This window comes from Methanoculleus chikugoensis (genome assembly GCF_900095385.1).
Lineage (GTDB): Archaea > Halobacteriota > Methanomicrobia > Methanomicrobiales > Methanoculleaceae > Methanoculleus > Methanoculleus chikugoensis_A.
Genome location: NZ_FMID01000017.1, coordinates 54,312 through 110,468, shown reverse-complemented (window position 1 = coordinate 110,468; position 56,157 = coordinate 54,312). Strand labels below are relative to the sequence as shown.

Here is a 56,157-nt window from a genome sequence, read left to right as displayed (position 1 = left end):
CCAGACGATCGCCGGCTTCTCCTTCCGGCCGGCTGCGACGTGGCGGTCCAGGCAGCTCGCGGTGATGTTCAGTTTTCCGTTGACGAACCACTTCGCGTAGGGGTAGTTCCACTCCCTGACCCTGTCCCAGGGCTCGAACCAGACGAGCTCACGGGCGACATTCTCCCAGAAACCCTCGGGGTCGCGCATGAACTCGCCGTAGGCCTGTGAGTAGTCCGGCACCCAGGCATTCGTTCTGCACTGGGGGTCCGGGAGGTAGCGTTTCTCCTCCAGTTTTACGGCGAACGACTCAGCCATTCTCCTCATTCCGTCTTCATTCATCCTCCGGGCTTCTCTGTTCGGCCCGCAATCGTGCTACCTGTGCATACCGGTCGCCGGCAGCCGGTGCCGGTCCCCGCGGGGGCGTGACCGTCGCAGATCTCTTCACCGCGCGGCCGCCCAAATTCTACACGATTAATAATGTATAATATGTGATAAACTTTGCGGTCGCCGGAACAACAGAGATCGGTCCGGGGGTGGAAGGCGGGGTCTTGTATGAAGGGCGTGAAGGGACGGATGCCGGTCTCCGGCCTGCTCCCAATCCGCAGGTTTCAAAAAAGGAGGAGTTCTTCACCGTCGCTTCAGCCAGAACCCGGCGGCTATTGCGCCGACGACCAGGATAACCAGCATGACGGGAATCAGGGGCGTGCTGGTGGTCGGATTGTCCATCGCATCCTGTACCTCCCGCATCACATGGCCGCTCACCTCCTGTGCGGCCTTCGCCATATCGCCGGCCATTTGATCGACGGTCTTCCCGATCCCCGATGCATCCGTCGTGTTGGTGACCTGATCTCCCGTGCCGGAAGGAATCGGTGTGAACGTGGGGAGCGCCGAAGAGGAGGAGCGGGAGGATGGACGCTTACCGCTGCTGTCGGAATCGGGCGCCTGAGGTGCGGGGATCTGGCTCTGGATGTAGGCCTCCAGCTGGAGGTTGCCGCAGGTGTGGTGGCAGCACGTCACCCCGTGGAACTCGACCGACTGCTGGAACTCCTCTGCGAGGTGCTGCAGGACGTCGGCATCGGGGTTCCAGTATCCTTTTCTGGCGGCATCCAGCATCCTTGCGGCAATCGACTGATATGCGTAGGGATTGCGCGCATCGAGGAACTCTTTCATGCCGAGGTCATACTGATCCTCGGCGTATGTCTCGTAGACGCTGTCCCACATCTCCTCCGTGATCAGGTCCGGCATGGTGACATCCCAGATCCACATATTCTCTACGAAAGCCTCCATATAGCGGGCTCCGTCGAAGCCCTGTTCCATCATGCCCTTTATCCATTCGGGATTCAGGTATCGAGAACGGAGATCGCGGCTGACGAAACGCTGGAGTGTCTCCAATTTCTGGTTCTGTGCGTCCCGCTGGTTATTGATGTACATATCAGGGGAGGTTCCGGATACGCTCTTTACCGCCATGTTCAGCCCTCCGAAGTAGGCCGCAACCATCGGGTGCTCCAGTGTTCCGTAAAGGTTGGATGTCCTGGAAAATACTGCGGAATCCACATCACCCAGGTTTGCACGGAAGACGTCGGCATATTGCTCTCCCCAGATCGTACTCCCGTAGACGTAGCCCATCCGGTTGATGTAAAGATCGGCGAGTCCTTCGGTGCTGCTCCAGGTGTCGGTGGCCCCGATGGCAGTCTGTATCCCCGGGGTATACGATCCCGGCGGCGGGCAGAAGATGCGGGAGGCTGCGAGTTCCCTTGCGGTCTCCGCGTCGTATCCTCGATTGATGAGGTCCTGGTAGATCGCCGCGGTATGTTCACGGACATAGTTCGGTGTGGCGCCGTCGTCGGCAGCGGCGGCAAGTCGCACCGCTTTATCGATCAGGAGTAATTTACCGGCATACATATCCCGGTATGTGCCTGACGTGACGACAAGTACATCGATACGGGGGCGGCCGAGCTCTGTGGACGGGATCAGTTTCACATCATCCACGCGACCGTATTTGTTCCAAACTGGCTCCACGCCGAGAAGATAGAGTATTTCGGCCTCCATGGTTCCCTGGTGGCGTGACGTCTCAACCGACCAGAGCAGGAACGCGACCTTGTCGGGATACGTTCCGTGCGATGCAATGTGCGCCGAAAACAGGTCATCACCAAGCCTCTTTCCGACCGTCCAGGCGGCTTTTGTGGGAATGATCCGATCATCGAAGGTGTGGAGGTTCCTGCCGGTCGGGAGCGCGTCGGGGTTTCTCAACGGGTCGCCATTCGGACCCGGGGGAATATACTTCGCCTCGAGGGCATCCAGGATGCGCGGTATCTCGATGTTGCAGCCTGCGATCCGGTTCTTGTAGTCCAGCGCAAGATTAAGATCCCCTGTGATATCCGCATGGGCGGCGCCAAGGTGCATCACCTGCGCATCTGCCGGTGATACACCGTTGAGGATCACTTCGGTGAGGAGTTCCAGGCGTGTCTCATCGTCGTTGCCGGCTGCAGCGACATGATCGGCGAACGATCTCCCCAGCATCCCGTCTATCATGGTGACGAGCTGATCGCCGGCAGGGACTTCGCTGAGCGTGTGAGAGCCGTAAGGCATAAACGTGGTCTTTAGTTCTGTTAAGTATTCGCCCAGGTCATCAACAAAGGCGTCAAATGCGGCATCGTTGTTCTCCAGTGTCTGGAGATCGGCCCCGAGATCTGTGGCGAGGCCAAGGTCCCTGACGGTGGCGATTATATCGGACCTGTACTCGGCTTTTACCGCCTCGTCAACGACCGTCCGGTAGTTCGCGACAGTATCGTCAAGGTTGCTGAGCGGGCCGTAAAGGCCCGACGGAACGATGGTTGGGGTCAGGAAGTCGACAATCGCCATGTTTGCACGGCGCCGATCGAAGATCCCTTCCGCATCCATCGGGAGCACGTGGATGTGCGGCATGTCGCCCATCAGCAGGGCGCCCCAATCATCGGCTGCGAGCCCCGATTCTTTCCCGGGCATCATGCAGATGTTGCTGAAGATCGAGAAGATCGCATCGGCCTCGTATACTCGATCCATGTAATAGTAGAAGGCCAGATACTGGTGCGTCGGGGGAACCGATCCGTCGTGGTATGTCACATCTGTATTCTGGTCCCAGCCCCACATGGGATGAGGCGCCAGAAGAACATTACCAAACCGGATTGTCGGTATAACGAGCGAACGCGTCCCGCCGTTTTCATAGACCATGATCTCGCCCGGGGGTTCGCCCCAGATGTCGATCATCTCCTGACGCTTTGTAGCCGGTAATTCATTGAACCATGCGAGGTACTGGCCTTCCGGGATAAGGATCACGTCACCGGCCTCGACGCGGCGGTTCAGTTCCTCCTGTGCCCATGTCCCGACGTTGTAGCCTTTTGTAGCCATCAGTTCGGCGAGTGCATCCCGGTCGGGGAGCGGTTCAGAGCCGAGATCGTATCCCCGGTCCCGCATTGCTTGAAGGAGGCTGGCAAGGCTGGCCTGCGCGTCAAGGTAGTAGTCGACATCCGCACCGACCATGGCTTTCCCGGCTTCTTCACCGTAATAGGGTATGACAATCTTCTTCTCTGCGTTGCCGGTACGGTGCAGGTTCGCCCACCCGAGAGTGCGCTTCGTCAGCCATGCAACCTGGTCGTCGAACGGCATGTAGATATCGCCGGTGATGTCAGGATCCTTGCCCGCGACGACGATGGGTTCGATGGTGCCGTCGAGTTCGGCCATAAGCAACTGGTATGCCTGCTCCGGTCCGACACCGTGAGGGCTCTCTCTCCAGGCCGTTTCGTTGACATCGTAAAAGAGCCTGACAGCGTTAAGCACCGGGACGTTGAGGCGCTTAAGATTCTCGATCCCCCGTTCAGGGTCGGAGTAGTCAAGCCGGGAGGCCTTTGAGATGAGCACGGCCGCGTCGATGAGTACCTCTTCGTTATCGAGGAAATATCCGATCCGAACCGGGTCGTTGTAGTGGTAGGTAGTCGCGATAACGTTGACGCCCTCACCCTCAAATGACCGGATCAGGGCATCGATCATCGGACCATCCCTGCTCATATACTTATAGTCGCCGGTGATGATGCCGATGGTCGGGCGTGCCGCGTCGTATCCGCCGGAGGCGGCGTACCAGTCCAGATACTCCACCGACGTGGCAAAGATCCGGGGTGCATCAGGGTGGTAGATGCCGTACACGGGCCGTTTTTGGGGAGGGGCCACGTCTAATGTAATATTACAGTAAGTGACACCGGTATATCGTGCAAGGTTGTTGAAGTTTACGTCCGAGGGATACTCCAGGTACTCGACGATCGTTGTCACGTTCGGATCGGACGGATCGATGGTATGCAGGTTGTAACTCTGCACGAGCGGCCCGCAGGAGATGACGACGCACCCGTTATCCCGTGCGTCCTTTATGGTACCTTTGATGGCCTCGACGACTGGTGCATCCAGGTTTGAGAGGAGGATGACGTCGTTTCCATCGAGACTGAAGGAGAGATCCTCGTTTGACATACCCAGATACGCAGAAATATCCATTACGGACTGAATTGTGGGATCTCTGGAGATTGACACCATGCCCGTAACCTCGGATGGGCGGGAGAAGACGCACGCGATTCTCGGTCTGCCGGGCGGCGGAACGGGGTCTGCGAGATCGTGGCCGGCCCCGTAGAACTGATTGTCCAGGGCCAGGAGGAGTTGTTCGAGGTTTGCTTCGCCGCCGTAGAGCCAGTATTGCAGAAGAACTCCATCCGCAGGGGTGCCGAAGGCCACGCCTTCGGGGAGATGGCAGGTGATCACCGTGGCGTTCGGGTTCAGCGTGCTGTTGATGTGCGCAACGGTATCGTTGCCGGTGGAAGCAGCGAAGATGAAGAGGTCTTCGGAGAAGTCGTGCAGCAGTGCCTCTTCTCCGGAGAAGAGGGAGACGTTTAACGGGACGCTCCCGGTTACGCCGGCGAGCGCAGTCCGCCTCTGGCTGTCGTTCGTGACGATTGCGAACCTGTTCTCCGCGACACCTCCTCGCATCTCCCCGGTCGCATTCTCTTCACCGGAGCAGGTTATGGTGTCTTCTTCTAGTGGGAATGTGTTGCCGGCGGTTGTTGTCGGGACCGGGGTCTGCGTGGCGTTTCCGGCGTCGGAGGGTTCCAGTTGTGGTCCTTCTTTCTCCTCTTCCGTCCCTGTTGCCTGCGGCGCAGGTGTGGTCTCAACCGGGTCCGGGGTGTCAATCCCGCCCGTTACGTTCAGGGCCGACCCGCTCTCCTCCGGGTCCGCGGCGTCTTCACCCGCCACGGGTACGATCAGGAGGAGGGCGATCGTGATCAGTGCACACAGACTGTATAAATGACTTTTTCGTTTAACTCTCATAATCCGGCCTCTTTTCCTCCCGGCGGCACTCTCTACTGCCGGGCGTTTACTAAACTTTTATTTAGGTAGATCAAGTAAGCTTGATTGTTAATATACGTTACGTATCGGGGCGGCGGAAGAGGCCGGTTTTTGGACAAAAGAGTTAGTTATCCTCGTCCCCATCGTCGGGAACGTAGATAATCTCGCCGCTCTCAAGGCGGTACGCCGTGCCCATGCGGCTGCCCTGGCCGCCGGCAAGTTCCTCGGTCATGTTCAGCACTTTGAGCGTCTTGCCCTCCTTGATGATGATCTGCATGTTCGGCTGTCCCGGGTTTTTCACCACCGTGAGATCAGATTCGTCATCAAGGAGCTCGGGGACGTTGTAGGAGACGACGAGCATGACCAGGAGAGCGACGGCAAAGACCATGGCGACGTCAAAGAGGTTGGCGACGCCGGAGAGAGGGTCTTCGTCATCGTCGTCAAGGATGATGCGGCGTCTTCTCATGCGACCATCCTCGCCACGTATTCCATGTCGCTTAGGTCCTGCAGATACCACCGGCGTTTTGTCAGCATGATGGCGTAGGCGATGCCCCCGGCAAACAACCCGAGCACTGTTGTGCTGAACGCGACGACCAGATTTGATGCCAGTGTCTCGACGTTTCCTGCCGAAAGACCCATCAGTGCGGGGCCGAGGGGTATCAGCGTTCCCATGAGCCCGAGCATGGGGGCCGTCCGCACCAGGATCTTGAGTCGTTCCAGCTCAGCGGCGATACGTAGTTCGTAGTCCTGGAGGAGTTTCTCCGATTCGATCAAGAACCGATCGTCACCGAGGAACGCTGTAAGGTCGCCGATGAACGATTCGAGGAGCGGATTTGATCCCGCCGCCGCCAGTGTCTCTGCAGCCTCACTGCAGGATCGCGCCTCGATAAGCGCCCGCGTCTGCAGACACCCGTTTCTGAGTCGCCGGGGGTCGCGCGTTCTTCCCGAGTACTCGGATATGAACTGGCCGATGGCCGCCAGCGCCCAGACAACGAAGATAAGGAGCAGGATGACCACGGGATAGAGCAGCGCCCCGGAGACGGTGAACATGGTCTCCATAATCAGTGCAGAAAAGTCCATCATCTCCCTCCCGGGTGCGTTACTGCATGCCGGACCCTGTCGGCGAGCGCCCCGAGCAGGATCAGGATTCCCATCAGGGCAAGCGCAAGGAGCATGCCGTTCGGGTCCGTTGTGACGTTGAATGCCGGTGCGTCCTGCGCCTGCAGGTAAGCCGGGACGAGGAGGAGGCAGAGCAGGTAGAAGAGGCCAAGGAACAGCATGACGTTACCCAGGGTGGACGGATTTTTTGTGCTGGTCTTTGTTGTGATCCAGCTCGTGCTCACTCCTCCTCCAGCAACTCCTGCAAAAAATACCCCGCCGGCAACGGCGCCTGCCACAATGCCGCTCATCCCGGTGGTTTCGGTGAAGAAGAGACACGAAAGAAATGTTGCTGCAAGGCATGCCGGACAGGGAAGCGACATCAGGAGAAACGTCCGGCGTGATATGTCCTTCCGATCGGATAGCCATCTTTTCTTTGTCTTGATCCCGGAATAGACGAGCGCGAGCCCGATGATGAGGTGCATAGCAAGGCCGAGGCCGACGATCTGCTCTGTTGCGTTCACCGGGATGCTACCCGCGATTGCTCCTATGATGAGCGCCGCGATCGCGTACGCGGATGCAAGAAAGAGCGTCTCGCGCGTCTGCAGTCCCGCAAGCCCGCACCCGACCCCGCTCTTCAACGCCAGAAGGGTGGTGCCGCCGAAGACGCCGGCGGTGAGGAGGTTGACAATGTTACTCATTATAATTTAAGTTTAAACAAATGTACTTTATAAAATGGCTGGATCTGGATCCGGAACTGCGGTGTTTTGTCGCCCGAATCCGGCATACAGCTTCTCACACGGCTATGCCGGAACAGTGCAATAGTATAACCGCGCCGGCGCCCGCGCGGGTGCCGGCGCAGGTGAGTTCGCCGAAAAAAGTGAATGAGATTAGACGACCAGGATCAGCGGCGCAAAGACCAGCGCGACCATGGACATCAGTTTCAAGAGAATGTTCAGGGACGGGCCCGACGTGTCCTTGAAGGGGTCGCCCACGGTGTCGCCGACGACCGCCGCCTTGTGGGCAGGGGAACCCTTTCCGCCGAGATGGCCCTGCTCGATGTACTTCTTCGCGTTGTCCCAGGCACCTCCGGCGTTCGCCATCGTGACGGCGAGGAGGAACCCGGACGCAAGCGAACCGACGAGCAGGCCGCCGAGCGCTTCCGTGCCGAGGACGAACCCGACGACGAGCGGCGCGGCGACGGCGAGGACGCCGGGCGCGATCATCTCACGCAACGCCGAGTTCGTGGAGATGGTGATGCAGGAGGCGTAGTCGGGTTCGGCTGTCCCCTCCATGAGGCCGGTGATCTCCTTGAACTGGCGGCGGACCTCGTGGACGATACTGTATGCTGCCTTTCCGACCGCCATCATCGTGATGGAGCAGAAGAGGAAGGGGAGCATCGCACCGATCAGGAGGCCGATGAAGGTGTTCGTGACCGATATGTCGATGACAGAGAGACCGACCGCCTGGGTGTAGGCGGCGAAGAGGGCGAGCGCCGTCAGGGCCGCAGAGCCGATGGCGAACCCCTTGCCGATGGCGGCGGTGGTGTTCCCGACGGCGTCGAGGGTGTCGGTGATCTCGCGGACTTCGGGCTTCTGGTGGGACATCTCGGCGATACCGCCGGCGTTGTCGGCGACAGGGCCGTAGGCGTCGACGGAGAGGGAGATCCCGAGCGTCGCGAGCATGCCGACGGCGGCAATCGCGATACCGTAGAGCCCGGCGGTCTGATAGGCGACGTAGATCGCGACGGCGACGATCAGCACCGGCCAGACGGTGCTCTCCATCCCCTTGGCGAACCCGGTGATGATGGTGGTCGCCGCACCGGTCTCGGTCGACTTGACGATAGAGAGGGTCGGCTTCCGGTCAAACGAGGTGTAGTACTCCGTGATCAGGCCGATGCCGAACCCTGCGACGAGACCGGCGACGGTGGCGTAGAAGACCCCGATGTACTCCGCTCCGAGGAGCCGGGTCACCAGGAAGTAGGTGGCGACGATGGTCACGGCCATCGCAGCAACCAGGCCCTTGTTGAAGGCCAGGTGGATGGCGCTGCTCTCGGTCTTGTTCGTCCGCACAAAGAGCGAACCGATGATGGACGCAATGATACCGGCTGCCGCGATCAGCAGCGGGAGAAGGATCACGTTCATGATATCGGCGTTCGGGAACGTCGTGGCCGCGACGGCGACGCCGAGGACCATCGCCGAGATGATCGCGCCGACGTAGGACTCGTAGAGGTCGGCACCCATGCCGGCGACGTCGCCGACGTTGTCACCGACGTTGTCGGCGATGACGGCCGGGTTCCGGGGATCGTCCTCGGGGATGCCCGCCTCGACCTTGCCGACGAGGTCGGCACCGACGTCCGCGGCCTTGGTGAAGATACCGCCGCCGACACGGGCGAAGAGGGCGATCGAACTTGCACCAAGACCGAACCCGGTCACGATGGTGAGGACTTCAGCCTGGGGAAGCCCCGTTACGGTGCTGATGACCATATAGGCGATCGAGAGCCCGAGAAGCCCGAGACCGACCACGGCCATGCCCATGACCGACCCACTCGCGAACGAGACTTTGAACGCGTCCGCGATCCCGCGCCGTGCGGCGTTCGTCGTCCGGACGTTTGCGGCTGTTGCCGTGTACATGCCGATGTAGCCGGCAGTCGCCGAGAGCGCCGCACCGAGCACGAAGCAGGCCGCGGTGAGCGGGTTAATCCAGACGCCGAGGACGACGGCAAGGACGATGACAAATATGGCTATAGCGCGATACTGTCTGTTCAGGTAGACCATTGCTCCCGTGTGGATGGCGGCAGCAATCTTCTGCATCAGGTCGGTACCCGTGCCCTCCCGCTTGATACTCATATACGAGTATCCTGCGAAGAGGAGAGCAAGAACGGCACCGATGGGTGCCAGATATACCAGATCCATCTCTCTGCATTCCTCCGATTGAGTACCATATACAGAGGGATTCAACATTTTTAAATATGTGGAAAAGATCCGGAGTATCCGGCGGAAACTCAGGTGAAATCGATCACTTCGGGCTGGAGTGTCTGGAGATCGACGACGAACGCACGCGCGGGCGTGGGGTGGATGTTCATCTGTTTCTGAAACGCCGTCTGGGCCTGCCAGGTGCCGGCGTTCACCCCGAGAACGCCCCGGTAGCGGGTGATGCCGCAGATGTGGACGTGCCCCGTGAGAAGGATCTCGGGGAGGGGATCGATGACGAGCCGGTCGGTTTTCATCGCGGCGATCGGCGTCCGCATCCCGTAGGGGACGGCGAGCAGTCGGCGTTTGAGCATCTCATCCATGATCTCGCCGGGCCGCTCGTAACTTGCGCCGGGGATGAGCCCGATCATGTCGTCGATCGACCGGCCGTGGTACATCAGGACCCGGACACCCTGGAGGTTTAAGAGGCACGGGTTCTCGACGAGAGTGCAGTTTTCGGGGAACTTCGCGGTGAACTCCGGCGGAATCGCCGGCTGCGGCTCGGCCATCCTGACGACATCGTGGTTCCCCGGCGCGGCGACGATCCGGATCCGCGAGGGCAGGTCGCGGAGCATCTCCGCAAAGACGTCGTACTGCTCGTAGATGTTTTTGATCGTCAGCTCGTTCTCCTGTCCGGGGTAGATCCCGATACCGTCGACGAGGTCGCCCGCGATCAGGAGGTATGCGGCGTCGGAGTCCTGGAGCCAGTCGGCGAACCGGTTCCACGCCTCATCGAGGAAGGTGTCGCTTCCCACATGCACGTCGGAGATGAGAACCGCTTTGCCCGGCCGCTCGCTCTTGAACGGGGCGTTGTTGATGGGGACGTCCGGGCGGAAGAGTTGATCGGCGAAGAAGAGGCCGCCGTCGTTCGAGAGTTTTCCCTTGACCCCGAGCACCTCGTCGGGGAGGATCCGCTCCGCCTCCGCGAACGACTCGTCCCGCCCTTTGTTGAAGAGCACCCGGATCGCCCCGGTGGGGTCCTCCATCTCGATGAGACGGTGCCCTTTGGCGGTCGTCCGGGCGTCGGCCACCATCCCGATGATGCTGCACTCCTCGTCCCGGTAACGGTGGGGGGACTTCACCAGCGCCTCGACCGGCATCGTGGTCATCCGGCTCCGGATCATCGAGGAGAGGCAGTTGTAGCGGTTTCGAAAGTAGTGGACGGCGTCCTCGTGGCCGGTGATGCTGCCCGTGGTTCCGGCGCTCCCCATGATCACCTCGAGTTCGGGGTCGACGAGGAACCGCGTCCCGTCCCGGACTTTCTTGAGGCACGGGATGTGCTCTGAGGAGACGACCAGGGTGCCGTCGGGGACCCCCGCCGCAATCCGGTCGATGAGCGCGGGATCGTTCTGTTCACGGATGTAACTCACCACGTCGGGATGGACCTGATGTTTCAACTCGAGGAACCGGCGTACGATCTCGGCGTTGGCGAGCATGGACTCCAAGATATTCTCCCCCCGGCAATATGGGTTTATCTTTTTCGCGCTCCGGAGAAATACTTCATACACCCCCAAGCAACGAGATCTCCCGGAGGTTCCCCTGTTGTCGATGAAAATGGTAGTGGTATGGCCTCAGAGGGGGATATTCTACAGAGCCTTTTTTCGCGTTTCGTCCCCGGTCCGGATATCCGGAGAACCTATGTATATGAAGGGTAGCAATCTCTTTAGAACAGATGTCGGATACCACCTGGCTGCAGCGTGCAGCATCCGCCCTTACGGCGTTCCGGGAGAGCGACCGCCCGGTCGTCTCGCTCGCCCGCGACCTCCTCTGGGTCGTCGCGGTCGTGGGGGGTATCGCCCTCGCCCTCTTCCTCTTCTCCGGAACCTGGCCGGCGGTGGTCACGATCGAGTCGGAGAGCATGGTCCCGAACATGAACGTCGGCGACCTGGTGCTCGTCGTCGACGAGGACCGGTTCGGCCCCCTGACGACCTGGGACGACGGCCGGTGGACGGGACATACGTCCTTCGGGGACTACGGCGACGTGATCGTCTACCGGCCGAACGGTGCCGACTCCGTCCACCCGATCATCCATCGCGCGATGACCTACGTCGATACCGCCGCCGTAGTTGAGTCGGGGCTCGGGGCCTACTACGACGACCCGCACGGCGGCTACATCACCGAAGGCGACAACAACCCCTCCACCGACCAGCCGAACCTCCGGATCGCGGGCGTCGGGGTGATCGAGCCGGTGAAGAAGGAGTGGATTGTGGGGAAAGCCCTCGTTGCGGTGCCGCTCATCGGTTACCTGCCCCTGCACCTCGCGGAGTTCGCCGTCGTCATCATCATCGTCATCCTCATCCACGACTTCGTCATTGCGCGCCGAAAAGAGAAAGAAGAATAGATCCGGGAACTACAAGAGAGGTGTTTACGATGCCCAACTCGCTGCATACCCTGCTTGACGATACACTTGCCGGCCACCGGCTCACGGAGGAGGAGGCCGTCCGCCTCCTCTCGACGCGCGACCGGGACGTCTGGGCGATCGCCGCCGCCGCGGACGAGCTCCGCGAACGAAAAGTCGGTGATACCGTCACCTACGTCCGGAACCAGAACATCCACGTCACCAATATCTGCAAGAACCTTTGCGGGTTCTGCGGGTTCGGGCGGCGGGCGGACGATCCGGAGGCGTTCTACGACGGGATGGACGCGATCCGGGAGAAGGCCCGGACGGCCGCGGCGCGGAACGTCACCGAGATATGCCTCCTCTCCGGCGTCCACCCGGACTATACCCTCGACTCCTACGTCGACCTCATCTCCTGCGTGCGGGAGGAGGCTCCCGGCACGGACATCCATACGGCAAGCCCCGACGAGATCGCCTGGGCGGCGAAACAAAGCGGCGTCTCGACGAAGGAGGCGATCGAGCGCCTGCGCGATGCGGGTCTCGGGACCGTGCAGGGAACTGCGGCCGAGATCCTGGTGGACAGCGTCCGTCGCGTGATCTGCCCGGGCAAGTGCGACACGGCGACGTGGGTCCGGATCGTCAAGGAGGCGCACCGCCTCGGCCTCCGATCGACGGCGACGATCATGTACGGCTCCTGCGAGAGGGCAGGCGATCGCGCCCGGCACCTTGCGATCCTCCGCGAGATCCAGGATGAGACCGGCGGGTTCACCGAACTGGTCCCGCTCTCCTTCCTCCACGAGAACACTGCTATCTACCGTAAGGGCCTCGCACCCGCAGGCGCCACCGGCCGCGAAGATCTCCTGCTCTTTGCGGTCGCCCGGCTCTTCCTCGACAACTTCGACCACATCCAGATCTCATGGGGCAAGGTCGGGACGAAGATGGCGCAGCTCGGGCTTCTCTCCGGCGGCGACGACCTCGGCGGGACGATGTTCTGCGACGACGTCAGCACGGATGCCGGCGGCGAGGGAGCCGACTACCTCGACCCGGTGGAGATGCAACGGATCGCCGGGGATCTCGGCCGGACGCTCCGGCAGCGGACGACGACCTACGGGACGGTCTAACGGCAATTCACATCCGGTTCAGGGCCTCCCTCCCCGGCATCCCGATCTCGACACGGCGTTGCACCGCCGGCAGGTTCGCCGCCTTCACCTCGGCGTCCATCAGGGAATCGAGGTTATCGAGGGTCGACTCTTCCGAGGCGCCGACGATCGCCGCGGGAACTCCGGAGTTCGCGAGCGCCTCGATATCGAAGCCGTCTGTCCCGATCATCCCCTCGTCGGTCACCCAGGCCATCAGGCTGGCGCTCCCGACCGGGATGACGTAACCGTATGCGTCCTTGTAGCTGAGCCTCGTGCGCTGGTGGCACAGGATCTGTTCTGCCATGGCCGCCGGATACCCCCGGGAACTGATAAGTGTATGCACCACCGCCGGGCGCACCCGAAGATTCTTGTCCTGACCGCGCCAGATCAACGTATTCCACACGGAGGGACGGGTGAGGTGCATGACACCGCCGCTATCAGAGGTTCTTGACGACGTGCTTGCCGGCCACCGGCTCACGGAGGAGGAGGCCGTCCGCCTCCTCTCGACGCGCGGCCGGGACGTCTGGGCGATCGCCGCCGCCGCGGACGAACTCCGCGAGCGAAAAGTCGGTGATACCGTCACCTACGTCCGGAACCAGAACATCAACGTCACGAACCTCTGCGTGAACGCCTGCGGGTTCTGCGGGTTCTCTCGCAAGCCGGGCGACGCCGATGCCTTCTTTTACGGCGAGGCGGCGGTGCGGGAGAAGGCGCGGGCGGCGCGCGAGCGCGGCGTCACCGAGGTCTGCACGGTGAGCGGGCTTCACCCGAAGTTCGACGCTCAATCTTACGCCGATATCTACTCCTGGATACGGGACGAGGCTCCCGGCGTACATATCCACGCAAGCAACCCGATGGAGGTGGCGTATGCCGCGAGCAAGAGCGGCATCTCCACCGGGGAAGTCCTCGGGGTGATGAGGGACGCGGGTCTCGCCACCCTCTGCGGGACAGCGGCCGAGATCCTGGTGGACAGCGTCCGTGCCGTGATCTGCCCCGACAAGATCGACACGGCGACGTGGGTCCGGATCGTCAAGGAGGCGCACCGTCTCGGCATCCGGTCGACGGCGACGATCATGTACGGCTCCCGCGAGAGGGCAGGCGATCGCGCCCGGCACCTTGCAATCCTCCGCGAGATCCAGGACGAGACCCGCGGGTTCACGGAGTTCGTGCCCCTCTCGTTCATCCACAAAAACACCCCCCTCTACCGGGCGGGGCAAGCCTCGCCCGGGGCGACCGGCAGAGAAGACCTCCTGCTCTTTGCGGTCGCCCGGCTCTTCCTCGACAACTTCGACCACATCCAGGCCTCCTGGGTGAAGGTCGGGACGAAGATGGCGCAGCTCGGGCTTCTTTCCGGCGCAGACGACCTCGGCGGGACGCTCTTTGAGGAGAGCATATCCCGGGAGGCGGGCGCCCGGGATACCGATTACCTGGATCCGGCCGATATGCAACGGATGGCAGGGGATCTCGGCCGGATGCTCCGGCAGCGGACGACGATCTACGATCTCCTTCCGGGCTGATCTCCGGGAGAGATGGGACCGGTTTGTCGGGATTTTCAAAACTATATCTGGAAAATTATAAATATCCTAGAATAGAGTGTCGCTCCTCAACGCCGGCCGGGTGCTGGCGATTGGGAGGAGAACGATATGTTAGGTGGTGGCCTTGTAGGGCTTGCAATCCTCTTCTTCGTACTGGCACTTATCTTCGCCATACTCGGGGCACGAGGCGTTGCAGGAATGACAATGTCGGTCGCGAAGTGGCTGGTTATCATCTTCATTGTCCTCGCGGTCATATCGCTGCTGCTCTGACTGCAGCCGGGCAGGGGAGATGGCGGGCAGCCGGCTGGAGAACGCCCCGCCCTTCCCTGAGACACCCTGCTCGCGAGGACTGAAGGGTCAGGGGCGCGGCTCTGAGAGGAGACCGGCCGCTGGAAAGGTGCGGGGGTTCCGGTTCTCAGTCCTCGGGCTGGAGGTACCTGACGATCGTATCCGCGACCGCCCTGGCCTTCTTCATCGCCTGTTCGTCTTTGCGGATGTCCCCCGGCGCGTAGCCCTTCCCGCAGACGTAGCCGAGGTACGAGAACTCGTGGGTGTTTAAGAACCCCTCCATGGTCTCGAGGGCGCGCTCGCACCCGCGGTCGGCGCAGACGGCGACGGCGACGGCCCTCCTCCCCGACAGCCTCCGGTCGTGGTAGAGCGAGTAGGTCCGGTCGATCAGGTTCTTCGTCTGGCCGTTGATGTCGTAGTAGTAGGTCGGGGCGCCGAGGACGAGCACCTCGCAGTCGATCATCTTCTCTGCAACAAGGCCCCAGTCGTCGTCCTCCGTCACGCACCACTTCGCGTCCTTACAGGCTTCGCACCCGGTGCAGGGTCGGATATCCATACCGGCGAGTGAGAGAAACTCGGTCTCGATGCCCGCCTCCCGCACCCGATCAAGGATGGTGGTGACGAGAGCCGCGGTGTTGCCGTTTTTTCGCATGCTTCCGGAGATACCGAGAACGTTCATACCCTATGCTCGTTCCTCTCGTTCTTGATTCTTGTGATCCGGGCATCGAGACCAAGACCCCGGAGTGCCGCGGCGACCTCGGGGACCGGGTCGCCGGGACGGTAAAAGAGGTGGGAAGGGCAGGCGCAGTCGCTGCACCCGAATTCCGGGACGGAGGGCCCGGCGACGGCACGGGCAAGATCGCACTCGCAGTCCCGGTCGGTGGCGGCGGTGACGACGGCGGCGGGGAAGAAGTGCGGGTCGAGGAGGAGGTAGTCGATGTGCCACCTGGGCGGGCGGTCGCGGCGAAGTGCGAGCCGCAGGTGCCGGTCTGCCCGGGCAAGGCCGCCGCTCCCCCGGGCGGAGCCCACGTAGACGTGACTGCCGGCGGAGAACTCCCTCTCCCCGAGGGCGCCGATCCGGACGACGCAGCCGGTGTTCTCGAGGACGAGGGCGTAGACCCCCCTATCCATAGAACCGGAGCGCCTCCCGGGCGGCCGCGATATGCCTCCCGCCGCCGCGGAGGGCGGGCTCGCCGTGGCCGGGGTAGAGCCCCTCGATCTCCAGGGCGCTGAGGCGCTCGATGGATGCCGCGAGCGCCGTCCGGTCGCCGCCGGGGAAGTCGTAGCGCCCGAAAGATCCGCCGGTGAAGACGGTGTCCCCGGAGAAGAGCAGTCTCTCCGCCTCGCCGTAGAGGCAGATCCCGCCCGGCGTGTGCCCGGGGGTGTGGACGACGCGGAGGTTCCCTATCCGGTCGCCGTCGGCAAGAACGGTGTCGGGGACGATCCCGGGGGAGCGGCCCCCGAAGACCATCGAGAGGCTCCGGGCGTCGTCGGCGAGGCCGGGCGCGTCCGCCTCGTGGATGCAGACGGCCGCATCGCCGCAGAGCCGCGCGATCTCCTTCACGTGGGCGATATGGTCGTAGTGGGCGTGGGTGATGACGATCGTATCGATCGCGGCGGCATAGGGCTCCACCGCCATCGGGAGAACGCCCGCGTCGATAAGGACGTTTTCGTAAACGAACGAATTGGCGTAGGTCGCGTTGCTCGCGATCCACCGGACTGGCATGCAGACTAATATGGTTTCCGGGCAAATGGTTCTTATGCATACCCTGATCTCCGCGTGCCTGAGCGGGGTCCCCCCCGAGGTGGAGACGATCGCCCGGGAAGAGGATCTCGTCCCGCACCGTGTCGCCCGGGCGGTCGCCCGCGGCCGGATCGTCATCCCGGCAAACCCCACAAGACCGCACCGGCTCTGCGCCATCGGGGAGGGCTGCAGGGTGCGGGTCAACGTGAACGTCGGGACGTCGGGAACCCGGTGCGACGAGGACCTCGAGGTCGAGAAGGCGGGAGCGGCACTCCGGGAGGGTGCGGACGCGCTGATGGACCTCTCGACCGGCGGCGATCTCGTCCGCATCCGGCGCCGAATCCTCGAACTCGATGCGCCGGTCGGCACCGTCCCCGTCTACGAGGCGGTCCGGCGGGCGGGGAATGCGGCGGACGTCGATGCCGATCTCCTCTTTAAGGTGATCCGGGAGCACTGCCGCCAGGGCGTGGACTTCCTGACGCTGCACTGCGGCGTGAACCGCGACGCCCTCGCGTCGCTCAAGGCCGACCCCCGGACGATGGGCGTCGTCAGCAGGGGCGGGGCGTTCCACGTGGCGATGATGGCCGCGACGGGTGAGGAGAATCCGCTGTATGCCGAGTACGACTACCTGCTCGAGATCCTCAGCGAACACGACGTCGTCGTGAGCCTCGGCGACGGGATGCGGCCGGGCGCGCTCGTGGACGCCGGCCGTCTCGCAAAGTCGACCGAGTACCTGACGCTCGGCCATCTCGCAAAGCGGGCGCTCGCCGCCGGGGTGCAGCGGATGATCGAGGGGCCGGGGCATATCCCGGCCGACCAGGTCGGCTACAACGTCCGGATGATCAAGGAACTGACCGACGGCGCTCCGCTCTACCTGCTCGGCCCGCTCGTGACCGACGTGGCGCCGGGCTACGACCACGTCGTGGGGGCGATCGGCGGCGCGATCGCCTGCATGAACGGCGCCGACTTCCTCTGCATGGTCTCGCCGAGCGAGCACCTGGCGCTGCCGGACATCCGCGACATCGTGGAAGGGACGCGGGTGGCAAGGATCGCGGCGCACGTCGGGAGCCTCTCCCGCGCCGCCGCACACACGAAGAACCGCGAGATCCGGATGGCGGAGGCGCGCCGGGCGCTCGACTGGGAGAAGCAGTTCGAGGCGGCGCTCGCTCCCGACGAGGCCCGGCGGATCCACGAGCGCGACGGGGAACTCGAGACCTGCTCGATGTGCGGCGACCTCTGCGCCGTCAAGATGGTGCGGGATATCCTCCCGGTGCCGGAAGAACGGATGGAGCCGTGAGAGAGGAAGTTTTTCAGAAATACTTCTCCTTACATCCTTCTGCGTAGAACCTCAACAACTCCGCATCCTTAAGATCTGCCGTGTTTTCATCGAATTTACGAGCAAATTGGATTCGCATCCTACACCTGCAGTAGAACGACTCTGACTGTTATACATACCCGTCCACGGCTTTCCACGGATATCGCATTTTGGGGTGGGGCTGACGGGGAGGGGGGATGCTCCCCCCTCCCCTGTCCCCTCCCCCCTATGGCGATACCCCCACGGTCCACTGCACCGGGCTTTTCGTTCATCTAAGTTGTTCGGTGGTCAAACCCGAGGATCTCCAGCCATCCTACCTCCGACCAGCCATTGCCCACGGAACTGCACCGCAGCCAGAATATCCCGAACGTTGGAAGCGCCGCGTCACTTCACCCCGAACCGCCCGTCAAGCCAGGCGGTTACCGCGTCGCGGCTCCGCCGGTAGGCCGCCATCACCTTGTCGGGGGTTCCGGTGGCCCGGCCCGGGTCCGGGAAGTCGACGTGGATCGTCTCCTTCGCCCAGGGAAACATCGGGCAGACGCCTCCGGCACAGAGTACGACCACGTAGTCCATCTCCTTCCCGTCGAAGAGGGCGAGATCCTTTGCCCGTTGCTTCGAGATGTCTACCCCGATCTCGCCCATCATCCGTGCGGCGAGGGGATCGAGGGCGGTGGGGGCGATCCCGGCCGAGCAGGCCTCGTAACGGTCGCCGTAGCGGGCGCGGAGGTAGCCCTCCGCCATCTGGGTCCGGGCGGCGTTGTTCGTGCCGATGAAGAGCACCTTCTGCTTCATGCCCCTCCCCCTGCACGGCCGGGTGGAAAAAGGTTGCCCGACCCCCTCGAAGTGCGACCGGCGCGCGCCCCGGGGACGATCGTTGCTCCACGCGGTGTCTGGTAGATGGGTGTGGAACTCCCCTTCGCGGCTTCGCGCTCTTCGCGTGCGGCCGTACCATCGCCTATAAACTGTCAGCTCACGCGAAGTGCGAGCGCAGCGAGCTTGAGCACCGTAGGTGCGAGCCGCAAAGGACGCGAAGAACGGTTTGTCTGAGAGCAACTCCCCCTCCCAACTTCGCCCCTTCCCGCCTTCGACAATCCACGCGGCGCTCCAGGCGTGTGGGGCCGGCACCCCCAGCCCGGCAGGAGAGAGGCGGTCTCAGGCGCGTCCTGCGTTGAGGATTCTGACCGCGAGCAGGGCGGCGTTCACGCCGTTGTCCACCCCGACGCAGGCCACCGGCACACCCTTCGGCATCTGGACAATCGAGAGGAGGGCGTCGAGGCCCATCAGCGTCCCGCTCACCGGGACGCCGATCACCGGCCGCTTCGTCTTCGAGGCGATCACTCCCGGGAGGGCCGCCGAGAGTCCGGCGATCGCGATGAAGACCCGGGCGGTGCTTGCCTTCACGTACTCGTCCAGCCGCTCGGGGTCGCGGTGCGCCGAGATCACGGCGTAGTCGTAGGACACGCCGTGCTCTTTCAGAGTCTCGAAGACTTTCTCCGCGACGGGGCCGTCCGAGGCGGAACCGCAGATAACCGTGACGTCTGCCATATCCAGATTCAGTTGTGCCCCGCCACTTTTTCACCCTGTCGATATTGCACGGTGGTGAGGTTGATATGACACTACATCCAAGTTCCTTGCAGGAACAGCGTCTGTCCTCGACGAAACGATACGGACTGATATCTCATGGAACAAGAACCACTCCTGATGATCCCCGGCCCCGTGCCCGTTCCGCAGCGGGTACGCGCCGCCATGACGCGGCAGGCCATCAACCACCGCGGCCCCGAGTTCGGCGCCGCCTACGCGGACACCGTCCGGACCTTGAAGACTCTCTTTGGTACCGCAAACGAACTCTACATCATCAGCGGCTCGGGAAGTGCCGGCATGGAGGCCGGCGTCGCGAACTTCGCGCGGGACAAGCGAATCGTCTCGCTCGTAAACGGCAAGTTCGGCGACCGTTTCGCCAAGATCGGCCAGCGTTACGGCACCGTCACCGCCCTTGAGTCCGAGTGGGGAACCCCGCTCGATCTCGCGGCCCTCGAGCGGGAACTCGAGGCCGGGGCCGAGGTCGTCACGATGGTCCACAACGAGACGAGCGCGGGTATCAGGAACCCCGCGCCCGAAGTCGGCAAACTCGCCCGCAAGCACGACGCGCTCTTCATCATGGACGGGGTCACCTCCATCGGCGGCGACGACGTCCGGATGGACGAATGGGGCATCGATATCGCCGTCGTCGGCTCGCAGAAGTGCCTCGCGGCTCCCGCGGGCCTCGCGGCCATCGCCGTCGGCGACCGCGCCTGGGACCGGATCTCGGAGAAGCGGCCGTTCTATCTCGACATGGCCGCCTACCGCAAGAGCGGCAAGGGTACCTCGATGGAGACCCCCTACACCCCGGCGGTCCCGCTCTTCCTCGCGCTCCACGAGGCCTGCACGATCATCGATGAGGAAGGCGTCGAGGCCCGGATCGCCCGGCACCGCCGGATGGCCGACGCCGTCCGCGCCGCGGCGAAGGCCTGGGGCGTCGACCTCTTCCCGACGCTCGACGAACACCACGCCTACTCGAACACCGCGACCGCGATGCGGATCCCGGACGGCATCACCGACAAGGATCTCCGGGGAACCGTCAAGAAGTTCGGGATCGAGATCGCCGGCGGCCAGGACCACCTGAAGGGCAAGATCTTCCGGATCGGCACCATGGGCAGCGTCGGGGCGCAGGAGATCCTCGCCACCCTCGCGGCCGTCCAGTTCACCCTGAAGAAGTCCGGGTTTAAGGCCGGGGACGGGGTGGAGGCAGCTGCTGAGGTGCTCCTCGGATGAAGATCGGGATCGCCGACACGACGTTTGCCCGGATCGACATGGGCAGGATCGCCGCGGAAGAGATCCGCAAGCACGCGAGCGTGGGGATTGAGCGCTACGCCGTCCCCGGCATCAAGGACCTCCCGGTGGCCTGCAAGAAACTGATCGAGGAGCGGGGGTGCGACCTCGTGATGGCGCTCGGGATGCCCGGGGGAGCGGCGAAGGACAAGGTCTGCGCCCACGAGGCCTCGCAGGGCCTCATCCTCTGCCAGCTGATGACGAACAGGCACATCATCGAGGTCTTCGTCCACGAGGACGAGGCAGAGGACGCAAAGGAGCTTGCCTGGCTGATGGAGCAGAGGACGAGGGAGCACGCGGTGAACGCCGTCCGGCTCGCCCTCCGCCCGAAGGACCTCGAGAAGCTCGCCGGGACCGGCCAGCGGCAGGGGTTCGAGGACGTCGGGCCTGCACGCCCCTGACGCAAAAAGTGAGAATTATCAACAACCGGTGCGAGTAGTACCACAGGAAGGATTACAAATGACGATAAACCTTGGATTCGTCGTCGCGGAGTTCAACCGCGACATCACCTACATGATGGAGATCGAGGCCCGGGAGCACGCCCGCTTCCTCGATGCGGAGGTCGCCGATACGATCTACGTCCCCGGCGCCTACGACATGCCGCTCGCGATCAAGAAACTGCTCGAGCAGAGCGAGATCGACGCCGTCGTCACCATCGGTTGCGTCATCGAGGGCGCCACCCAACACGACGAGATCGTCGTCCAGCACGCGGCGCGTAAGATCATCGACCTCTCCCTTGAGTTCGGCAAGCCCGTTGCTCTGGGCATCTCCGGGCCGGGGATGACCCGGATGGAAGCGACCGAGCGTATCGACTACGCGAAGCGCGCCGTCGAGTCGGCCGTGAAGATGGTCCAGCGGTTGGAATGAGAGGCCTCTCGGAGAAGGTTGCGGCCATCGCTCCTTCCGCGACGATCGAGATCTCTAACGCCGCAAAGCGGATGGCGCAGGAGGGTGTCGACGTCATCAGCCTCTCCATCGGGGAGCCGGACTTCGACACCCCGGAGCATATCAAGGACGCCTGCATCGACGCCCTCCACCGGGGCGAGACCCACTACGCCCCGAGCGCCGGGATACCCGCCCTGACGTCCGCGATCGCGGAGAAGATCGTCCGCGAGAACGGCGTCCCCGCACAGCCCGACGAGGTGATCGTCACCTGCGGGGCGAAAGACGCCATATACGAGGCGATGGAGGCCGTCCTGAACCCGGGCGACGAAGTGCTCATCCTCGACCCGGCGTGGGTCTCCTACGAGCCCTGCGTAGCGCTCGCAGGCGCCGTCGCCCGGCATCACGCGCTCTCGCTCAAGACCTTCCAGGTCGACGACACCCTTCTTGAGGCCGTCGGCCCCCGGACGAAGATGATCGTGGTCAACTCCCCCTCGAACCCCTCCGGCGCGGTGCTGGATGGGGGCTCGCTCGGGCTCATCGCCGATATCTGCCGCGACCACGACCTCTACGCGCTCTCCGACGAGATCTACGAGAAGCTGGTCTACGGGAAGGAGCACGTCTCCCTCGCCTCGCTCGACGGGATGGCCGAGCGGACGATCACGATCAACGGGTTCTCGAAGGCCTACGCGATGACCGGGTGGCGGATCGGCTACGCGGTCGCTCCACGGCCGATCCTCCGGCAGATGGAGAAGGTGCAGCAGCACACCATATCGCACCCGACGACGTTTGCAATGTTTGGCGCCCTCGCCGCGATCGAGGGTCCCCAGGACTGCGTTGAAGCGATGCGCCGTGAGTTCGAGCGCCGCCGCGACTACCTCATCCCGGCGTTACGCGACCTCGGCTACGCCACCGCCCCGGCCGACGGCGCTTTCTACGCCTACGTGCAGGTCGACGGCGACGATATGGCGGTCGCCCGGTCGTGGCTCCGGGACCTCCACGTGGCGGTCACCCCGGGAACCGCGTTTCACACCCCCGGCTGGCTCCGCCTCTCCTACGCGACCTCGATGGAGAACCTCGAGGAAGCGGTCGGGCGGATCGGGCGAGTCTAAGATCTTAATTTTTTTCCCGGACTTCGTTCTCCCTTCCGCTTCCACCCCGGCAGCCGCTGCAGCCTCTCGTAGTATTTGACCGCCTCGGCGGGGCGGTCGAGGTTGATCAGGGCCACCGCCTTTCCGTTGAGGGCTTCGGCGTCGTCGGGGTTGAGGGCGAGAACCCGGTCGTAGCAGTCGAGCGCCTCCTCGGAGCGTTCCAGAATCACGAGCGCGTTCCCCTTCGTCGTCCAGGCCTCAACCCTCGCGGGATCGATCTCGAGCGCGTGCGTATAACAGGTGACGGCCTCGCCATACCGCCCGAGGACGAAGAGCGCGAGCCCTTTGTTGTACCAGGCGTCCCCGTTCTCCGGGTGCATCCGGAGTTCCCGCTCGTAGCAGACGAGCGCCTTGTCGTAGTGCGACAGAACGGAGAGGACGCTCGCTTTGTTGTTCCAGACTCGCTGGTTCTCCGGGTCGATCTCGAGCGCCCGCTCGTAGCAGACGAGCGCCTCCTCGTAGCGCTCGAGCTGGTAGAGTGCGTTGCCGTAGTTGTTCCAGGCGACGGCGTTCTCGGGGTGCGCCCTGACCACGGCCCGGTAGCATTCGATTGCAGTCTCGCAGTCCCCGAGGGCGTAATGACACTCGCCCCGGTAGTACTCCGCGTCGGCATGGCCGGGCTGGAGTTTGAGCGCCTGGCCCAGGCACTCTATCGCCTCCCCGTGCCGCTTCAGGGCGAAGTAGAGCAGGCCTTTCTGGTACCAGATCTCCGCGTCGACGGCGTTCACCCGGAGCGCGCGGTCGAAGCAGGCGAGCGCGAGGTCGTAACGCTTCAGTTTCTTCAGCGCCGCGGCCTTCTGATACCAGATCCCGGGGTAATCGGGGTTGATCCGGAACGCCCGCTCGTAGCAGTCGAGCGCCTCTTCGTAGCGCTCCAGGCTCTGCAGTGCCCGGCCCCGGTTGTACCAGGCCTCGACGTCGTCGGGACGGAGGGCGAGCGCGCGGTCGAAGCAGGCGATTGACTCGTCGTAGCGCTGGAGCGCCGAGAGCGTGCACCCTTTGGTGTACCAGGTATCGGTGTGGTTCGGGTCGATGGCGACGGCGCGGTCGTAGGAGGCGAGTGCGTCCTCGAACCGGGCGAGGAGGGTCTCGATGGTTCCTCTGGCGTACCAGGCGTTTGCGTTCCCCGGTTCGAGCGCGACCACCCGGTCATAGCACTCGATCGCCGTCTCGTACCGACGTTCGCCGGCAAGCGCCGTGCCGCGGGCGAGCCAGGCGTCGATCCGGTCCGGTTCGAGCACGACCACCCGGTCGTAACACGCGATTGCCTCGGGAGTGAGCCCGATCTTCCGGAGGGCGTGGCCACGAATGAGCCAGGCACCCGCGGAGTCCGGTGCGAGTTTCACCGCCTGGCCGGAGGATCCGGCCGCCTCCCGGTACTCCCTGATCTCGTACATCGCCTGCCCCCGGGCCTCCCAGAACCGGGCGCAGGTCGGGTCGATCCTGATCGCCTGGTCGAAGCATTCGATCGCCCCCCGGTGGTCCCGGGCGGCGGTGAGGGCGAGCCCCTTATGGTACCAGGTGGTGCCGGTGCCGGGGCTCTGCCGAATCGCCCGGTCGTAGCACTCGACGGCCCGGTCGTACTGCCCCTGCTCGGCATATGCCCGTCCTTTCCTGCACAAGGCATCGGCGTTCTTCCAGGGGAGTTCCATTTCGTGAAAGATAGTGCCACCGGATTAAAAAAGGATTTCGATAACGTTCTCAAGGAATCCGCCAACGCGGAAAAATTATTTCGTTTCGTTCTTGTTCTCTCCGGATTCGGGTCCGCCCGGTGAGCCGGATCGATTGGCAACGTATACATGCTCCGGGATCTAAACCGGGGATCGAGGTAACCCGATCGGGCCGGACGAGCATGAGAAAGATGCGTGATACCCCGAACCGCGATCGCCCGCGCGAAAAACTGGCAGCACGGGGACCCCGGGCGCTCACCGATGCCGAACTGATCGCCCTTCTCATCGGGCGCGGCACGGCGGGGCGGGACGTTCGAGAGGTCGCGAGCGACGTCGAACACTACCTGAAGCATGCGAAAGGCTGCCCTTCTTATGACAATCTCCTGGAAATAGACGGTATCGGTTCGGCGAAAGCCTGCGAGATCATGGCCTGCTTCGAACTCGGGCGGCGGTATCTTGAGGGCGACGGCGTCTCGGGGCACCGGATCACCCGCCCTGAGGACGTGCTCCCGCTGGTCGCGGAGTGGCGGGGTAAGAAGCAGGAATATTTCGTTTGCATCACGCTCAACGGTGCCGGCGAGGTGATCGAGCGCCGGGTGGTCACCGTCGGGATCCTGAACCAGAGCCTCGTCCACCCCCGGGAGGTCTTCTCCGAGGCGATCACCGACCGTGCAGCCTCGGTCATCCTTGTCCACAACCATCCCTCGGGCACGCTCGATCCGTCCACCCAGGATCTCGGCATCACCCGGCAGCTCGTCGAGGCCGGGTCGATCCTCGGCATCCGGGTGCTCGACCACATCATCGTCACGAAGAAGGGTTACGCGAGCTTAAAGGAGCTCGGACACCTGTAACAGCGGGGGAAAAACCGCCCTAACACCCCGGAAATACCGCTCTCGTCCCCGGTTTGAGCCGAACACTGTCGGTGGATCCCTGAAATCCGGTGAATTCCTCCGCGTTCGGCATCACCACCCCGAAAAAGTTTATCCCTTCCCGTTGGCCAAGAGTATACGAGGCGTACTCACCATGGATACTGGATTTCTCCGGGTGTTGCTCGATCCCGGACGATTTTTTGAAGCGCGTATGCAGGAAAAACCGAGCCTGAAGATACCGGCGCTGATTGCGCTCGTCATCGGGCTGATCGGTGCGGTCTCAACCGTACCGATGGCGGATATCACCATGGCCATGCTTCCCGCGGATATGCAGGGCCTCGGGGTGATCATGATGGTCATCTCCGCCGGCGTTGCCTTCGTCGGCGGGCTCCTCGCATGGGTCATCTGCGGCTTCGTCTTGTACCTCGTCTCGATGATCTTCAAGGGCCAGGGCGACCTCGAGCGGACGATGGAGTTCACCGGCTACGGTCTCATCCCCCAGATCTTCGGGGGCATCATCGGGACATACTTCTCCTACCAGCTTCTCTCGGGCCTGAACATCCCGCCCATGACGAATCCCGAGCAGATGGTGGAGTTTTCCGAGAACCTGGTGACGATTCTCACGACCGATCCCCTGGCGCAGATCGCCGGGCTTGTGAGCATCCTCTTCATAATATGGAGCGCCAATATCTGGATCTTCGGTATGAAGTACGCGCGGAACCTCTCCACGCGGGACGCGGTTCTCACCGTCGGGATACCCGTGGGGCTCTACATCCTCTCTAGGTTAATCACACTTGCCGGATGGCTGTAACATGAAACCACTCAATGTTTTGATTATATCACTTCTCTGTGCCGCGATAGCGTTCACCGCACCGGCCAGCGCCGGTCCTGCGGACATCACCGTGGTCTCCTCGTCGCTCGACCCCCCGGTCCTGATGAAGGGGGACACCGGGACGCTGACGGTGGTCGTCCAGAACACCGGTGCCGAGACCGTGGCCATCCGGAGCGCCCGGCTCTACGGCAGCGGGGTCGTCCCCCTGAACGAGCCCTATCCCTCGGTCGGTGAGCTCGGCGCCGGGAACAGCAAGACGTTCACCTTCACCGTCCGGGCGGACGGAGGGGAAGGAACGTTCTACCCGACGTTCGTGCTCGACTTCCGTGACGGTGCCGGCAACCTGCGCTACCCGGTTCCGGTCCAGGTCGAGAACACGCCGCTCAGCGCGTCGGTGATCCAAAAGCCGGACGCTTTCGCCGAATCGAGGACGGCCGACATCACCGTCCGGGTGGGCAACCCGCGGCCGAACGCCGCCTCAGGCGTCCAGGTCGTCCCGCAGGGGAGCGGCTTTACCGTCACCCCGACCGGCGGGTTCATCGGCAGCCTCGCCCCCGACGCGTCCGGGACGGTCACGTTCAACCTGACCCCGACCGCGGAGACGGACGTCACGTTCCAGGTGGTCTGGCGCAACGGGATCAACACCCACACCGCCGACCTCGTCCTGCCGGTCGCGTTCGGCGAGGACAAGAAGCAGGCCGACCCCGTCATCACCAACGTCGAGGTCACGCCGATCGCCGGGGGCTACCGGATCGTGGGCGACGTCATGAACGCCGGTCTCGAGTCCGCCCGGTCGGTCGTCATCAGCCCCGGGTCGCCCGCGACGCCCATCGACCCCTTCCGGGTCTACGTCGTCGGAACGCTTGACCCCGACGACATCTCGTCGTTCGAGGTGACGTTTAAGGTCAACGGAACCGTGACCGAGATCCCGGTCGTCGTCGAGTACCGGGACGATGACGGCAACCGCTACACCGCGTCGATGCCGGTCGGGCTCGGCGGCACGGCCGCCCCGCTCGAAGAGCAACAGGAAGACGGCGGGTTCCCGATAGTTGGGCTCCTCGTCTTGGTGCTCGTCGCGCTCGGGGTTGCCGGAGCAATCTACTACTCGTGGAAGCGGACGTAACGACGATGCCGGTCATCTCTTTCGAGAACGTGAGGAAGGTCTATCCCCTCCCGGCGGGCGACGTCGTGGCGCTTGACGGCGTCGATATCGCCATCGATGAGGGAGAGTTTGTCCTGATCATGGGCCCCTCGGGGTCGGGGAAGTCGACGCTCCTGAATATCATGGGCTCGCTCGACGTCCCGACCTCGGGCGAGGTCACCATTGCCGGCAACAAGATAGGCGGGATGGACGACGACGACCTGACCCTTCTGCGGCGCGATCATATCGGGTTCGTCTTCCAGCAGTTCAACCTGATCCCGCTCCTCTCGATCGTCGAGAACGTCGAGTACCCCCTGATCCTGAAGGGCCGGCAGAACGGCACCCGGGAACGGGCGGAGGAAGTCCTCAGGGCGGTCGGGATCGAGAAGACCCATTTCACCCATAAGCCGGGCGAACTCTCCGGCGGGCAGCAGCAGCGGGTCGCGATCGCCCGCGCGCTCGTCAACGACCCCGACTTCCTCCTCTGCGACGAGCCGACCGGGAACCTGGACTCGAAGACCGGTACCGCCATCATGACCCTCCTCGACCGGATGAATCGCGAGGAGGGCAAGACCGTCGTCATGGTCACCCATGACCCCCGGATGACCGAATACGCCGACCGGACGATCCGGCTCGTCGACGGGAGGGTGGAAGAATGACGTTCTTCGACCTCGCCCGCCGGAACGTCGTCCGCCACTGGCTCCGGTCGTCTCTCGCGGTCATCGGGATCGTCATCGGCGTCATCGCGATCGCCTCTCTCGGCATCATGGGCAACAGCATCGGCCTGATGTTCAACGACATGGTCAGCGACGTCGGCGACACCGTCATCGTCTCCCCGGCGACGGGCGTGGGCGGCGGCAAACTCACCGAGCGGCAGGTCTCCGATATCGCCCGGGCGGTCGGCTCCAACGACGTCATACCGTTCTCGAGCACCGCCGATAAGATCTCCGTGGGCGATAAGGAGGGCGGGGCGATGCTCTATGCGATCCCCGCCGGGGATATCCCCTCCCTGCTCGAGGTGGAGTCGGGGGGCTACCCGAGGGATACGGGCGGTGGGTGCCTGATCGGGAGCGAACTTTCCGCGAACAGCAGGGATAACGGCCTGAAACTCGGTGCCCGGATCAGGATCGGCGACGAGACCCTCCGTGTCGTGGGCGTGCTCAAGGAGCGGGGGATGGGTTTCGACATCAACCCCGACTACGCCATCGTCGTCCCTTACACCTGGTATTCGAGCCACTACGACGAAGAAGATTACGACCAGGTGATCGTGAAGGTCAGGGACGTCAACGATATCGACGCGGTCAAGGAGTCGATCGAGCAGAGGATGAACCGGCGGGAGGACGTCGTCAACGTCATGGATACCCGGGGAATCCTCGAGAGCATCTTTGCGGCCACCGAGTCGATCACGGTCTTTCTCGCGGGAATCGGCGCGATATCGCTCCTCGTCGCCGGCGTCTCGATCCTGAACGTGATGCTGATGTCGGTCACCGAGCGGATCAAGGAGATCGGCGTTCTCCGGAGCATCGGCACCCGGCGGGGCGAGGTGATGCGGATGTTCATCTACGAGGCACTCCTCCTCGGCATTGCGGGCGCTCTCATCGGGGGCGTGCTCAGTTTCTGCGCCGGCTACGTGGTAACGGCGGTCTTCGTCGAGAACCCCGATTACCTCTTCGACCCGACGAGCCTCCTCTACATCGTCTTCGGGATGGCCTTCGGCGTCATCACGAGCGTGGCATCCGGCCTCTACCCGGCCTGGAAGGCGGCGCACTTAAATCCTATCCAGGCACTGCGCCACGAGTGACGGCTAACCCATACATCTCTTTTTTTCCCGCTCGATATCGTCGCGGAGTGTTTTGAGGAGATCGTCGATCGCTCGCGGCGCACCCGGGAGGAGGGCGAGGTACTCGCGCTCCCCCTCGACGACGAGGATCGCAACCGGGGTCAGGCTGATTGCGGCCGCTTCCCCCATACAGAGCGTGAACATCCTGATGATGGGGATGATGCACCGCCCGCCCGCCGTACGGCCGCCGCCGGCGACGAGATCGATTCCTTCAGGCACCCGCCACACCTCTTCCCGATACCCGGCGGAGCCGCTCCCTCACCGGTCTGTCCAGAAGAGCCCTTGCGACCGCGATGAGGATCAGGAGCGGGCGGCGGATCTGCATCCGGAGCGAAAACGTGCCTTCGAAGACCTCGCGGTCGAAGACCGGGGTCATCACGAAGTCGATCGCCTCCGCCGGCCGGAGTGCGTAGCGGACGGCGGTGCAGTAACCGTACACGACGCCGGTGTCGGCGGGGCTCTCGAGGCCGAGGGTGATATCCCCCCGGAGCGATTCAAGGTAGAGGGACCGGTAGACGGTCTTGAGAATCCTCCGGATATGCGGCCAGAGGTCGCCGGCGGCGTCGAGGTACTCCCGGATCGGTCGGGCCGGCCGCCTCTCCTCAATCTTCTCCTCTTTCTCCTCCGGCTTTTCCGCCATCATCTCCCTGAGATCCCGGGCCATGATCCGGCGACCGGCGAGGAGGATCTCGAGCACCTGCACCTCCTCGGCGACCCGGACCCTCGCGCCCACAATGCCCCAGGCTACGGTTGCCGTCGCCCGGGCGCTCTCCCGGCTGCAGTCGGCGACCGTCGAGACGGTCACCGGAACCAGGTAGAGGGTCAGCAGAAGAGCGAGGATGAGGACGGCGGCGACGAGCAGAATGAATAAAAGAAGGGTCGCGGCCATGGGATGGAGAGAACCCTATGCCTCTCCTTCACCGCCGATCGGGATCTCCGTTCCACCTTCCGGTACGGGGGACATTCTGCCGCCCTTGCGCTGCTGCATCATCTCGGAGCCCTTCTCAAGCACCCGCTCGACGTGGGGGCCGACCGCCTCCCCGATCGTCGAGATCACCTCGGCGATCTCGCTCTTCTTCTTCAGCGAGACCACCTGGATGCCCTCGGGGCCGGGGACACCTTTGGTGATGATGATCAGGGCAACGGCCGATATGCCGCCGCCGCCGGCACTTGCGGCTCCGGATCCGCCGGCCGGCCGGCCTTCCCTCTTCTCTCCTGACCCCTCACCGCCGCCGAACCCGAGCCCGAACTCGGCGACCGGTATGATAACCCGCTCGCCGGCCTCGATCGGGGCACCGAGGACGGCGCTCGCGCAGAGTGTTCGTGCAAGTTGATCGACGGTTATCTGAAGCATCGATTCGCCAGTCAAACTGTTCACCACAGGTATTCCACTCTCCGGCCCCGTATATAATGGTTGGGGTTTCCCACCGGCCGCCTGTCGCCGCCCTCACGGCAGGAGCCGCCAGCCCACGGTCAGCGCGGCGAGGACGACGAGGCCGAGTGCGGCGAGCGCCAGGGATAGCGAGGTGTTTGCGAGCCGGGTGAGGGCGGTCGTGAGTTCCCGGCGGTAGATGTAGGCGAACAGCCCTGCTATCAGGAGGAAGAAGAGCCACTCGCTCGGTTGGGCGAGCTCCCGGAGAACCGATTCCCAGAAGTAATCTTCCGGATAGCCGTGGCTCGGGAGAGGACCGAGGAACGGCCAGAACCACTCGACCGGGTGCCGCCACATCCCGTCGAAGAACTGGTGGCTCGCCATCCCGGCGGCGACGGCGAAGAGCTCGATCCTCCGGCGGTAGTAATAGAGGATGAGGCCGGCGATGACGACCAGGAAGAGGATGGTGAGGCCGTGGAAGTAGATTCTGCCGTAGTCCACGGTTCCGGCGAGGAGGATGTGCCCGAGCGGCTTGTCGATCAGGTCGGGGAGCACGGCGCCCAGCACGGCGAGCGCAAGAACCCTCCGGTCGCCGGCGATCGCCGCGAGCACGACGCCTATGAGGAGACCGACCATGGCGTGGGCGAGGAGGTACATCGCTATCCCGTGGCGGAGCGTGCATATACCCTTTTTCCTGTGTGGACCGGGCGGGGATTGGATCCGTGCAGTATCAAAGTGATCTCAATTGATCAATGATGTTGGACAATGTATATATGTGTTCAGGGTACACCGTGATGCATGCAGACGAAGATCCTCCTTGACGAGGGGGAGATGCCGAAACGGTGGTACAACATCCAGGCAGACCTCCCGACGCCCATGGACCCGCCCCTTCACCCGGCTACCGGGAAACCGGCGGTCCCCGACGATCTCCGCCATCTCTTCCCGATGGAACTGATCCGGCAGGAGATGAGCACCGAGCGCTACATCGACATCCCCGAGGAAGTCCGGGATATCCTCACCCTCTGGAGGCCGAGCCCGCTCTACCGGGCAAGAAGGCTCGAGGCGGCCCTGAAGACCCCGGCGAAGATCTACTTCAAGTGGGAGGGCGTGAGCCCCCCGGGTTCGCACAAGCCCAACACCGCCATTCCGCAGGCCTACTACAACCGCGAAGAGGGGATCGAGCGCCTCGCGACCGAGACGGGGGCGGGGCAGTGGGGGTCGTCGCTCGCGTTTGCGACGAGCCTCTTCGATATGGAGTGCACCGTCTACATGGTCCGGAGTTCCTACGACCAGAAACCCTACCGGAAGAGTATGATGCAGGTCTACGGCGCCGAGTGCATCCCGAGCCCGTCCGAGAAGACCCGGTCCGGCAAGGCCATCCTCGCCCGCGACCCTGATACGCCGGGCTCCCTCGGGATCGCCATATCCGAGGCGGTCGAGGACGCGGCCGCCCACGAGAACACCAACTACGCCCTCGGCTCCGTCCTCAACCACGTCTGCCTCCACCAGACGATCATCGGCCAGGAGGCAGTGCAGCAGCTTGCGGCTGTGGACGCCTACCCCGACATGGTGATCGGGTGTGTCGGCGGCGGCACGAACTTCGCCGGGCTCTCGTTCCCGTTTGCGGGGGCGAAGATGACCGGGAAGCATCCCGAGACCGATATCGTCGCGGTGGAACCCGCCGCCTGCCCGACCCTGACGAAGGGGCTCTACGCTTACGACTTTGGGGACGTCGCGGGGCTGACGCCGCTTCTTCGGATGTTCACCCTCGGCCACGACTTCGTCCCGCCGGCGATCCATGCCGGAGGGCTCCGTTACCACGGGGCGTCGCCGCTCGTCTCCCGGCTCGTCCAGGATGGGGTCGTCCGGCCGGTCGCCTACCGGCAAAACGAGGTCTTCGAGGCCGCGGTGCTCTTCGCCCGGACGGAAGGGATCGTCGTCGCGCCCGAGGCCGCCCACGCGGTGAAGGCCGCGGTCGACGAGGCGCTCCGGTGCCGGGAGACCGGTGAGGAGAAGACGATCCTCTTCAACAACTCCGGGCATGGCAACTTTGACTTCTCCTCTTATGAGGCCTACTTTGCAGGAAGGCTCGTCGACTACGAGTACCCGGCGGAGCTGATCAAGGAGTCGCTCGCCCGGCTGCCGGTGACGGGGTGATGCCGGTGGACTGGACTGCGCTCCAAGAGAGCTGAACACGACCCCGGGATACGAGGAGGCCGTTGCCGCGGCGGACGCGAGCGGCCGGCCTCTCGTCGTCCCGGTATATGGAGAGATCCCGCTCCCCGCGACTTCGCCGGCCGACCTCTATACCTCCCTCCGCGAAGGGCCCGGATTCCTGCTCGAGTCGCTCGAGGGGAGCGCGAAGGCCGCCTGTTACTCGTTCATCTGCACCGCCCCGTCCGCGACCGTCGCCGTGGCCTCCGACGGCACGCTGACGGTCTCCGGCGATCCGCGTATCCGGGAGATTGCCGCCGGCACCGAGGCCGCCGACCCCCTCGACGCCCTTCGGTCGTTCATGGACGGATTCCGGGTCGCTTCCGCGCCGCTTCCCCGCTTCTCCGGGGGGCTTGCCGGTTACTTCTCCTACGACCTTGCCTCGTCCCTCTACCCGGTTCCCCGGCCGGAGGGGGTCGACGAACCCGTTGCCCGGTTCATGCTGGCGCAGGACTGCCTCGCCTTCGACCACAAGAGAGAGCAGCTCGCGGTCGTCGCAAACCTGCTCGTTGCCGACGGGACCGATGCGGAGGAGGATTACGCCGGGGCCCGGACGGCGATTGCCGAACGGATCGCCCGGATTCGCGATCTTGCGCCGCCGTCCCCGTGCGGGCGGTGCCAGTCCGGCGTCCCGGCGTCGTCCTGCACCCCGGACGAGTTCTCGGGCGCGGTTCTTCGGATAAAAGAGCATATCGCGGCGGGCGACGTCTTCCAGGCCGTCCTCTCCCGGCGGCTCGCCTGCCGCATCGCCGGCGACCCGTTCGCCGTCTACCGGCGGCTCCGGGTGGAGAACCCGAGCCCCTACATGTACTACCTGGACTTCGGCGACCGCCAGGTTGCCGGGAGCAGCCCCGAGATGCTCGTCCGGGTGGAGGACGGTCGGGTGACGACCGTCCCGATCGCCGGCACCCGGCCGCGGGGGCGGACTCCGGCGGAAGACGACCTGCTCGCGGCCGAACTCCTCGCCGACGAGAAAGAGCGGGCGGAGCATGTCATGCTCGTCGACCTGGCGAGAAACGACGTCGGGGCGGTCTCCGCCTTCGGAACCGTCTCGGTGAAGGACTTCATGACCGTCGAGCGGTTCTCCCACGTCCAGCACATCGTCTCGACGGTCACGGGGACGCTCCGGGAGGGGTGCGACCGGTTCGACGCCCTCCGCTCCTGTTTCCCGGCGGGAACCGTCTCGGGCGCCCCGAAGGTCCGGGCGATGCAGATCATCGGCGAGACGGAAGGGTTCCGGCGGGGGATCTACGCCGGGGCCGTCGGCTACGTCGGCTTTTCCGGCACGATGGACCTTGCGATAGCCATCCGGACGGTTCTGGTGCAGGACGGCGTCGCTTCCGTCCAGGTGGGGGCCGGGATCGTGGCCGACTCCGATCCCGGCCGGGAGTGGACCGAGACCGAGAACAAAGGGCGGGCGATGCTCGCGGCGCTCGGCGCGGAGGCGGAGTGATGCAGGTGCTCGTCATCGACAGCTACGACAGTTTCACTTTCAACCTCTGCCAGCAGATCGGTGTGCTCGGCGCGGAACCGGTCGTGGTGAAGAGCGATACGCCCCTCGATCGGCTACGATCCGAATCGTTCGACCGGATCGTCCTCTCGCCCGGCCCGGGGCACCCCCGGGACTCCGCCCTCTACCGGGAGGTTCTCGGCACGATCAGCCGCACCGTCCCGACGCTCGGGGTCTGTCTCGGCCACCAGGCGATCGGCCTTGCGTTCGGCGCCCGGATCGTCAGGGCGGACCGGCTGATGCACGGAAAGCGGTCGCTCGTCCGGCACGACGGTGCGGGGATCTACGCGGGCGTGCCCGACCCCCTCGTCGCGACCCGCTACCACTCGCTCGTCATCGAACCGGCATCCGTTCCGGACTGCCTCGCGGTGACCGCCACGAGCGACGACGGGACGGTGATGGGCGTCCGGCACCGGTCGTTCCCGATCGAGGGGGTGCAGTTCCACCCCGAGAGCATCCTCACCCCCGAGGGAACCCGGCTGATGGCGAACTTCCTCTCCGGCACGGGGGGCGCGGCATGATCCGCGAGGCGATCGCCCGGGTCTCCTCGGGGACGGATCTCTCCCCGGCCGAGGCGGGAGGGGTGATGGAGGAGATCATGCACGGCACGGCGACACCCGCCCAGATCGGCGGATTCCTCACGGCGCTCCGGATGAAGGGGGAGACCGTCATAGAGATAGCGGCGTTCGCCCGGGCGATGCGGGCGGCGGCCGTCCCGGTCTCTCTCCCCTCCCCCGGGGAGCGGGTGGATACCTGCGGAACCGGGGGCGACGGCGCGGGGACGTTCAACATCAGCACCGCGGCCGCCTTCGTCGCGGCCGGTGCGGGCGTCCCGGTCGTGAAGCACGGGAACCGGGGGGTCTCGAGCCGGTGCGGCTCGGCCGACGTCCTCGAGGCGCTCGGGGTCGACGTCGCGATCCCGCCCGAACGGGTGGCGGACGTTCTTTCGACCGCCGGGATCGCGTTCCTTTTCGCCCCGGCCTACCACCCGGCGATGCAGTATGCCCGCACCGCCCGCCAGGAGATCGGGATACGGACGGTCTTCAACCTTCTCGGCCCCCTCACGAACCCGGCGGGGGCGGGAGCGCATCTGCTCGGCGTCTACGACCCCGGCCTGACCCTTCCGGTCGCCCGGGTCCTCGGCGACCTCGGGGCGGAGCGGGCGCTGGTCGTCCACGGTGCGGGGCTCGACGAGATCGCGACGGCCGGCCCGACGACGGTCGCGGAACTCCGGGACGGCGAGGTCACGACGTATACCCTCGATTGCACGGAGTTCGGGATCCCGCGTTCACCCGTCGCGGCCATCCGGGGCGGGGGGCCGGAGGAGAACGCCGCGACCCTTCTTGCCGTCCTCGCGGGCGAGGAGGGCCCCGCCCGGGATATCGTCCTCCTCAACGCCGGGGCGGCGATCTACCTCGGCGGGAAGGCAGTCGGCCTTGCGGACGGGATTGCCCGTGCCGGGGCATCGATCGACTCGGGTGCGGCGCTCGACCGGCTCCGCCGGCTGGTCGGGGCGACCGGAGGCGGGGCATGATCCTCGACGAGATCGTCAGGGCGACCGGCGAGCGCATCCGGCACCTCGACCAACCGGTCGATCCCGATCCCCTGCCCCGCCGGAGCCTTGAGGCGGCGATACGCGCCTCTTCCGGGAGGCACGCGGTCATCGCCGAGGTGAAGTACGCCTCCCCGTCGCGGGGGAGGATCCACGACGGCTGCACCCCCGAAGCGATCGCCCGGGAGTTCGTCGCCGCCGGGGCCGCCGGCCTCTCGGTGCTGACCGAACCCACCTATTTCGGGGGGAGCACCGGGTACCTCGTCCGGGTGCGGCGTGCGGTATCCGTCCCGGTCCTCAGGAAGGATTTCATCATCGACGAACGCCAGCTCGATGAGACCCGGGCGCTCGGCGCCGACGCCGTCCTCCTGATCGCCCGGGTGCTCGGCGACCGTCTCCCCGAGTTCGTCGACGGAGCGCTCGCGCTCGGGCTCGAGCCGCTCGTCGAGGTTCACGACAGGGACGAGATGGAGCGCGCTCTCGCGACGAGTGCGAGCCTCATCGGGATCAACAACCGCAACCTCGAGACGATGACGATCGACCTCTCGACGACCGTTCGCCTGGCCAGAGCGGCCCGCGAGGCGGGGCGGCTCGTGGTCTCGGAGAGCGGCATCACGTGGCCCTGCGATGTCCGGAGCCTCTCCCGGCACTGCGACGCGTTCCTGATCGGGTCCGCCCTGATGTCGGCCCGCGACCGGAGCAAACGATTGGAGGGGTTCGTATTCGCGTGAAGATCTGCGGGATGACGAGCGTTCGCGACGCACTCCTCGCCGTGGCGGCCGGTGCCGACGCGATCGGCGTGGTGCTCGCGAGCCCCTCCCCCCGGTCGGTGAGCCCTGAGGTGGCGCGGGAGATATTCGCGGCGGTTTCGCCGTTCGCGACCACGGTCGCGGTCACCTCGACCGGCCGGCCCGAAGACGTCCCGGCGCTCCTCTTCTCGCGGCCGGACGCGGTTCAGGTGCCGGCCGATCTGCCCCTCCCTCCTGATGCGGGGGTGCGGGTCATCAGGATGCTCTCTCCCGGCGACGCTCTCCGGGGCGACTGCGACGCGGTGATCGTTGATAACAGCCACGGCACCGGGCGGGCGTTCGACCCGGAGTATGCCCGGGCATGCGTGGCCGCCTCCCCGGTGCCGGTCATCCTTGCGGGAGGGCTCACCCCCCACAATGTGGCCGACGCTATCCTTGCGGTGCGGCCGTATGCGGTCGACGTCGCTTCAGGCGTCGAGGCGGCGCCGGGGATCAAGGACGAGCGCCTCATGCGGGCGTTCGTGAAGGTATGCAGGATGATGAACAATCCATGAAACCAGGACGATACGGTATATACGGCGGGCAGTACGTGCCCGAAACCCTGATGAGCGCGCTGATCGAACTCGAGGAGACCTACGAGCGGGTCCGCGAAGACCCGGAGTTCTCCCGCCGGCTCTCCTGGTACCTCCGCGAGTACGCCGGGCGGGAAACGCCGCTCACCTACTGCGGGAACCTCTCCCGCGACCTCGGCTGCTGCGTCTACCTGAAACGGGAAGACCTCCTCCACGGTGGGGCGCACAAACTGAACAACACCCTCGGCCAGGCGCTGATGGCGAAGTTCATGGGCAAGCGCCGGCTCATCGCCGAGACGGGCGCCGGGCAGCACGGCGTCGCGACGGCGATCGCGGGCGCGGCGCTCGGTCTCCCCGTCGAGGTCTACATGGGCGAGGTGGATACCCGCCGCCAGGCATTGAACGTCTTCCGGATGGAACTCCTCGGCGCCCGGGTCGTCCCGGTCGCCTCCGGGACGCGGACGCTGAAGGACGCCATCAACGCGGCGATGCGCGACTGGGTGGCGAACCTCCGGGATACCCACTACCTGCTCGGCTCCTGCGTCGGCCCGCACCCCTTCCCCCGGATCGTCCGCGACTTCCAGTCGGTCATCGGCGAGGAGGCGAGAAGGCAGATCCTTGAACGGGAAGGGCGGCTCCCCGACACCGTCGTCGCCTGCGTCGGCGGGGGTTCGAACGCGATCGGCATCTTCTACCCGTTCGTGAACGACGATGTCGCGCTCGTCGGCGTCGAGGCCGGCGGTGAGGGGCTCGATTCCGGCCGCCACGGGGCTTCGCTCTCGGCCGGCTCGGTCGGGGTCTTCCAGGGGGCGCTCTCCTACCTCCTCCAGGACGGCGACGGCCAGGCGCTCGAGACGCACTCCGTCGCCGCGGGCCTCGATCACCCCTCCGTCGGGCCGGAGCACGCCATGCTGAAGGACTCCGGGCGGGTCCGCTACGAAGCGGTCACCGACGCCGAGGCGCTCCACGCCTTCCGTCTTCTCTCCCGGACCGAGGGGATCATCCCGGCGCTCGAGTCCGCCCACGCGGTCGCCTACGCTCTCCGGGCGGCGGACGATCTCGATAAGGACGACATTCTCGTCGTCAATCTCTCGGGGAGGGGGGACAAGGACGTCGCCGATGTCGCGAACCTTCACGGGGGCGTTGCATGAGCCGGATCGAGGCGCTCTTTGCCCGGAAGAACCCGGTCTTCATCGGGTTCACCGTGGCGGGGGACCCCGGCATCGAGGCGTCGCTTGGGGTGGCGACGACGATGATCGACGCGGGCGCCGACCTCCTCGAGATCGCGATCCCCTACTCCGACCCGGTGGCGGACGGCCCCGTGATCGAGCGGGCGCATGTCCGCGCCCTCCGGGCAGGGACGACCGCGGACGACGTCTTCGCCCTCGTCCGGCGGATCAGGGAGCACGCGCCGGCGACGCCCCTCGTCCTCTTCACCTACTATAACATCATCCACCGCCGGGGAGCCGACCGGTTCTTTGCGGAGGCCGCGGCCTCCGGTGCTGACGGCGTCCTCATCGTCGACCTCCCCGTCGAGGAGTCGGACGAGGTCGCGCCCTACGCCGCCCGGTACGGCGTCGACCGGATCGCCCTCATCGCCCCGACGACTTCGCCGGAGCGGCAGCACACGATCCTTTCCGGAGCATCCGGTTTCGTCTACCTGATCTCGCTCGAGGGGGTGACCGGCGAGCGCGACCGCCTCCCCCCCGGCCTCGCCGGGCTGGTCGGCGCGGTGCGGGAGAAGACCTGTCTTCCCCTCGCCGTCGGGTTCGGGGTCTCGCGCCCGGAACACGTCCGGACCGTCGTCGCCGCCGGTGCGAACGGCGTCATCGTGGGGAGCGCGCTTGTCCGGCTGATCGAGGAGCACTCGAACGATGAGGCCGGAATGCACGAAGCGCTCGCGACGGCGATCACTGCGTTGCGGGGTGCGCTCGTTCCCGACCCCGAACCTGATATGCTCCGGCGCGAAAGGGTAGACGAATGAGACGGATCGGGTTTCTGGTCAACCCCATCGCCGGGATGGGCGGCGCCGTGGGGCTCGCGGGGACGGACGGCCAGGCGGCCGAAGCCCTTCGGCGCGGCGCCGTCCCGCGCTCGGCCGACCGGGCGGTCCAGGCCCTCTCCGCCCTCCGGGGTGAAGATATCGGGTGGTGCACCTGCTCGGCGCCGATGGGCGAGGACGTCCTCGCGGCGGCCGGACTCGACCGCTCCACCGTCCTCTACCAACCCGCCGTCCCGACCAGCGCCGCCGACACCAGGGCCGCATGCCGGGCGTTCCTTGCGGCCGGGGTGGATCTCGTCGTCTTCTGCGGCGGGGACGGCACGGCACGGGACGTCTTCGACGCGGTGGGGCGGGAGGTGCCGGTTCTCGGCATCCCCGCCGGGGTGAAGATGTACTCGGCGGTTTTCGCGGTCAACCCGGCGGCGGCGGCCGACCTCATCCGCCGGGCGGGCGATATCCCCTGCCGGGACTCCGAGGTGATGGACGTCGACGAGGAGGCCTACCGCTCGGGGCGGCTTACCGCCCGGCTCTACGGGTATGCCTGCGTGCCTTTTGTTCCCGAGCGGACTCAAGGGGGAAAGCAGATCTTCGAGCAGCAGGACGAGGAACGGGCGAAGGACGACATCGCGGCGTTCATCGGTGAGATCATGATCCCGGACACCCTCTACGTCTTCGGCGCCGGGAGCACGACGGCGCGGATCATGGAGCGGCTCGGTCTTGCCCCGACGCTCCTCGGGGTCGATGCCGTGAGGAACGGGGAGGTTCTCGCCCGTGACGCCGACGAGCGGACGCTGCTCGCTCTCCTTGACGAACACCCGCGGGCGAAGATCGTCGTGAGCCCCATCGGCGCCCAGGGGTTCGTCCTCGGGAGAGGGAACCAGCAGATCAGCCCCGCGGTGCTCCGGAAGGTCGGGCTATCGAACCTGATCGTGGTCGCCACGCCCGGAAAACTCACTGCAACACCCCTCCTCTACGTTGACTCGGGGGATGCGGCTCTCGACCGGGAGGTCGGGGACTCTCTCCAGGTCGTCTCCGGCTACCGGATTGCGCAGCGAAAACGGGTCGTCCAGGCCGACTGACACCGTTTCGGCCTTTTTCTCGCGCGAGTACTGCTCGGCAAGTTTCCTGAGGTCCCGCACCTTGGCGTTCGCCGCCTCGATGATCGAGAGGACTTCGAGGAAGCGGCTGTCCCCGAGATCGCCCTCCCTCTTGAGGCTGACGAGCTGCTCGCGGTAGCGCTCGTTGATGGCGTGCTGAAGTTCGACGTCACGGCCGCGGAGTTCAGCGACGGTCGCATCCAGGATTCTCGGGAAGAGATGCCCGAGCCCGACGATGTTCTCGTCGAGGATCCGGTAGACGCTCTCTGTCTTCTGTACGAAGGCGGTTCGGGCTCCGTCTTCGCTCCAGGATGCTCTCCGGAAGAAACTTCCGAGATCCCCGCCGAGATACCCGAGCCGCCCGATCTCGTTCGACATCCGCACCAGAAAGACCACCTCATTCGTCTCCCGATCCGAGAGTTGCCTCGCGGAGATTGTCCGGAGGGCCTGCTCGATCCTCCGATCAAGGTAACTGTTCAGGCTCTTGAGCCGCTCGACCATCTGGTAGTCGGCCTCCTTCGACGTGGCGAGGTAGGTCATCGCCGCCCGGAAGAGGTCGAGCGTGACCTCGTGGGCATGGTTGAGCTCGCTCTTGATCTGTTCGAACCCTGCTTGCGTGTCGTCGGGGATGCCGTTCTCGAGGTGGCGCGTCCGCATCAGGATCTCGGGTTCGTTCCCGGGCACCAGCCGTTCGATGACCTGCCCGAACCGCCCGATGAAGAGGAGGAAGACCGCCGCCGTGATCAGGTTGAAGGTGAGGTGGGCGTTCGCCACCATCTGTGCCTCGCTCCCGCCGATCGACACCACGAAATCGGTGAACAGGGCGAGGAAGGGGAGGATCAGGAGCACGCCCCCGAGGTTGAAGAGGAAGTGGGCTACCGCCGCCCTCCGGGAGTAGAGGTTCATCCGGGCCGAGGCGATCAGGGTCGTCGTGGTCGAGCCGATGTTTGCGCCGAGCAGGAGCGGGATCGCCTGCGGGAGGGTGAGCAGCCCCTGCTGGGCGAGGATAACGGCAAGCCCGGTCGTTATGGCGCTTGACTGCACCGCGGCCGTCACGAGAAACCCGATCAGGATGGCGAGCGGGAGCGCCGAGTACTCCGTGACAAGCCCGATGAGTTCGGGGTCGTTCTGGAACGGCGTGAGCGCCGTCGAGATGAGATTCAGGCTGAAGAAGACCAGGCCGAAGTAGAAGAGGGGTTTCCCCAGGAACCGGTAGCGCCTGCCGAAGATCCCGACGAGGAACCCGACCGGGATCAGGACCTGTCCGAACGCCGTCATCTTGAAGGCGACGAGCTGGGCGGTGACGGTCGTCCCGACGTTTGAGCCGATGATGATTCCGAGACTCTGGATGAACGAGAGCGTCCCGGTGTTGACGAGGTTGACGGTGATGATCGTGGTCGCCGCGCTCGACTGGACGAGGGCGGTGACGACGGCGCCGAGGAGGGCGGCGAGGATCGGCCGCTCCGTCACCCTGCCGAGGATCGAAGCGAAGCTGCCCTTTGCGACCGCGAGGATCTCGCGGGAGAAATTCTCTATGCCGTAGAAGAAGAGGATCAGGCCGGGAACGACGGCGAATAGTATCTCCCAGGGGACCATTGTTGTTCAGTGAGTATGGAGTCTTCGCTCTGAAATACCTCTCTAAATGCATCTCCGGCCGGGGAGGCGGCGATCCTGGAACCACAGGTTTAATTCCGGCTGGCATCGAACATCTTCTGATGGCAGCCTTCGACCCCTCGGTCCTCGGGATCTTTATCTTCGGCCTCGTTGCCGGGATCTGCCCCTGCAACAGCGTCCTCTGTCTCGGGTTGATCGGCTACCTGACGAGTGGGAAGACCGATCTCTCGCTCGCCGGGATCCTCCGGCTGACCGTGGCGTTCTCGCTCGGGACGATCCTCGTCCTCCTGCCGCTCGGGGCGGTCGCGGGCTACGTCGGGGGATACCTCCTCTTCCTCGACGAGACGATCGCGTGGGGGATCGGCGGGGTGCTGATGATCCTGATGGGGCTGCAGCTCCTCCACGTCTACAAGCCTCCCATACGGAGCATCTTCAACCGCTTCCGGGCGCCCGTCTCCTACACCGCTGCAGGGGCGTTCCTCCTCGGCCTCTCGTTCGGGGCGATCACCGTGGGGCGCGGGGCGCCGATGCTCCTCGTCGTCCTGACCTACATCGCGCTCTACCAGACCGCTCTCGAAGGGCTCTTCACGATCTTCGTCTACGCCGTGGGGCTCGCGATCCCCCTCATCGTGATCAGCTCGGTCGGGGGCGCGGTCGGGAAGAGGATCAAGGAGAGGGCGAGGGTGAGCGGGGAGGTCTTCGACCGGGTTATGGGCGTCGCGATCGTCCTGATCGGGGTCTACTTCCTCTACCTGGCGTTCTTCTAATTCAGTTCATCGGGCCTGCCGGCTGCACTGAGAGGCGAGCGCGAGGAGCATGATGCCGAGCAGCGGGAGCCCGGCGTAGACGTAGGCCGCTCCGGCGAACTCATAGAGCGACGGCGAGTCGACCCGGATATTCGCCGGGAGTGATGGGGCGAGGAAGAGGCCGTACGCCCAGGCCATGCCGAAGAGGCTGATGATCCCCGCCTCGATCACGGAGAACCACGCGAACGTCCCCTGCCTGACCGGGAGCGCTCCGAGCAGGAGGGCGAGGGCCGCCGGGGCGAGGAGCACGGTCGCGAAGAGGCTGATACCGGAGGACTGCGGCACCGGCCCGAAGACGGCGAGTGCCGCAAGAAGCGCCGCGAACGGCACCGCCGCCCACCACCTGCCGCCCTCCTGCGCCAGAGCGACCGAGAAGAGCGCCGCTCCCGCGAGCGAGACGATGCAGAAGAGGAGGAGCACCGGTGAGAGGTCTGCAGCCCCGTATATCGACCTGCCGGGGTAGGCGAACCGGGCATACACCCCGGTCACGGGTACGGCGATGAAGTACGCCGCGGTGAGGGCGAGGGCGAGCGTTTTTCTCTTCGGGGCCGTATCTATCCCTCCTCTTCAGCGTGCCTCTCTTCCCGAAACCCCGGATCGAAGGCGGCGACCGTCCGGAGAACGATATAGAGGATCGCGGCGATGAGCACGCACTCGAGGTAGAACCCGAAGACCGCGAACCCGGAGAAGAGCAGGCGGTAGGCGAGGGTGTCCACCGCGAGCGGCAGGACGCCCATGATGCCGTCGAAGAACCACCCGAAGACCGGTATGCTCTCCGCGAGGAGGGGGGCGGGGCCGCCCGGCCACCGGTCCGGGTTGATCACCAGGGCGGCGACGAACGGGACGGTGGCTGCGATGGCGGCGAGCAGCGCCTGCCGCTCTCTCCTGACCGGGACGGCGCCCGAGATGAGCGGGAGCGGTGTTGCGGCCCCCGCAACCGCGAGGATGACGATAACGAGAACAAAGACGGGGAGGACGGACGACGGCGCCGCCCCCGGTGCCCCGGAGACGGTTCCGGCGATACCCGCCCAGATTGCAGACGTAACGGCCGCGATGAGCGGCGAGAACCGGGGGAGCGAGGCGACGATCGTATCAGACATGGTGCACCGTCCGGGGCGCGGTTTTGCTGCCGTGTCCTGGATACCTGCGGGAGAGGTCAACGTTCTTCTATAAACGATTTCTGTCACGATCGTCTACACGTCGGGACATTTCGGCCCTCATGCATCTCGGAGGGGTGGTATCTGTCCCGGAGGGATATCTCGATGTAGATCTCTCTACGGCACAACGGTCAGCCCGATTGCTTCTTCCGGCACCGTCTGCTCGCGACCTGCACGATGAGGCTGCTAAACAGCAGGACGGGGAACAAGTACCGGGTAAAGGCATCAGGCCGGCCGTGCAGGATGATATCCTGGTAGAAGTTGACCGCGAGAACGACTGCGGCGAGGGCGAGGAGCAGTTTCCACAGGAACGAGAGGTGGTTGCAGTTCATGACCGTCACCGGTTATCAGATTCCCACCGCCCGGTGGAGATAGAACGCGAGAACCGCACCGGTTGCAAGAGCGACGAAGACGGCGCGGTCCTCTGACTTCTCGTGAAACACGACTACGCCGAAGTAGGTCGAGAGGCAGAACCAGACGATGAGGATCAGGCCGGCAAACGGGACCTCCAGGAGGACTGCCCAGGAGAAGAGGATGAGCGGCGAGAGGGCGTAGACCGTCGACTTCATCGTCTGCTCGAACTCGCGGTGGACGTCGACGAAGAGCAGGAAGAAGTGCTCGACGAGGCTGACGGCGAGGAGGGCGACGGCCCCGGTTATCAGGCCCTGCGTCAGGGTGACAAGGGTGCCTGCTACGATAAACCAGATTCGGTGCGTTCCGCTGTTCTCCACCCCCTCTCCCGCAAGGAGGGATAGTGCCATGAACAGGACCGATGCGACTGCGACGATCGCGAAGTAGAATATGAGATCGTCGCGCAGCGGTTTTTCGTTGAGTCTCTGGAAGACCCGCCGGGGGCCGGTGAAGATTGTTTCTGTCAACATGCTCCTCCTCCCGGAATGACTGCATTCATCTGTCCGGTTCCGGTATCGATGAAGGAGAAATCAACGTTCTCTTATAAACGTCCTCTGTCCGAACCGTCTACACGTCAGGGTTTCGATCTATTTTCTCTCGATTTATGAAACGACCGGGGCGCACGTATCCCTCTCTCACGAGCGATCACCGGATATCCATCCGCATGAACCTTGTATACGCGACGGCGAAGAAGGCGACGGGATAGATGGTCAGGGCCACAACGCTCGACCATATCTCGCCGAGCGTATCCTCAAGGGTCGCCCCCGATGACGGGGAGTTGGCGATCCCCTGGATGAGGGCGTTGGTCGCCATCTGCGGTGATGCGAGGTTTCCAATGCTCTGGATAAGGTCAAACTGACCGTAATACGCCGTGATCGCTGCCTGGAATTCTTCCGACGAGATATCCCCGCCGTATGCCGCCGGATCGGGCTCCTCCGTCATGAGCGCCATCCCGATATGCGTGGTGGCGTAGGGGGCCAGGAAGACGAGGAGGATGAAGACGACCACGGAGAGGAGCAGAGCGCTGCCGCTCTCCCGGCAGAGGGTGGAGAGGGCGAGCGCGATGGAGAAGAACGTCACGAGGAAGAGGAGGATGACGCCGGCATAGGTCAGGATCATCCACAGATCGCCCGAGGAGGGGACGATCGAGAAGACAAGGAGGAGCGCGGTGGATATAGCGAGCACGCTCCCGACGACGAGGGCAAGCAGCGCAACGCCCCCGAGCGCCTTGCCGTTGATGATCTCGTCGCGGTAGACCGGGTGGGAGAGCAGGCTTTTGAGCGATCGGGACTCCTTCTCCTTCGAGACCAGATCGAACCCGAGCGCAAGCGCAAGGAGGCCCCCGCAGGAGACCAGCGTGAGAAACATCGAGGAGTAAATCCCCTCGACCGGCGGTTTTGCGGGCATCATCCCGGCCGGTCCGTCATTCTGGTTATCCATCGTCGCCAGTTGCTGGGCATACCTATCCAGGTCTCTTTCGTAGTTCCCGACCCCGCTGTAGGTTCCCACTAGGGCGATGGCGAGGAAGAGGGCGAGGATCACCAGGAATCGCCAGCCCGTGATCTGGTCGGTGAACTCTTTTTGGGCCACGGTGAAGACCCGTTCCGCCGTCATGTAATCTCACCGGTCAGTACGCATACTTCTATCTCCATGTTCATTCTCCGTCCGTGGTCGCAAGAGTACCGCAGGCCCGCGACAATACGCGGTATCGCCCCTTAAGTGACAACCGAGGTTTTTCCGCCGCCCGGAACAGGCAAGGGTTACTCAAATGCACTTCCACGGGTGTTGCCGTCTTGAGACTGGATCGTTACTCCATATACCTTTTCTCTCACATTCCTCTACACGTCGGGGCGTGAGAGGAGTGAATCCGACCAGTGGCCGTGGTAAACCGACGATACTCTGTACCGGTCACTTTTCGGAAACTTCAAGCCCGGCCGGTTCCATACTGACTTTAACCACGCCGGTTCCATCGGCCCGGAACTACCATGAGGCGCCCGATCTCTATCGTTATCGTTGGAATAATAGTCGTCTATGCCTGCATGCACTTCTTCGTCTTACCGGAGGCTCCGGAAGTCACCCGTATCGAGAATATCACCCATCTTGAGTCCCCGGCCTACAACCCGGCCATCCTGGACCTCTGGGAGATCGCCGTCGAGAGCACTGGCGTCGAGAACGAGTCGGCTGTGTTGCGGAAGCTGGAGGTCGATCTCGCCGGGGACGGCGCGGCTCGGATGATATGGCTCTACTTCTACGGCGATAAGGACGGCGAACAGCACGGCTACGAGGCGTATGTGGGGCCGGGCGGCACCGTATCGGCTAAATCGCAGAAGTTCAATTTTTCCGTGCAGGGGGTGCACCCTCTCGCCCTCTTGCGGGAGGTCGACGCTATCGTCTTGGAGGAGATCCCCTTCCGGGACCGGGGTATGAGGCTTCTTGTAAACCCGAACGCGTACGGGGACCACTATAACGGGACCCCGGGAAGGCTCTACGAGGTCTCGGGCGGAATGTTTTGCCCGGTGAAAGAAGTGACGTTCGGCCCGGACGCGTGCTGGTACACCATCACGATCACTCCCCACCGGAGCCCGGGATCCCCGCCATCTCCAGAAGAGGTTCTTATTGCGTTCACCCGGCAGGATCTCGCGGTAGCCGAGTCCGTAGTCTACGGATAGGTGAGCGTCGAGAACCGGGACTCGTTCATCGTCTCCAGCCCAAACCGCCCCCGGGCGACCTAACCGGTTGCGTCTGCGCTCCTATCCGCCCGGAATACGATATCCCGCCGGGGGAAATAGCGCACCAGCCTCCCGTCCTTCTCGCTCCGTACGGCACCGCCCCGGATGAGCAGCGCCATATGCCAGGTCACCGATGCGCCGGAGATCCCGAGCGCGGATGCGACTTCTTTCCGCGCCATTCCCGGGTCCTGTGCAAGGAGATCGAGGATCTGCTTTCGTGTCCCATTGATGGGGTAGCCCTCTCCCTCACTGGCTGGTCTGCCGTTCGCATAGTACCGCAAGAATCCGTGATCGCGCTCAGCTACTATCTGTCCGGTCTCGCAGAGGGTTGCAAGGTGGTACCGGAGCGTTCCAATGTTAACCCCCAGCCTGCGTGAGAGGGAAGCGTGGTTGATCCCGGGGTTCTCCCGGATGCAGCGGTATGCCGCACGGCGGGTGTCGTGTTCGAGAACATTCTTTCTGGAGATCCACCTCTGGCCGAGAATGAGCCATACGGTTACTGATATGAGGAACTGAACCGGGAGGAAGAGCAGGGGTGCGGTCGTGAAGACGAAGTCGAGCAGGAGCAGTTTGAGCGGCACGTTCCAGATATATACCGGGGCCGGATCGTCCGGTATCGTCTCCGGAAACTCCTCCTCACTTGATATGGTGCCGGCAGCACTCCCCGGGGCGATTATAAGCAGAAGGGCGAGGAGGAGCAGAGCAGTCCTCGCGAGAGGGAGTTGATGCCGCATTAAAGAGATCAGGTGGTCGGGAGTATAAAAACGGTGCTATTCTGTTATCCCCCATCGCACGTCTGTGTGTCTTCCGGTAACCGGTCACCTCCACAGTCCGGGTTCGGTATCGACCAGTCCAGTGAGTGTCCCTGAACCCTCCGGAGCAAAACGAACGGATCCGGCTCGACGTGTAGAGGATCGTGACAGAAATCGTTTATAGGGGAACGTTGAGTTCTCATGCATAGATCCCGGAAGGCGGGGCCCACCCGGCCGGACAATGGTGAGGAGATGGACGAGAAACATACCAATACCAGAAAAACCCTGCGAAATCTGCTCATAGCGGTCACCATCCTCGCCGTGGTGGTCTTCCTGCTCTTCCTTGGTCCTGCATTCGTCTCGACGACCATGCCGAACGACTCCTATATGATCGAGATCACCGGTCTCTCCGGTCTTGCCGTGAACGGCACCGCCACGGTCATGATCCCGGTCCCGGCGAACGCGAAGGGCGAGCTGGTGATCTTCGAGGCGTCCAGCGCTCGCCAGCCCGCCGGGTGGCGGACGGCGATCCGGGAGACGCAGTACGGGAAGATGCTCGCGTTCACGACGACGGAGGACTACGCGCAGGATATCTTCGTACCATCCGGTGAGTTCGAGACGAAGGAAGAGCCGCGGCTGCTCGTGCCGGTCCTCGCAACCCCGGACAACGCGAGCGTCGCCGAGTTCAGCCGACGATCGGGCGGGACTTACACCACGGTCGTCTTCCTCGACGGTTTTGTTCCGCCGGAGAACGCCACAACGATCTCGTTCGATCTCAGGTATCAGGGCGGCGGGGGCGTGAAATACCTGATAAAGGAGAACGTCTGGACGGCGACGGTGAACACGGCCGTTCCGAGCACAGAGTCGGGATTCGTTCCGGTGCCGGCCGGATACCATGTCACTGCCGGGGGGCTCCATCTCTGATGGACGAGATTCATAACCGGGCGATCTCCTTCGCTCTTTTATCCCTCATCGCCCTTGTTTTTGCACCGGGCTGCCTCTCAAGCGACTTCGTCGCCGACCGTCATGCTCTCTCCGTCACCCGAACCGACGCCGCCGGCACCGAGATCTGGCATACCACTTTTGATGGAGGGGGCGACGAATACGGCACCGTCCTGTTGCCGGTTTCGGACGGCGGCCTGCTTGTTGGAGGGTCGGTCAAACAATCTCCGGGAAGCGAAGAGCACGCCCTGCTGCTCAAGATCGCGGAGAACGGCCGGATCGAGTGGAACCGGTCGTTCCCGACACGGTATGGCGTTGAGGCAGTCGTCTCCCACCCTGACGGCAGTTTCACCGCCGGGACGGGTGACGGCTCTCTATTCCGGGTGGCCGGCGACGGGACACCGGTCTGGAGCAGCCAGGTTTCGGGGTCCGTGCTTGGAGTCTCCGGTCTGCCGGACGGAGGCATCGTGGCTGCAGGGAGCAAGCACGGTGGGGATGTCTGGGTGGCGGTCGCGAACGATACGGGTTGTTCGCTCCTCCGGGAACGGACCTACCCGGATCTCGGCCGGGGGCGGGCTCTGGGGGTCGCTTCGGCATCGGACGGGGGGTGCATCGTTGCAGGGACGACGGACAGCCATCCGTTCTGGGTGATGCGGCTCGATGGGGAAGGCAACGTCACCTGGACCCGCACCTTCGAGGAAGGGCCTGAGTTTATCGGGGTCATGCTTCACCGTGTATATTCGGTGCAAGAGAAGCCAGACGGCAGCGTGGAACTGCTCTATAAGGTCGGCCGGGCCCTGAAAGGAGAGGGTGCCGGAGGATCGGTCACGGTCGACCTGACCCTCGCCCGGGACGGTTCGGACATGAGCGTAACGGAGTTCTATATGCCCTGCCCGGTTACCCGGGCCTCCGGCGGCGGTTACGCCTGTGCCGCCCTCGAGAGTTCCGAGGGCGACGGTTACACCATGGGGAATCATCTCGGGTCGCCGATTCACGTGATGAAATGTGACGATCGCGGTGAGATTGTCCGGGTTGGAGCCGGCACGGAGGCGGAGACGGAAATCGTCACGAATATCGTGCAGACCCCGGATGGGGGGTTTGCGGTGCTTGGTGGGTCTACGAAGACCTGAACCCTCAAGAGCCCGTATGCTCTCCCGGTGCCGGCCGCCATCACAATCTTTATAGTTAGGTCAACCCAAACTAATGGGTATCAACCATGGCGGCGAGACATGAGCACCTGTTCGAAGTGTTTGATCGCCTGATCGCCATCAAGAACGAATGTTCCTCCGAGATCTTCTCCGAATGCGGGCTCAGCCGTTTGACGGTGAAGCAGGTCGCCTACCTGAAGACGATCGACGAGCACGGCGAAGTGACGTTCAGCAGACTCGCCGAGATCACCAGGAACTCGAAACCCACCGTCACGGAGATGGTCGATCGGTTCGTCCGGATGGAGTGTGCCTACCGCCAGAAGTCCCCCGACGACGGGAGGGTCACCTACATCCGGCTGACCGAGAAGGGCCGGATGCTGGCAAACGCCGAGCGGAACGCGCTCCACCGGATGATCGAGAGGGTGGTGCGGACGCTCGATGAGAACGAAGTGGATCTCCTGGTGGAGATCTTGAAGAAGGTCGGATGATTTTTTTGGCCGGCAAAACAGTTAGGTAAATGCGAACTAAACAACCCGGAGACATCATGAACTCACCACAACAAGACACCAGCCGAGACTACATCGTCATACCGCTCTCCGAGACCGTGGTCTACCCCGAGACCCGGACGAAGCTCCAGGTCGAGACGGCCATCGGAGAAGCGCTGATCGCCGCCATGAAGAGCGACGGGTCGGCGTACGCGGTCGGTCTGACCGCGAAGAGCGGGGCGGAGGACTCGGCCGACGCACTCTATTCGACCGGGAACCTCCTCATGATCGCACACGTGCAGCCCTCAAACGACGGCTACCTGATCTTTGCCCACGCAACCCGCCGGGTGAAGGCCGTAACGCTCTTGGAGAGGGATGGACAGTTCTACGCCGTCTGCGAACCGCTCCCGGACGTGCCGGACCTCGACGAGGGTGACCGGGCGGAGATGCTCGCGAACGTCAGAGCGGCCGTCCACGAGATCAGCGGCAACTTCCAGGGCTCCGAGCAGTTCACTCGGCCCGTCGACAGGATGGAGTCCATCGATCAGATCATGGGGTTCGTCATGCCCTTCCTGCCGATCGGTGTTGCCGAGAAGCAGTCGCTCCTCGAGATCGCCTCCGTCCGGGAGCGCTACACCGCGTTCCTCCGGATCCTGGTGAACCTGAACGAGAGCATCAACCTCCGGATAGAGGTGGCCAAAAAGGCCAACGAGAAGGTCGGGAAGGCGAACCGCGAAGCGATGCTCCGCGAGCAGCTCCGGGTGATCCAGGAGGAGCTCAACGGCTGTGAGGGCTCGTCCGGCGAGGAGAACTACCGTGAACGGATCGAGCGCTCGACGATGCCCGAGGGGGTGCGGAAGAAGGCTCTTGCCGAACTGAAGAAACTCGAGACGGGCGGGAGCCAGCACCACGAGAGCCAGGGGATCCGGAACTATCTCGACCTCCTGCTCGATCTCCCCTGGACGGTCGAGAAGAAGAGCATCGATATCGAAGAGGCCCGCCGGGTGCTCGAGAGCAACCACAACGGCTTAGAGAAGGTCAAGGAGCGGATCGTCCAGCACCTCGCGGTCATGAAACTCAAGGAGGAGAAGCAGGGCTCGATCCTCCTCTTCGCCGGCCCGCCCGGCACGGGGAAGACGAGCCTCGGACGGAGCATCGCCGACGCGCTCGGCCGGGAGTACGTCCGGATCAGTCTCGGCGGTGTCAAGGACGAGGCGGAGATCCGGGGACACCGGCGGACCTACGTCGGATCGCTCCCCGGCCGGATCATTCAGGGGATGAAGCGGGCGGGGGCGAAGAACCCGGTCTTCATCCTCGACGAGGTCGACAAACTCGCCGTCTCGTATTCGGGAGATCCGGCAAGCGCCCTCCTCGAGGTCCTCGACCCCGAGCAGAACAGCACGTTCTCCGACCACTACCTGGAGGTGCCCTACGACCTCTCGGACGTGCTCTTCATCGCGACGGCGAACAGCCTTGCGACGATCCCGGCACCGTTGCTGGACCGGATGGAACTGATCGAGATCTCGGGCTACACGAAGAACGAGAAGTTCGCGATCGCGAAAGACCACCTCCTGCCGGAGACGCTCGAGGAGCACGGCCTCGATGCGGGCATGCTCCAGATCGAGGATGAGGCACTCGCCGCGATCATCGACCGCTACACCCGGGAGGCAGGTGTCCGGACACTCAAGAAGCAGCTTGCCCGGATTGCCCGGCATGTCTCGGCGAAAGTGGTCTCCGGGACGGTCGACCTGCCGGTCGTCGTGACTCCGGAGATGCTCCCGGAGATCCTGGGCCGGGAGACCGTCCGGCCGGACGTGGCGCGGAAGGAGAACCCGCCCGGCGTCGTGACGGGCCTTGCGTGGACGCCGGTCGGCGGGGACATCCTCTTCATCGAGGGGACGTTCATGCCCGGCAAAGGGAAACTGACGCTGACCGGCCAGCTCGGCGACGTGATGAAGGAGTCGGCCCAGATATCCCTCAGCCTGATCCGCTCGCGGCTCGCGGCCATTGCGACCGGGTTCGACTTCTTCGCAAGCGACGTTCACATCCACGTGCCGGCGGGGGCGACCCCGAAGGACGGGCCGTCGGCGGGTGTGACCCTCTTCACGGCCCTCGCCTCCCTCGTCACGGGGAGAACGGTCGACCCGACGGTCGCGATGACCGGCGAGGTGACCCTCTCCGGCGCCGTCCTCCCCGTAGGCGGGATCAAGGAGAAGGTCCTTGCGGCCCACCGGGCCGGGATCAGGACGGTCATCCTCCCGCGGGAGAACGAGCGGGATCTCGAGGATGTCCCCGAGGACGTGCGGAGCGATCTTGCGTTCGTGACCGTGGAGACGATCGAGGACGTCCTCCGCGAGGCGCTCGGGATAGAACTCCACGGCCCGGTCGTGCCGTATGCGGGGAAGAACCGGTGCGTCCCCGCGCACAACCTCTGAACACCCTTTTTTTCTCTCCTACCTCCATTTTATCCCCCGCGCCTTGCCCAGCAAGCAAATTGGCTCGAAGTACCCGGGGAGTAGAGGATCGTGACAGAAATCGTTTATAGAGGGACGTCGAGCTCTCACCGATAGTTGCCGGAATCGGTGCCCCGATGTGCGGGATCTGTCCGGTCTGCGCCGAAACCGGGGAAGATTGCATGGAACCTGACATAAAGCGCCTGATCATCATAGGAATCATCGCCTTCATCGGCGTCGTCGTCCTCGTCGCGGCGGTCGTGTTCGGATTTACGACCCTCGTTACCCTGGTCACGGGAATCGACGGTCTTCCGCAGGAGTTGACCGTGGAGGTAGTCGGGGTAGAGGATCTACAGAACACATCCGTCGTCCACCTGACCGACCGGGATCTGCAGCAGCACCCGGTGCTTGCCACCGCGATCCGGGCGGCCGGCAGCGACCCGGGCGTATCCGCGTCGGTCCCGATGACGGGGGTCGAGTGCCTCGCCCTCACCGAGTCCTTCGGTGTGCATACAGCGAATGCGCCGTACCTCGAATACGACGGAGTATCCTACTCCACCCGCGTTCTGCTCCATTAGGGCCGGATGCTTGAAGAGGTGCAGAATGGAAGAAGGTAAGAAACCCGGCAACCGGCTCAGAACGGCGGGGCTCGTCGTCGCGTGCGCCCTTGCCGGGATCGCCGCGGTCGCGCTCGGCTTCATGCTCGCCGATGCCCTCCTCATCTATGCAATGGAAGGTTCGGGCGGGCAGCCGATGCTCTACGTCATGGAGAGGACGGAGCCGGGAGAGAACGTGGTCGTCCCCCTGACCGAGAAGGACTTTGCCGACCACCCGGCGCTCGACGCGGTCATCCGGGGAGAAGAACGCAACCCGTCGGCGTGGGAGTGGGGCGCCGGCGACCGGCGCTTCATCGGGGGAACCAACGTCTCGTACGCGGAGAGCAAAGCGCTCCAGGACACTTACGGCCCCGACCGGGAGACGTGGGTCTACCCGCACCTGGAGTACGAGGGGGCGTACTATCTGGTGGTGACGACGTGGCCGTGACACGAGGGGATCCTGCGGTGATCGGGTTACGTGTCGGCGGTCGGGGAGACCGAAAGATGATGAAGATCGCATCCGCCGTTTTTCTGCTGATTGTCTCGGTCTGTATCGCGGGTTGCTGCACCGACGAAACGGCCGATCCAGCCCCTCCCGGCGGCACGCAGGAGACACCGGCGCAACAGTATCCTGAGATCAACGTATCGGAGATCCCTGTAGCCACCCCGGAGTTGATCAGGACAAACGGCTCATACATCGCCGGGATTGCGCTCGGCGACGAACGGGCACGGGTTCTCGTCCGGCACGGCGGTAAACCCGAATCGGTTGCCGTGCTCTTCCACTCGTGCCCGCGAAACGACCCATACTGCAACCGGAACCCGAGCCTCATCATCCGCTACGGGGAGATCCGGTTTGCGGTCACCGTCGACGAGACGGCCGGGACGGTGCTCGGCGGCTCTGCACTCGTGCCGAATACACCCTCCCGGACATATTACAAGACCCGCGACCTCTCGACCGGGACCGATACCGTCTACCTGGGGGACGCCCCGATTATGACCTACAACGGGACGTCGCTCCTGTACCTGAACGAGTCGTACGGCTGCTCTTCCGGGCGGGCAGAAGACCTCTCCGACCTCGACGGGATCGTGGCGCGGTACCGGGCGGCCCACCCGTCCGGGGACACCGGAACCGGTCCCACCCGTGAACCCTGCGAAGATTACTCGAAGACCGGGGAGTTCATCGAGACCGTCGGCGGGCTCTTCGACCTCGTCCGGGAGGACCCCGCCGCCGGCCGGCTCCTCTCCGACGGAGGCGAGATCGCGGGCGTCGTTGTCGTCTGCCCGCCGTCCGCCGCGTCCGAACCGGGAGGCCCGGGATGCTACCCTGCGGTCCGCGTCAGGTACGGGGAGATGACGATCGACTACCTCGTCAACATCGACTGCATGTGCATCGAGAGGACCACCGTCGAGGTTCCGCCCGGGTATCTCTCCCGTACGGTCGATAATGTGACCTATATCATCCACGACGGCGACGTGGTGCTCGCCCTCTGAAGGACGGGCGCGCCCCTGGCTTCCCGGCTCGCGGCGGCTTTGTTCGGGTCTAAAATCGATCGGGAAGGCCCGACGTGTAGACGTTTGTCACAGAAATCGTTTATAGGAGAACGTCGACCTCTCCCGCATGGATATCGATATCCCGGGGTGCGGATCCGGTCGTGCGACCCGCACCAAAACCTGGCCGGCACCCCGGCGGAGGGGGAATGGACGAAGATGTCGGTGTTCTTGCGGGGAAGTCGATGACTCCGTCAGGTCATGAGAAGAGCACCCGGCTGAAGCGATACCTCATCGCGGTCGCGGTCGCCGGGCTCCTCCTGTTCGGCTGCTACGTCGCTGTCGCCACCTACATCGCCGCGACCATCCCGCCCGACGAACTCCTGCTCTACGAAGTCACGGAGGAGAGGGCCCGGGAAGGTATTGTCATCCCTCTCGACGAGGAGATGTTCCGGAACCTGCCCGTCCTGGACGCGATCCTCCGGGGTGAGGGGCATGAGGACGAAGGGGACCCGTATATGCCCGGGGACATCCGGCTGGTGGGGAGCGTGGAGTACCCGGAGAAGATCCACCGGGGAACGATCGACACCTACATCTTCGATAGCGAGACCGGCAAGCAGAAGTACTTCGAGTACGAGGGCCGTTATTACCGGGTCGGGACGATTTACCGGGACTGAACAGTGAGGGATTGAGAATGAACGGAACAACCAGAACATGGACACTCTCCTTCCTCCTCGCGCTGTTGCTCGCGGCCGTCCCGGCGGCGGGTGCAGATCTCGGTCCCAATCAGCACCTGATTCCGGAACTGAAGGTGAACGAGTCGATCGAGACGATCACCATCTCCGCGGAGTTGAGCCTTCAGCCGGAATGGGATGGGAGCGTGACCGCCGGGATACCGTTCGGCGCGGTCATGGTTCATACGGCCAATGCGACGACGCTGATCTTTGATCGCGACGGCAACCACCTCTTCTCCATCGATGACGAACTCTCTGCAAAAATCCCCACCCCTGCAGGCGTCGAGAAGCCCTGCATCCGGGTGCACCCGCTCCCGAACGACTCCCGGGTCTATCACTACGACAACGTGACCTTCGTCTTCGGCACGGCCGGGGAACCCCCCATCCTCACCATCATCGACGAGAGCCCGAAGCCCGACGAGGAGCCGATCGCCATCAACATCACCTCCCTGCATGAGGGCGGCGTGGCCTGGATCGACGTCGCCCCGGCCCATGTCGCCGTCGTCGGGGAGGTGCATGCCCCTGCAGGGGTGCACAGCGTGGTTGTCCGGAGCGGCTCGGTGGAGGTCCCGTGCGGGAACGCAGCGGAGTTCGCCTGCTCGGTACCGGTCTCTTTCGGGAAGAATACGATCACCGTCGTGGCAACGGACAACCACGGGAACCGGGCCGCGAAGACCGTGAACATGACCGCCCATAGCGGCATCCCGCCGCCGCCGTTGATCACCGTCTCGGGCCGGGTGACGGATACC

At 64.2% G+C, this 56,157-nt stretch carries 58 protein-coding genes and 1 pseudogene (2 of these 59 running past the window's edge); 34 read left to right on the top strand and 25 right to left on the bottom strand.

Annotation, left to right across the window (positions count from 1 at the left end; genetic code table 11):
* The 7 genes from acs to L21_RS03295 form a co-directional block, all read right to left on the bottom strand.
* On the bottom strand, nt 1-297 hold the beginning of the coding sequence (acs, locus tag L21_RS03325) for an acetate--CoA ligase (protein WP_074369077.1). 1,593 nt of this gene lie to the left of the window's left edge; only the first 297 of its 1,890 coding nucleotides appear in the window; it begins with the start codon at nt 295-297; its stop codon lies off the left edge, out of view.
* A gap of 312 nt (nt 298-609) precedes the next feature.
* Nucleotides 610-5,325, bottom strand: coding sequence for a cobaltochelatase subunit CobN (locus tag L21_RS03320; protein WP_074369076.1), 4,716 nt, complete (start codon nt 5,323-5,325; stop codon nt 610-612).
* A gap of 142 nt (nt 5,326-5,467) precedes the next feature.
* Entirely contained in the window at nt 5,468-5,809 is a 342-nt protein-coding gene (locus L21_RS03315) for a DUF2149 domain-containing protein (protein ID WP_074369075.1), read from the bottom strand.
* The gene (locus L21_RS03310) at nt 5,806-6,426 is read right to left on the bottom strand and encodes a MotA/TolQ/ExbB proton channel family protein (protein WP_256712170.1); all 621 of its coding nucleotides are present in this window, start codon (nt 6,424-6,426) and stop codon (nt 5,806-5,808) included. Before L21_RS03310 ends, L21_RS03315 begins: the two co-directional genes overlap by 4 nt.
* Complete coding sequence (locus tag L21_RS03305) at nt 6,423-7,142, bottom strand: DUF2162 domain-containing protein (protein ID WP_074369073.1); 720 nt, start codon at nt 7,140-7,142, stop codon at nt 6,423-6,425. The genes L21_RS03310 and L21_RS03305 overlap by 4 nt, the downstream gene beginning before the upstream one ends.
* 189 nt (nt 7,143-7,331) lie before the next feature.
* A complete protein-coding gene (locus tag L21_RS03300) occupies nt 7,332-9,356 on the bottom strand; it encodes a sodium-translocating pyrophosphatase (RefSeq protein ID WP_074369072.1) in 2,025 nt (674 codons plus the stop codon).
* 89 nt (nt 9,357-9,445) lie between these two features.
* A complete protein-coding gene (locus L21_RS03295) occupies nt 9,446-10,849 on the bottom strand; it encodes a DNA-directed DNA polymerase II small subunit (RefSeq protein WP_074369071.1) in 1,404 nt (467 codons plus the stop codon).
* Between the two features lie 236 nt (nt 10,850-11,085).
* Here L21_RS03295 and L21_RS03290 point away from each other — a divergent pair, with 236 nt between their 5' ends.
* Nucleotides 11,086-11,754: a S26 family signal peptidase gene (locus tag L21_RS03290; protein WP_074369070.1), complete on the top strand. Its 669-nt coding sequence runs from the start codon at nt 11,086-11,088 to the stop codon at nt 11,752-11,754.
* Between the two features lie 29 nt (nt 11,755-11,783).
* A complete protein-coding gene (gene cofH, locus L21_RS03285) occupies nt 11,784-12,872 on the top strand; it encodes a 5-amino-6-(D-ribitylamino)uracil--L-tyrosine 4-hydroxyphenyl transferase CofH (RefSeq protein WP_074369069.1) in 1,089 nt (362 codons plus the stop codon).
* Between the two features lie 7 nt (nt 12,873-12,879).
* Here cofH (L21_RS03285) and L21_RS03280 read toward each other — a convergent pair whose 3' ends face one another.
* Nucleotides 12,880-13,194: a YunC family protein gene (locus L21_RS03280; protein WP_074369068.1), complete on the bottom strand. Its 315-nt coding sequence runs from the start codon at nt 13,192-13,194 to the stop codon at nt 12,880-12,882.
* A 118-nt stretch (nt 13,195-13,312) separates the two neighbouring features.
* Between L21_RS03280 and cofH (L21_RS03275) the strand changes: the two genes are divergently transcribed.
* Entirely contained in the window at nt 13,313-14,407 is a 1,095-nt protein-coding gene (gene cofH, locus L21_RS03275; RefSeq protein ID WP_074369067.1) for a 5-amino-6-(D-ribitylamino)uracil--L-tyrosine 4-hydroxyphenyl transferase CofH, read from the top strand.
* A 126-nt stretch (nt 14,408-14,533) separates the two neighbouring features.
* A complete protein-coding gene (locus tag L21_RS03270; RefSeq protein WP_074369066.1) occupies nt 14,534-14,695 on the top strand; it encodes a DUF1328 domain-containing protein in 162 nt (53 codons plus the stop codon).
* A 145-nt stretch (nt 14,696-14,840) separates the two neighbouring features.
* On the opposite strand, the gene L21_RS03265 is transcribed toward L21_RS03270, so the two are convergent.
* Genes L21_RS03265 through L21_RS03255 form a run of 3 tightly spaced genes read right to left on the bottom strand, consistent with a single transcriptional unit; the run spans nt 14,841 to nt 16,439 of the window.
* Nucleotides 14,841-15,392 (bottom strand): flavodoxin family protein, encoded by a 552-nt coding sequence (locus L21_RS03265; RefSeq protein ID WP_074369065.1) that lies wholly within the window; start codon nt 15,390-15,392, stop codon nt 14,841-14,843.
* Complete coding sequence (locus L21_RS03260; RefSeq protein ID WP_074369064.1) at nt 15,389-15,844, bottom strand: GIY-YIG nuclease family protein; 456 nt, start codon at nt 15,842-15,844, stop codon at nt 15,389-15,391. Before L21_RS03260 ends, L21_RS03265 begins: the two co-directional genes overlap by 4 nt.
* Nucleotides 15,837-16,439 (bottom strand): MBL fold metallo-hydrolase, encoded by a 603-nt coding sequence (locus L21_RS03255; RefSeq protein WP_074369063.1) that lies wholly within the window; start codon nt 16,437-16,439, stop codon nt 15,837-15,839. Before L21_RS03255 ends, L21_RS03260 begins: the two co-directional genes overlap by 8 nt.
* A gap of 25 nt (nt 16,440-16,464) precedes the next feature.
* Between L21_RS03255 and thiC the strand changes: the two genes are divergently transcribed.
* Nucleotides 16,465-17,754: a phosphomethylpyrimidine synthase ThiC gene (gene thiC, locus L21_RS03250; RefSeq protein WP_074369062.1), complete on the top strand. Its 1,290-nt coding sequence runs from the start codon at nt 16,465-16,467 to the stop codon at nt 17,752-17,754.
* Between the two features lie 402 nt (nt 17,755-18,156).
* Here thiC and L21_RS03245 read toward each other — a convergent pair whose 3' ends face one another.
* Both L21_RS03245 and purE read right to left on the bottom strand, forming a co-directional pair.
* Complete coding sequence (locus L21_RS03245) at nt 18,157-18,564, bottom strand: arsenate reductase ArsC (RefSeq protein ID WP_074369061.1); 408 nt, start codon at nt 18,562-18,564, stop codon at nt 18,157-18,159.
* Nucleotides 18,565-18,924: 360 nt separating this feature from the next.
* Nucleotides 18,925-19,317, bottom strand: a complete 393-nt coding sequence (gene purE, locus L21_RS03240) for a 5-(carboxyamino)imidazole ribonucleotide mutase (protein ID WP_074369060.1) — start codon at nt 19,315-19,317, stop codon at nt 18,925-18,927.
* Nucleotides 19,318-19,452: 135 nt separating this feature from the next.
* Between purE and L21_RS03235 the strand changes: the two genes are divergently transcribed.
* Genes L21_RS03235 through L21_RS03220 form a run of 4 tightly spaced genes read left to right on the top strand, consistent with a single transcriptional unit; the run spans nt 19,453 to nt 22,634 of the window.
* Nucleotides 19,453-20,583, top strand: coding sequence for a pyridoxal-phosphate-dependent aminotransferase family protein (locus L21_RS03235; RefSeq protein ID WP_074369059.1), 1,131 nt, complete (start codon nt 19,453-19,455; stop codon nt 20,581-20,583).
* Nucleotides 20,580-21,041, top strand: a complete 462-nt coding sequence (gene ribC / locus L21_RS03230; RefSeq protein ID WP_074369058.1) for a riboflavin synthase — start codon at nt 20,580-20,582, stop codon at nt 21,039-21,041. Before L21_RS03235 ends, ribC begins: the two co-directional genes overlap by 4 nt.
* A gap of 58 nt (nt 21,042-21,099) precedes the next feature.
* Nucleotides 21,100-21,507 carry a 6,7-dimethyl-8-ribityllumazine synthase gene (ribH, locus tag L21_RS03225; protein WP_074369057.1) on the top strand — a complete coding sequence of 136 codons (408 nt, stop codon included), beginning with the start codon at nt 21,100-21,102 and terminating at the stop codon, nt 21,505-21,507.
* Nucleotides 21,504-22,634: a pyridoxal phosphate-dependent aminotransferase gene (locus tag L21_RS03220; protein WP_074369056.1), complete on the top strand. Its 1,131-nt coding sequence runs from the start codon at nt 21,504-21,506 to the stop codon at nt 22,632-22,634. Before ribH ends, L21_RS03220 begins: the two co-directional genes overlap by 4 nt.
* Here the strand turns inward: L21_RS03220 and L21_RS03215 are convergent.
* On the bottom strand, nt 22,631-24,325 hold the full coding sequence (locus tag L21_RS03215) for a tetratricopeptide repeat protein (protein ID WP_074369055.1): 1,695 nt from the start codon (nt 24,323-24,325) through the stop codon (nt 22,631-22,633). The genes L21_RS03220 and L21_RS03215 overlap by 4 nt on opposite strands.
* A 200-nt stretch (nt 24,326-24,525) precedes the next feature.
* Here L21_RS03215 and radC point away from each other — a divergent pair, with 200 nt between their 5' ends.
* From radC to L21_RS03190, 5 genes are all read left to right on the top strand, one after another.
* On the top strand, nt 24,526-25,194 hold the full coding sequence (radC, locus tag L21_RS03210) for a RadC family protein (protein ID WP_074369054.1): 669 nt from the start codon (nt 24,526-24,528) through the stop codon (nt 25,192-25,194).
* Nucleotides 25,195-25,366: 172 nt separating this feature from the next.
* On the top strand, nt 25,367-26,023 hold the full coding sequence (locus tag L21_RS03205; RefSeq protein ID WP_074369053.1) for a Yip1 family protein: 657 nt from the start codon (nt 25,367-25,369) through the stop codon (nt 26,021-26,023).
* Nucleotide 26,024: 1 nt separating this feature from the next.
* Complete coding sequence (locus L21_RS03200; protein ID WP_074369052.1) at nt 26,025-27,167, top strand: COG1361 S-layer family protein; 1,143 nt, start codon at nt 26,025-26,027, stop codon at nt 27,165-27,167.
* Nucleotides 27,168-27,172: 5 nt separating this feature from the next.
* The gene (locus tag L21_RS03195) at nt 27,173-27,844 is read left to right on the top strand and encodes an ABC transporter ATP-binding protein (RefSeq protein WP_074369098.1); all 672 of its coding nucleotides are present in this window, start codon (nt 27,173-27,175) and stop codon (nt 27,842-27,844) included.
* Complete coding sequence (locus L21_RS03190) at nt 27,841-28,986, top strand: ABC transporter permease (protein ID WP_074369051.1); 1,146 nt, start codon at nt 27,841-27,843, stop codon at nt 28,984-28,986. The genes L21_RS03195 and L21_RS03190 overlap by 4 nt, the downstream gene beginning before the upstream one ends.
* A gap of 3 nt (nt 28,987-28,989) precedes the next feature.
* On the opposite strand, the gene L21_RS03185 is transcribed toward L21_RS03190, so the two are convergent.
* From L21_RS03185 to L21_RS03170, 4 genes are all read right to left on the bottom strand, one after another.
* On the bottom strand, nt 28,990-29,244 hold the full coding sequence (locus tag L21_RS03185) for a hypothetical protein (protein ID WP_256712157.1): 255 nt from the start codon (nt 29,242-29,244) through the stop codon (nt 28,990-28,992).
* Nucleotides 29,237-29,914, bottom strand: coding sequence for a DUF2953 domain-containing protein (locus tag L21_RS03180; RefSeq protein WP_074369049.1), 678 nt, complete (start codon nt 29,912-29,914; stop codon nt 29,237-29,239). The genes L21_RS03185 and L21_RS03180 overlap by 8 nt, the downstream gene beginning before the upstream one ends.
* A gap of 15 nt (nt 29,915-29,929) precedes the next feature.
* Nucleotides 29,930-30,403, bottom strand: a complete 474-nt coding sequence (locus L21_RS03175) for a spore germination protein GerW family protein (protein WP_256712155.1) — start codon at nt 30,401-30,403, stop codon at nt 29,930-29,932.
* 69 nt (nt 30,404-30,472) lie between these two features.
* Nucleotides 30,473-31,054 (bottom strand): metal-dependent hydrolase, encoded by a 582-nt coding sequence (locus tag L21_RS03170; protein WP_074369047.1) that lies wholly within the window; start codon nt 31,052-31,054, stop codon nt 30,473-30,475.
* Nucleotides 31,055-31,195: 141 nt separating this feature from the next.
* Here L21_RS03170 and L21_RS03165 point away from each other — a divergent pair, with 141 nt between their 5' ends.
* The 9 genes from L21_RS03165 to L21_RS03125 are packed head-to-tail and all read left to right on the top strand — an operon-like array spanning nt 31,196 to nt 40,075.
* Entirely contained in the window at nt 31,196-32,554 is a 1,359-nt protein-coding gene (locus L21_RS03165) for a TrpB-like pyridoxal phosphate-dependent enzyme (protein WP_074369046.1), read from the top strand.
* Nucleotides 32,555-32,564: 10 nt separating this feature from the next.
* Entirely contained in the window at nt 32,565-34,064 is a 1,500-nt protein-coding gene (locus tag L21_RS03160; RefSeq protein WP_305954469.1) for an anthranilate synthase component I family protein, read from the top strand.
* Nucleotides 34,064-34,642 (top strand): anthranilate synthase component II, encoded by a 579-nt coding sequence (locus L21_RS03155; RefSeq protein WP_074369044.1) that lies wholly within the window; start codon nt 34,064-34,066, stop codon nt 34,640-34,642. The genes L21_RS03160 and L21_RS03155 overlap by 1 nt, the downstream gene beginning before the upstream one ends.
* Entirely contained in the window at nt 34,639-35,655 is a 1,017-nt protein-coding gene (gene trpD / locus L21_RS03150; RefSeq protein WP_074369043.1) for an anthranilate phosphoribosyltransferase, read from the top strand. The genes L21_RS03155 and trpD overlap by 4 nt, the downstream gene beginning before the upstream one ends.
* Entirely contained in the window at nt 35,652-36,404 is a 753-nt protein-coding gene (locus L21_RS03145; protein ID WP_074369042.1) for an indole-3-glycerol phosphate synthase TrpC, read from the top strand. Before trpD ends, L21_RS03145 begins: the two co-directional genes overlap by 4 nt.
* Nucleotides 36,401-36,976 carry a phosphoribosylanthranilate isomerase gene (locus L21_RS03140; RefSeq protein WP_083608745.1) on the top strand — a complete coding sequence of 192 codons (576 nt, stop codon included), beginning with the start codon at nt 36,401-36,403 and terminating at the stop codon, nt 36,974-36,976. Before L21_RS03145 ends, L21_RS03140 begins: the two co-directional genes overlap by 4 nt.
* Complete coding sequence (trpB, locus tag L21_RS03135; RefSeq protein WP_074369041.1) at nt 36,973-38,145, top strand: tryptophan synthase subunit beta; 1,173 nt, start codon at nt 36,973-36,975, stop codon at nt 38,143-38,145. Before L21_RS03140 ends, trpB begins: the two co-directional genes overlap by 4 nt.
* Entirely contained in the window at nt 38,142-38,978 is an 837-nt protein-coding gene (gene trpA, locus L21_RS03130; protein WP_074369040.1) for a tryptophan synthase subunit alpha, read from the top strand. The genes trpB and trpA overlap by 4 nt, the downstream gene beginning before the upstream one ends.
* Nucleotides 38,975-40,075: an ATP-NAD kinase family protein gene (locus L21_RS03125; protein ID WP_074369039.1), complete on the top strand. Its 1,101-nt coding sequence runs from the start codon at nt 38,975-38,977 to the stop codon at nt 40,073-40,075. Before trpA ends, L21_RS03125 begins: the two co-directional genes overlap by 4 nt.
* A gap of 723 nt (nt 40,076-40,798) precedes the next feature.
* On the opposite strand, the pseudogene L21_RS14380 reads toward L21_RS03125, so the two are convergent.
* A pseudogene (locus L21_RS14380) lies at nt 40,799-41,689 on the bottom strand (Na/Pi cotransporter family protein); the annotation flags it as partial.
* A gap of 119 nt (nt 41,690-41,808) precedes the next feature.
* On the opposite strand from L21_RS14380, the gene L21_RS03115 reads away from it, so the two are divergent.
* Nucleotides 41,809-42,474: a cytochrome c biogenesis CcdA family protein gene (locus tag L21_RS03115; RefSeq protein ID WP_143727202.1), complete on the top strand. Its 666-nt coding sequence runs from the start codon at nt 41,809-41,811 to the stop codon at nt 42,472-42,474.
* A 6-nt stretch (nt 42,475-42,480) separates the two neighbouring features.
* Here the strand turns inward: L21_RS03115 and L21_RS03110 are convergent, their stop codons facing one another.
* The 5 genes from L21_RS03110 to L21_RS03090 all read right to left on the bottom strand — a co-directional run bounded on the left by L21_RS03110 (nt 42,481) and on the right by L21_RS03090 (nt 45,695).
* Entirely contained in the window at nt 42,481-43,002 is a 522-nt protein-coding gene (locus tag L21_RS03110; protein ID WP_074369037.1) for a hypothetical protein, read from the bottom strand.
* A gap of 65 nt (nt 43,003-43,067) precedes the next feature.
* Entirely contained in the window at nt 43,068-43,613 is a 546-nt protein-coding gene (locus L21_RS03105) for a hypothetical protein (RefSeq protein WP_143727201.1), read from the bottom strand.
* Between the two features lie 188 nt (nt 43,614-43,801).
* Nucleotides 43,802-44,002: a hypothetical protein gene (locus tag L21_RS03100; protein WP_143727200.1), complete on the bottom strand. Its 201-nt coding sequence runs from the start codon at nt 44,000-44,002 to the stop codon at nt 43,802-43,804.
* A gap of 15 nt (nt 44,003-44,017) precedes the next feature.
* Nucleotides 44,018-44,551 (bottom strand): YIP1 family protein, encoded by a 534-nt coding sequence (locus L21_RS03095; protein WP_074369034.1) that lies wholly within the window; start codon nt 44,549-44,551, stop codon nt 44,018-44,020.
* A 175-nt stretch (nt 44,552-44,726) separates the two neighbouring features.
* A complete protein-coding gene (locus L21_RS03090; protein ID WP_074369033.1) occupies nt 44,727-45,695 on the bottom strand; it encodes an ABC transporter permease in 969 nt (322 codons plus the stop codon).
* Between the two features lie 425 nt (nt 45,696-46,120).
* Between L21_RS03090 and L21_RS03085 the strand changes: the two genes are divergently transcribed.
* Nucleotides 46,121-46,750, top strand: coding sequence for a hypothetical protein (locus L21_RS03085; protein ID WP_074369032.1), 630 nt, complete (start codon nt 46,121-46,123; stop codon nt 46,748-46,750).
* A 59-nt stretch (nt 46,751-46,809) separates the two neighbouring features.
* On the opposite strand, the gene L21_RS03080 is transcribed toward L21_RS03085, so the two are convergent.
* Complete coding sequence (locus tag L21_RS03080) at nt 46,810-47,544, bottom strand: winged helix-turn-helix transcriptional regulator (RefSeq protein ID WP_074369031.1); 735 nt, start codon at nt 47,542-47,544, stop codon at nt 46,810-46,812.
* Between the two features lie 270 nt (nt 47,545-47,814).
* Between L21_RS03080 and L21_RS03075 the strand changes: the two genes are divergently transcribed.
* The 9 genes from L21_RS03075 to L21_RS03035 form a co-directional block, all read left to right on the top strand.
* Entirely contained in the window at nt 47,815-48,486 is a 672-nt protein-coding gene (locus L21_RS03075) for a hypothetical protein (protein ID WP_074369095.1), read from the top strand.
* Nucleotides 48,486-49,634 (top strand): PQQ-binding-like beta-propeller repeat protein, encoded by a 1,149-nt coding sequence (locus L21_RS03070; RefSeq protein ID WP_074369030.1) that lies wholly within the window; start codon nt 48,486-48,488, stop codon nt 49,632-49,634. The genes L21_RS03075 and L21_RS03070 overlap by 1 nt, the downstream gene beginning before the upstream one ends.
* Nucleotides 49,635-49,720: 86 nt before the next feature.
* Nucleotides 49,721-50,140, top strand: coding sequence for a MarR family winged helix-turn-helix transcriptional regulator (locus L21_RS03065; RefSeq protein ID WP_074369029.1), 420 nt, complete (start codon nt 49,721-49,723; stop codon nt 50,138-50,140).
* Between the two features lie 56 nt (nt 50,141-50,196).
* Complete coding sequence (gene lon, locus L21_RS03060) at nt 50,197-52,572, top strand: endopeptidase La (RefSeq protein ID WP_074369094.1); 2,376 nt, start codon at nt 50,197-50,199, stop codon at nt 52,570-52,572.
* Between the two features lie 200 nt (nt 52,573-52,772).
* Nucleotides 52,773-53,168, top strand: coding sequence for a hypothetical protein (locus L21_RS03055; protein WP_074369028.1), 396 nt, complete (start codon nt 52,773-52,775; stop codon nt 53,166-53,168).
* A 25-nt stretch (nt 53,169-53,193) separates the two neighbouring features.
* The gene (locus L21_RS03050; protein ID WP_074369027.1) at nt 53,194-53,634 is read left to right on the top strand and encodes a hypothetical protein; all 441 of its coding nucleotides are present in this window, start codon (nt 53,194-53,196) and stop codon (nt 53,632-53,634) included.
* A gap of 56 nt (nt 53,635-53,690) precedes the next feature.
* On the top strand, nt 53,691-54,677 hold the full coding sequence (locus L21_RS03045) for a hypothetical protein (RefSeq protein WP_074369026.1): 987 nt from the start codon (nt 53,691-53,693) through the stop codon (nt 54,675-54,677).
* Between the two features lie 206 nt (nt 54,678-54,883).
* Nucleotides 54,884-55,351 (top strand): hypothetical protein, encoded by a 468-nt coding sequence (locus L21_RS03040; RefSeq protein ID WP_074369025.1) that lies wholly within the window; start codon nt 54,884-54,886, stop codon nt 55,349-55,351.
* Between the two features lie 17 nt (nt 55,352-55,368).
* On the top strand, nt 55,369-56,157 hold the 5' portion of the coding sequence (locus L21_RS03035; RefSeq protein ID WP_074369024.1) for a carboxypeptidase regulatory-like domain-containing protein. It continues 318 nt past the right edge of the window; the window shows 789 of its 1,107 coding nt (coding positions 1-789); its start codon is at nt 55,369-55,371; its stop codon lies off the right edge, out of view.

Coding starts and splice junctions, on each gene's coding strand:
- L21_RS03320 (WP_074369076.1), bottom strand. CDS start 5,325: ATGAGAGTTAAACGAAAAAGTCATTTATACAGTCTGTGTGCACTGATC.
- L21_RS03315 (WP_074369075.1), bottom strand. CDS start 5,809: ATGAGAAGACGCCGCATCATCCTTGACGACGATGACGAAGACCCTCTC.
- L21_RS03310 (WP_256712170.1), bottom strand. CDS start 6,426: ATGATGGACTTTTCTGCACTGATTATGGAGACCATGTTCACCGTCTCC.
- L21_RS03305 (WP_074369073.1), bottom strand. CDS start 7,142: ATGAGTAACATTGTCAACCTCCTCACCGCCGGCGTCTTCGGCGGCACC.
- L21_RS03300 (WP_074369072.1), bottom strand. CDS start 9,356: ATGGATCTGGTATATCTGGCACCCATCGGTGCCGTTCTTGCTCTCCTC.
- L21_RS03295 (WP_074369071.1), bottom strand. CDS start 10,849: ATGCTCGCCAACGCCGAGATCGTACGCCGGTTCCTCGAGTTGAAACAT.
- L21_RS03290 (WP_074369070.1), top strand. CDS start 11,086: ATGTCGGATACCACCTGGCTGCAGCGTGCAGCATCCGCCCTTACGGCG.
- cofH (WP_074369069.1), top strand. CDS start 11,784: ATGCCCAACTCGCTGCATACCCTGCTTGACGATACACTTGCCGGCCAC.
- L21_RS03280 (WP_074369068.1), bottom strand. CDS start 13,194: ATGGCAGAACAGATCCTGTGCCACCAGCGCACGAGGCTCAGCTACAAG.
- cofH (WP_074369067.1), top strand. CDS start 13,313: ATGACACCGCCGCTATCAGAGGTTCTTGACGACGTGCTTGCCGGCCAC.
- L21_RS03270 (WP_074369066.1), top strand. CDS start 14,534: ATGTTAGGTGGTGGCCTTGTAGGGCTTGCAATCCTCTTCTTCGTACTG.
- L21_RS03265 (WP_074369065.1), bottom strand. CDS start 15,392: ATGAACGTTCTCGGTATCTCCGGAAGCATGCGAAAAAACGGCAACACC.
- L21_RS03260 (WP_074369064.1), bottom strand. CDS start 15,844: ATGGATAGGGGGGTCTACGCCCTCGTCCTCGAGAACACCGGCTGCGTC.
- L21_RS03255 (WP_074369063.1), bottom strand. CDS start 16,439: ATGCCAGTCCGGTGGATCGCGAGCAACGCGACCTACGCCAATTCGTTC.
- thiC (WP_074369062.1), top strand. CDS start 16,465: ATGGTTCTTATGCATACCCTGATCTCCGCGTGCCTGAGCGGGGTCCCC.
- L21_RS03245 (WP_074369061.1), bottom strand. CDS start 18,564: ATGAAGCAGAAGGTGCTCTTCATCGGCACGAACAACGCCGCCCGGACC.
- purE (WP_074369060.1), bottom strand. CDS start 19,317: ATGGCAGACGTCACGGTTATCTGCGGTTCCGCCTCGGACGGCCCCGTC.
- L21_RS03235 (WP_074369059.1), top strand. CDS start 19,453: ATGGAACAAGAACCACTCCTGATGATCCCCGGCCCCGTGCCCGTTCCG.
- ribC (WP_074369058.1), top strand. CDS start 20,580: ATGAAGATCGGGATCGCCGACACGACGTTTGCCCGGATCGACATGGGC.
- ribH (WP_074369057.1), top strand. CDS start 21,100: ATGACGATAAACCTTGGATTCGTCGTCGCGGAGTTCAACCGCGACATC.
- L21_RS03220 (WP_074369056.1), top strand. CDS start 21,504: ATGAGAGGCCTCTCGGAGAAGGTTGCGGCCATCGCTCCTTCCGCGACG.
- L21_RS03215 (WP_074369055.1), bottom strand. CDS start 24,325: ATGGAACTCCCCTGGAAGAACGCCGATGCCTTGTGCAGGAAAGGACGG.
- radC (WP_074369054.1), top strand. CDS start 24,526: ATGAGAAAGATGCGTGATACCCCGAACCGCGATCGCCCGCGCGAAAAA.
- L21_RS03205 (WP_074369053.1), top strand. CDS start 25,367: ATGGATACTGGATTTCTCCGGGTGTTGCTCGATCCCGGACGATTTTTT.
- L21_RS03200 (WP_074369052.1), top strand. CDS start 26,025: ATGAAACCACTCAATGTTTTGATTATATCACTTCTCTGTGCCGCGATA.
- L21_RS03195 (WP_074369098.1), top strand. CDS start 27,173: ATGCCGGTCATCTCTTTCGAGAACGTGAGGAAGGTCTATCCCCTCCCG.
- L21_RS03190 (WP_074369051.1), top strand. CDS start 27,841: ATGACGTTCTTCGACCTCGCCCGCCGGAACGTCGTCCGCCACTGGCTC.
- L21_RS03180 (WP_074369049.1), bottom strand. CDS start 29,914: ATGGCCGCGACCCTTCTTTTATTCATTCTGCTCGTCGCCGCCGTCCTC.
- L21_RS03170 (WP_074369047.1), bottom strand. CDS start 31,054: ATGTACCTCCTCGCCCACGCCATGGTCGGTCTCCTCATAGGCGTCGTG.
- L21_RS03165 (WP_074369046.1), top strand. CDS start 31,196: ATGCAGACGAAGATCCTCCTTGACGAGGGGGAGATGCCGAAACGGTGG.
- L21_RS03155 (WP_074369044.1), top strand. CDS start 34,064: ATGCAGGTGCTCGTCATCGACAGCTACGACAGTTTCACTTTCAACCTC.
- trpD (WP_074369043.1), top strand. CDS start 34,639: ATGATCCGCGAGGCGATCGCCCGGGTCTCCTCGGGGACGGATCTCTCC.
- L21_RS03145 (WP_074369042.1), top strand. CDS start 35,652: ATGATCCTCGACGAGATCGTCAGGGCGACCGGCGAGCGCATCCGGCAC.
- trpB (WP_074369041.1), top strand. CDS start 36,973: ATGAAACCAGGACGATACGGTATATACGGCGGGCAGTACGTGCCCGAA.
- trpA (WP_074369040.1), top strand. CDS start 38,142: ATGAGCCGGATCGAGGCGCTCTTTGCCCGGAAGAACCCGGTCTTCATC.
- L21_RS03125 (WP_074369039.1), top strand. CDS start 38,975: ATGAGACGGATCGGGTTTCTGGTCAACCCCATCGCCGGGATGGGCGGC.
- L21_RS03115 (WP_143727202.1), top strand. CDS start 41,809: ATGGCAGCCTTCGACCCCTCGGTCCTCGGGATCTTTATCTTCGGCCTC.
- L21_RS03105 (WP_143727201.1), bottom strand. CDS start 43,613: ATGTCTGATACGATCGTCGCCTCGCTCCCCCGGTTCTCGCCGCTCATC.
- L21_RS03100 (WP_143727200.1), bottom strand. CDS start 44,002: ATGAACTGCAACCACCTCTCGTTCCTGTGGAAACTGCTCCTCGCCCTC.
- L21_RS03095 (WP_074369034.1), bottom strand. CDS start 44,551: ATGTTGACAGAAACAATCTTCACCGGCCCCCGGCGGGTCTTCCAGAGA.
- L21_RS03090 (WP_074369033.1), bottom strand. CDS start 45,695: ATGACGGCGGAACGGGTCTTCACCGTGGCCCAAAAAGAGTTCACCGAC.
- L21_RS03085 (WP_074369032.1), top strand. CDS start 46,121: ATGCACTTCTTCGTCTTACCGGAGGCTCCGGAAGTCACCCGTATCGAG.
- L21_RS03080 (WP_074369031.1), bottom strand. CDS start 47,544: ATGCGGCATCAACTCCCTCTCGCGAGGACTGCTCTGCTCCTCCTCGCC.
- L21_RS03075 (WP_074369095.1), top strand. CDS start 47,815: ATGGACGAGAAACATACCAATACCAGAAAAACCCTGCGAAATCTGCTC.
- L21_RS03070 (WP_074369030.1), top strand. CDS start 48,486: ATGGACGAGATTCATAACCGGGCGATCTCCTTCGCTCTTTTATCCCTC.
- L21_RS03065 (WP_074369029.1), top strand. CDS start 49,721: ATGGCGGCGAGACATGAGCACCTGTTCGAAGTGTTTGATCGCCTGATC.
- lon (WP_074369094.1), top strand. CDS start 50,197: ATGAACTCACCACAACAAGACACCAGCCGAGACTACATCGTCATACCG.
- L21_RS03055 (WP_074369028.1), top strand. CDS start 52,773: ATGGAACCTGACATAAAGCGCCTGATCATCATAGGAATCATCGCCTTC.
- L21_RS03050 (WP_074369027.1), top strand. CDS start 53,194: ATGGAAGAAGGTAAGAAACCCGGCAACCGGCTCAGAACGGCGGGGCTC.
- L21_RS03045 (WP_074369026.1), top strand. CDS start 53,691: ATGATGAAGATCGCATCCGCCGTTTTTCTGCTGATTGTCTCGGTCTGT.
- L21_RS03040 (WP_074369025.1), top strand. CDS start 54,884: ATGGACGAAGATGTCGGTGTTCTTGCGGGGAAGTCGATGACTCCGTCA.